The organism is Prochlorococcus marinus XMU1419 (assembly GCF_017695955.1).
Taxonomy (GTDB): Bacteria; Cyanobacteriota; Cyanobacteriia; order PCC-6307; family Cyanobiaceae; genus Prochlorococcus_A; species Prochlorococcus_A marinus_AD.
The window spans coordinates 573818-620742 of sequence record NZ_JAAORO010000001.1; the positions used below are offsets into that span (position 1 = coordinate 573818).

General features: G+C 30.3%; 54 protein-coding genes and 1 tRNA gene. 34 read left to right on the plus strand and 21 right to left on the minus strand.

Annotation, left to right across the window (positions count from 1 at the left end):
• Nucleotides 1-81: 81 nt before the first annotated feature.
• The 6 genes from HA151_RS03215 to acs all read left to right on the plus strand — a co-directional run bounded on the left by HA151_RS03215 (nucleotide 82) and on the right by acs (nucleotide 6620).
• Nucleotides 82-810 carry a 2-phosphosulfolactate phosphatase family protein gene (locus tag HA151_RS03215; protein WP_209106139.1) on the plus strand — a complete coding sequence of 243 codons (729 nt, stop codon included), beginning with the start codon at nucleotides 82-84 and terminating at the stop codon, nucleotides 808-810.
• A gap of 30 nt (nucleotides 811-840) precedes the next feature.
• Nucleotides 841-1668 (plus strand): carbon-nitrogen hydrolase family protein, encoded by an 828-nt coding sequence (locus tag HA151_RS03220; RefSeq protein WP_209106060.1) that lies wholly within the window; start codon nucleotides 841-843, stop codon nucleotides 1666-1668.
• A complete protein-coding gene (locus HA151_RS03225; RefSeq protein WP_209106061.1) occupies nucleotides 1668-2753 on the plus strand; it encodes an N-acetylmuramoyl-L-alanine amidase in 1086 nt (361 codons plus the stop codon). The genes HA151_RS03220 and HA151_RS03225 overlap by 1 nt, the downstream gene beginning before the upstream one ends.
• The gene (murI, locus tag HA151_RS03230) at nucleotides 2750-3544 is read left to right on the plus strand and encodes a glutamate racemase (protein WP_209106062.1); all 795 of its coding nucleotides are present in this window, start codon (nucleotides 2750-2752) and stop codon (nucleotides 3542-3544) included. The genes HA151_RS03225 and murI overlap by 4 nt, the downstream gene beginning before the upstream one ends.
• Nucleotides 3545-3571: 27 nt before the next feature.
• On the plus strand, nucleotides 3572-4543 hold the full coding sequence (gene sds / locus HA151_RS03235; RefSeq protein ID WP_209106063.1) for a solanesyl diphosphate synthase: 972 nt from the start codon (nucleotides 3572-3574) through the stop codon (nucleotides 4541-4543).
• Between the two features lie 94 nt (nucleotides 4544-4637).
• The gene (gene acs, locus HA151_RS03240; protein ID WP_209106064.1) at nucleotides 4638-6620 is read left to right on the plus strand and encodes an acetate--CoA ligase; all 1983 of its coding nucleotides are present in this window, start codon (nucleotides 4638-4640) and stop codon (nucleotides 6618-6620) included.
• Here acs and HA151_RS03245 read toward each other — a convergent pair.
• A complete protein-coding gene (locus tag HA151_RS03245; protein WP_209106065.1) occupies nucleotides 6617-7339 on the minus strand; it encodes a DUF1350 family protein in 723 nt (240 codons plus the stop codon). The genes acs and HA151_RS03245 overlap by 4 nt on opposite strands.
• Nucleotides 7340-7467: 128 nt before the next feature.
• Here HA151_RS03245 and HA151_RS03250 point away from each other — a divergent pair, with 128 nt between their 5' ends.
• Complete coding sequence (locus HA151_RS03250) at nucleotides 7468-8247, plus strand: 3'-5' exonuclease (protein ID WP_209106066.1); 780 nt, start codon at nucleotides 7468-7470, stop codon at nucleotides 8245-8247.
• 30 nt (nucleotides 8248-8277) lie between these two features.
• Here the strand turns inward: HA151_RS03250 and HA151_RS03255 are convergent, their stop codons facing one another.
• A complete protein-coding gene (locus HA151_RS03255) occupies nucleotides 8278-8700 on the minus strand; it encodes a hypothetical protein (RefSeq protein ID WP_209106067.1) in 423 nt (140 codons plus the stop codon).
• Nucleotides 8701-8798: 98 nt separating this feature from the next.
• On the opposite strand from HA151_RS03255, the gene hisS reads away from it, so the two are divergent.
• The 4 genes from hisS (at nucleotide 8799) to HA151_RS03275 (ending at nucleotide 11043) form a co-directional block, all read left to right on the plus strand.
• Nucleotides 8799-10079, plus strand: a complete 1281-nt coding sequence (gene hisS, locus HA151_RS03260; RefSeq protein WP_209106068.1) for a histidine--tRNA ligase — start codon at nucleotides 8799-8801, stop codon at nucleotides 10077-10079.
• 89 nt (nucleotides 10080-10168) lie between these two features.
• On the plus strand, nucleotides 10169-10369 hold the full coding sequence (locus tag HA151_RS03265; RefSeq protein ID WP_245151557.1) for a glycoprotein: 201 nt from the start codon (nucleotides 10169-10171) through the stop codon (nucleotides 10367-10369).
• 2 nt (nucleotides 10370-10371) lie between these two features.
• The gene (locus HA151_RS03270) at nucleotides 10372-10671 is read left to right on the plus strand and encodes a TIGR02450 family Trp-rich protein (RefSeq protein WP_209106070.1); all 300 of its coding nucleotides are present in this window, start codon (nucleotides 10372-10374) and stop codon (nucleotides 10669-10671) included.
• A 138-nt stretch (nucleotides 10672-10809) separates the two neighbouring features.
• Entirely contained in the window at nucleotides 10810-11043 is a 234-nt protein-coding gene (locus HA151_RS03275) for a hypothetical protein (RefSeq protein WP_209106071.1), read from the plus strand.
• 44 nt (nucleotides 11044-11087) lie between these two features.
• On the opposite strand, the gene HA151_RS03280 is transcribed toward HA151_RS03275, so the two are convergent.
• Nucleotides 11088-11264 (minus strand): hypothetical protein, encoded by a 177-nt coding sequence (locus HA151_RS03280; protein WP_187151182.1) that lies wholly within the window; start codon nucleotides 11262-11264, stop codon nucleotides 11088-11090.
• Between the two features lie 328 nt (nucleotides 11265-11592).
• Between HA151_RS03280 and HA151_RS03285 the strand changes: the two genes are divergently transcribed.
• From HA151_RS03285 to HA151_RS03295, 3 genes are all read left to right on the plus strand, one after another.
• Nucleotides 11593-12651: a chlorophyll a/b binding light-harvesting protein gene (locus HA151_RS03285; RefSeq protein ID WP_025924339.1), complete on the plus strand. Its 1059-nt coding sequence runs from the start codon at nucleotides 11593-11595 to the stop codon at nucleotides 12649-12651.
• Between the two features lie 89 nt (nucleotides 12652-12740).
• A complete protein-coding gene (locus HA151_RS03290; protein WP_209106072.1) occupies nucleotides 12741-14126 on the plus strand; it encodes a sodium:solute symporter in 1386 nt (461 codons plus the stop codon).
• 36 nt (nucleotides 14127-14162) lie between these two features.
• Entirely contained in the window at nucleotides 14163-14420 is a 258-nt protein-coding gene (locus tag HA151_RS03295; RefSeq protein ID WP_209106073.1) for a hypothetical protein, read from the plus strand.
• Here HA151_RS03295 and HA151_RS03300 read toward each other — a convergent pair.
• Nucleotides 14417-15076: a glutathione S-transferase gene (locus HA151_RS03300; RefSeq protein ID WP_209106074.1), complete on the minus strand. Its 660-nt coding sequence runs from the start codon at nucleotides 15074-15076 to the stop codon at nucleotides 14417-14419. The two genes, HA151_RS03295 and HA151_RS03300, sit on opposite strands and share 4 nt — an antisense overlap.
• Nucleotides 15077-15150: 74 nt before the next feature.
• Between HA151_RS03300 and HA151_RS03305 the strand changes: the two genes are divergently transcribed.
• Nucleotides 15151-15693, plus strand: coding sequence for a GIY-YIG nuclease family protein (locus HA151_RS03305; RefSeq protein ID WP_209106075.1), 543 nt, complete (start codon nucleotides 15151-15153; stop codon nucleotides 15691-15693).
• On the opposite strand, the gene HA151_RS03310 is transcribed toward HA151_RS03305, so the two are convergent.
• Nucleotides 15690-16397, minus strand: a complete 708-nt coding sequence (locus HA151_RS03310) for an SDR family NAD(P)-dependent oxidoreductase (protein ID WP_209106076.1) — start codon at nucleotides 16395-16397, stop codon at nucleotides 15690-15692. The two genes, HA151_RS03305 and HA151_RS03310, sit on opposite strands and share 4 nt — an antisense overlap.
• A 6-nt stretch (nucleotides 16398-16403) precedes the next feature.
• On the minus strand, nucleotides 16404-17687 hold the full coding sequence (gene crtL, locus HA151_RS03315; protein WP_209106077.1) for a lycopene beta cyclase: 1284 nt from the start codon (nucleotides 17685-17687) through the stop codon (nucleotides 16404-16406).
• A gap of 224 nt (nucleotides 17688-17911) precedes the next feature.
• Here crtL and HA151_RS03320 point away from each other — a divergent pair, with 224 nt between their 5' ends.
• A complete protein-coding gene (locus HA151_RS03320) occupies nucleotides 17912-18913 on the plus strand; it encodes an SDR family NAD(P)-dependent oxidoreductase (protein WP_209106078.1) in 1002 nt (333 codons plus the stop codon).
• Here the strand turns inward: HA151_RS03320 and HA151_RS03325 are convergent.
• Nucleotides 18887-19915 (minus strand): mechanosensitive ion channel family protein, encoded by a 1029-nt coding sequence (locus tag HA151_RS03325; protein ID WP_209106079.1) that lies wholly within the window; start codon nucleotides 19913-19915, stop codon nucleotides 18887-18889. The two genes, HA151_RS03320 and HA151_RS03325, sit on opposite strands and share 27 nt — an antisense overlap.
• A 76-nt stretch (nucleotides 19916-19991) precedes the next feature.
• The gene (locus tag HA151_RS03330; protein WP_209106080.1) at nucleotides 19992-20558 is read right to left on the minus strand and encodes a hydrolase; all 567 of its coding nucleotides are present in this window, start codon (nucleotides 20556-20558) and stop codon (nucleotides 19992-19994) included.
• A gap of 120 nt (nucleotides 20559-20678) precedes the next feature.
• On the opposite strand from HA151_RS03330, the gene HA151_RS03335 reads away from it, so the two are divergent.
• A complete protein-coding gene (locus HA151_RS03335; RefSeq protein WP_209106081.1) occupies nucleotides 20679-21131 on the plus strand; it encodes a Fur family transcriptional regulator in 453 nt (150 codons plus the stop codon).
• A gap of 6 nt (nucleotides 21132-21137) precedes the next feature.
• Here HA151_RS03335 and arsS read toward each other — a convergent pair whose 3' ends face one another.
• Nucleotides 21138-22070, minus strand: coding sequence for an arsenosugar biosynthesis radical SAM (seleno)protein ArsS (gene arsS / locus HA151_RS03340; protein ID WP_209106082.1), 933 nt, complete (start codon nucleotides 22068-22070; stop codon nucleotides 21138-21140).
• 32 nt (nucleotides 22071-22102) lie between these two features.
• Nucleotides 22103-23329 (minus strand): glucosylglycerol 3-phosphatase, encoded by a 1227-nt coding sequence (gene stpA / locus HA151_RS03345; protein WP_209106083.1) that lies wholly within the window; start codon nucleotides 23327-23329, stop codon nucleotides 22103-22105.
• 164 nt (nucleotides 23330-23493) lie between these two features.
• Here stpA and HA151_RS03350 point away from each other — a divergent pair, with 164 nt between their 5' ends.
• The 4 genes from HA151_RS03350 to HA151_RS03365 all read left to right on the plus strand — a co-directional run bounded on the left by HA151_RS03350 (nucleotide 23494) and on the right by HA151_RS03365 (nucleotide 28058).
• Nucleotides 23494-25002 carry a hypothetical protein gene (locus HA151_RS03350; protein ID WP_209106084.1) on the plus strand — a complete coding sequence of 503 codons (1509 nt, stop codon included), beginning with the start codon at nucleotides 23494-23496 and terminating at the stop codon, nucleotides 25000-25002.
• Nucleotides 25003-25094: 92 nt separating this feature from the next.
• Nucleotides 25095-25754 (plus strand): hypothetical protein, encoded by a 660-nt coding sequence (locus HA151_RS03355; RefSeq protein ID WP_209106085.1) that lies wholly within the window; start codon nucleotides 25095-25097, stop codon nucleotides 25752-25754.
• 71 nt (nucleotides 25755-25825) lie between these two features.
• Nucleotides 25826-27154 carry an O-acetylhomoserine aminocarboxypropyltransferase/cysteine synthase family protein gene (locus tag HA151_RS03360; protein ID WP_209106086.1) on the plus strand — a complete coding sequence of 443 codons (1329 nt, stop codon included), beginning with the start codon at nucleotides 25826-25828 and terminating at the stop codon, nucleotides 27152-27154.
• 13 nt (nucleotides 27155-27167) lie between these two features.
• Nucleotides 27168-28058, plus strand: coding sequence for a homoserine O-succinyltransferase (locus HA151_RS03365; RefSeq protein ID WP_209106087.1), 891 nt, complete (start codon nucleotides 27168-27170; stop codon nucleotides 28056-28058).
• Between the two features lie 4 nt (nucleotides 28059-28062).
• Here HA151_RS03365 and HA151_RS03370 read toward each other — a convergent pair whose 3' ends face one another.
• Nucleotides 28063-29628 (minus strand): SulP family inorganic anion transporter, encoded by a 1566-nt coding sequence (locus HA151_RS03370; protein ID WP_209106088.1) that lies wholly within the window; start codon nucleotides 29626-29628, stop codon nucleotides 28063-28065.
• A 30-nt stretch (nucleotides 29629-29658) separates the two neighbouring features.
• On the minus strand, nucleotides 29659-30936 hold the full coding sequence (locus HA151_RS03375) for an FAD-binding protein (RefSeq protein WP_209106089.1): 1278 nt from the start codon (nucleotides 30934-30936) through the stop codon (nucleotides 29659-29661).
• Between the two features lie 47 nt (nucleotides 30937-30983).
• Here HA151_RS03375 and HA151_RS03380 point away from each other — a divergent pair, with 47 nt between their 5' ends.
• Together HA151_RS03380 and HA151_RS03385 are read left to right on the plus strand one after the other, a co-directional pair.
• Nucleotides 30984-32108: a sirohydrochlorin chelatase gene (locus HA151_RS03380; RefSeq protein ID WP_373922065.1), complete on the plus strand. Its 1125-nt coding sequence runs from the start codon at nucleotides 30984-30986 to the stop codon at nucleotides 32106-32108.
• 382 nt (nucleotides 32109-32490) lie between these two features.
• On the plus strand, nucleotides 32491-32748 hold the full coding sequence (locus HA151_RS03385; RefSeq protein WP_209106090.1) for a DUF2811 domain-containing protein: 258 nt from the start codon (nucleotides 32491-32493) through the stop codon (nucleotides 32746-32748).
• Here the strand turns inward: HA151_RS03385 and HA151_RS03390 are convergent.
• Nucleotides 32735-34375 (minus strand): GMC oxidoreductase, encoded by a 1641-nt coding sequence (locus HA151_RS03390; protein WP_209106091.1) that lies wholly within the window; start codon nucleotides 34373-34375, stop codon nucleotides 32735-32737. The genes HA151_RS03385 and HA151_RS03390 overlap by 14 nt on opposite strands.
• Nucleotides 34376-34482: 107 nt before the next feature.
• On the opposite strand from HA151_RS03390, the gene HA151_RS03395 reads away from it, so the two are divergent.
• Nucleotides 34483-34956 carry a pentapeptide repeat-containing protein gene (locus HA151_RS03395; RefSeq protein ID WP_209106092.1) on the plus strand — a complete coding sequence of 158 codons (474 nt, stop codon included), beginning with the start codon at nucleotides 34483-34485 and terminating at the stop codon, nucleotides 34954-34956.
• Between the two features lie 2 nt (nucleotides 34957-34958).
• Here the strand turns inward: HA151_RS03395 and HA151_RS03400 are convergent, their stop codons facing one another.
• From HA151_RS03400 to gloA, 3 genes are all read right to left on the minus strand, one after another.
• A complete protein-coding gene (locus HA151_RS03400) occupies nucleotides 34959-35351 on the minus strand; it encodes an LEM domain-containing protein (protein ID WP_209106093.1) in 393 nt (130 codons plus the stop codon).
• A 2-nt stretch (nucleotides 35352-35353) separates the two neighbouring features.
• Complete coding sequence (locus tag HA151_RS03405; RefSeq protein WP_209106094.1) at nucleotides 35354-35851, minus strand: VHS domain-containing protein; 498 nt, start codon at nucleotides 35849-35851, stop codon at nucleotides 35354-35356.
• A 270-nt stretch (nucleotides 35852-36121) separates the two neighbouring features.
• Complete coding sequence (gloA, locus tag HA151_RS03410; RefSeq protein ID WP_011818156.1) at nucleotides 36122-36511, minus strand: lactoylglutathione lyase; 390 nt, start codon at nucleotides 36509-36511, stop codon at nucleotides 36122-36124.
• A 133-nt stretch (nucleotides 36512-36644) separates the two neighbouring features.
• Here gloA and HA151_RS03415 point away from each other — a divergent pair, with 133 nt between their 5' ends.
• The gene (locus HA151_RS03415; RefSeq protein ID WP_209106095.1) at nucleotides 36645-37079 is read left to right on the plus strand and encodes a Tic20 family protein; all 435 of its coding nucleotides are present in this window, start codon (nucleotides 36645-36647) and stop codon (nucleotides 37077-37079) included.
• Nucleotides 37080-37106: 27 nt separating this feature from the next.
• Here HA151_RS03415 and HA151_RS03420 read toward each other — a convergent pair whose 3' ends face one another.
• The 5 genes from HA151_RS03420 to HA151_RS03440 all read right to left on the minus strand — a co-directional run bounded on the left by HA151_RS03420 (nucleotide 37107) and on the right by HA151_RS03440 (nucleotide 39511).
• Nucleotides 37107-37436, minus strand: coding sequence for a hypothetical protein (locus tag HA151_RS03420; RefSeq protein WP_209106096.1), 330 nt, complete (start codon nucleotides 37434-37436; stop codon nucleotides 37107-37109).
• A 7-nt stretch (nucleotides 37437-37443) separates the two neighbouring features.
• Nucleotides 37444-38028, minus strand: coding sequence for a hypothetical protein (locus HA151_RS03425; RefSeq protein WP_209106097.1), 585 nt, complete (start codon nucleotides 38026-38028; stop codon nucleotides 37444-37446).
• Between the two features lie 55 nt (nucleotides 38029-38083).
• Nucleotides 38084-38284 (minus strand): hypothetical protein, encoded by a 201-nt coding sequence (locus tag HA151_RS03430; RefSeq protein WP_209106098.1) that lies wholly within the window; start codon nucleotides 38282-38284, stop codon nucleotides 38084-38086.
• An 85-nt stretch (nucleotides 38285-38369) separates the two neighbouring features.
• A tRNA-Ser gene (locus HA151_RS03435) sits at nucleotides 38370-38456 on the minus strand.
• A gap of 251 nt (nucleotides 38457-38707) precedes the next feature.
• Nucleotides 38708-39511 (minus strand): hypothetical protein, encoded by an 804-nt coding sequence (locus HA151_RS03440; protein ID WP_209106099.1) that lies wholly within the window; start codon nucleotides 39509-39511, stop codon nucleotides 38708-38710.
• Nucleotides 39512-40107: 596 nt separating this feature from the next.
• On the opposite strand from HA151_RS03440, the gene HA151_RS03445 reads away from it, so the two are divergent.
• The 9 genes from HA151_RS03445 to pilM all read left to right on the plus strand — a co-directional run.
• Entirely contained in the window at nucleotides 40108-40377 is a 270-nt protein-coding gene (locus HA151_RS03445) for a hypothetical protein (RefSeq protein WP_209106100.1), read from the plus strand.
• Between the two features lie 214 nt (nucleotides 40378-40591).
• Nucleotides 40592-40972 carry a hypothetical protein gene (locus HA151_RS03450; protein WP_209106101.1) on the plus strand — a complete coding sequence of 127 codons (381 nt, stop codon included), beginning with the start codon at nucleotides 40592-40594 and terminating at the stop codon, nucleotides 40970-40972.
• A 9-nt stretch (nucleotides 40973-40981) separates the two neighbouring features.
• On the plus strand, nucleotides 40982-42844 hold the full coding sequence (locus HA151_RS03455) for a type II secretion system protein GspD (RefSeq protein WP_209106102.1): 1863 nt from the start codon (nucleotides 40982-40984) through the stop codon (nucleotides 42842-42844).
• Between the two features lie 14 nt (nucleotides 42845-42858).
• Nucleotides 42859-43548 (plus strand): PilN domain-containing protein, encoded by a 690-nt coding sequence (locus HA151_RS03460; RefSeq protein ID WP_209106103.1) that lies wholly within the window; start codon nucleotides 42859-42861, stop codon nucleotides 43546-43548.
• Nucleotides 43545-44216, plus strand: coding sequence for a hypothetical protein (locus HA151_RS03465; protein WP_209106104.1), 672 nt, complete (start codon nucleotides 43545-43547; stop codon nucleotides 44214-44216). The genes HA151_RS03460 and HA151_RS03465 overlap by 4 nt, the downstream gene beginning before the upstream one ends.
• A 3-nt stretch (nucleotides 44217-44219) precedes the next feature.
• Nucleotides 44220-44726 (plus strand): hypothetical protein, encoded by a 507-nt coding sequence (locus HA151_RS03470; protein WP_209106105.1) that lies wholly within the window; start codon nucleotides 44220-44222, stop codon nucleotides 44724-44726.
• Nucleotides 44727-44945 carry a hypothetical protein gene (locus tag HA151_RS03475; RefSeq protein WP_209106106.1) on the plus strand — a complete coding sequence of 73 codons (219 nt, stop codon included), beginning with the start codon at nucleotides 44727-44729 and terminating at the stop codon, nucleotides 44943-44945.
• Nucleotides 44946-44947: 2 nt separating this feature from the next.
• Nucleotides 44948-45481 carry a hypothetical protein gene (locus HA151_RS03480; RefSeq protein WP_209106107.1) on the plus strand — a complete coding sequence of 178 codons (534 nt, stop codon included), beginning with the start codon at nucleotides 44948-44950 and terminating at the stop codon, nucleotides 45479-45481.
• On the plus strand, nucleotides 45478-46925 hold a 1448-nt coding region (gene pilM, locus HA151_RS03485; protein WP_209106108.1), incomplete at its 3' end, for a pilus assembly protein PilM. The genes HA151_RS03480 and pilM, both read left to right, overlap by 4 nt.

The window sequence follows — 46925 nt, forward strand, 5'->3', positions numbered from 1 at the left end:
ATCAATAAGTTTGTTTTTAAAAAAAAATTATTCAAAGTAAGTAACTGTTTCTTATAATAATTTTAGAAAGGAGATTTGATCATTAATCTTACTTATTATCACGTTGCAAATGACGTTCCAGAAATAAGTCCTGATGTAGCTGTGGTTATTGATGTTCTAAGAGCCACGACTACAATTTCTTGGGCTCTAAAAAATGGAGCTGACTCAATACAAGTTTTTGCAGATTTAGACTTGTTGAAAGAAACAGCAATTAAATGGCAAGCTGATCAAAGATTAATGCTTGGAGAGAGAGGAGGGAAGAAGATTGAGGGATTTGATTTAGGAAATTCTCCTTTATCAGTCACAAAAAAAGTTGTTAATGGTAAAAGACTATTTATGAGCACTACAAATGGGACTAAATCATTGCAAAAAGTTCGAAATGCAAGTCATCTATTTGCAATGGGACTACCAAATAGGAAAGCAGTTGCTGAAAAAATTATTTCATTAAAATGTGATAATGTTTTAATCCTTGGGAGTGGTTGGGAAGGCTCATATTCACTTGAGGATTCTTTAGCTGCTGGTGCTTTGGCCTCATACATGCAAGAGAACAGTAATTTTGAAGTTAATATTCTCAATGACGAATTGCAGGCTGCTTTGGCACTCTGGGATTTTTGGAAAAATGATATTTTGAAATGTTTAAAAACAGCAACCCATGGCAAAAGATTGACAAGTCTTGGAGATTATGAGGATGATTTTAAATGTTGTTCTGAACTTGATTGCTTAGATATTGTTCCTGCTCAAGTTGAAAGAGGTATCATTCGTGCCTCATGATTTACGAATTGGTTCACTAGGAGTAAAGTCTTGACTGATTTTTTGGTAGCTGCATTGCAAATAACGAGTACTTCAAATGTTGAAGCAAATTTTGTTGAGGCAGAAGAACAGATTGAACTTGCGGCTAGAAGAGGTGCTGAGTTAATTGGATTGCCTGAGAATTTTGCTTTTTTAGGAGAAGATGACGAGAAACTTGAATTAGCTTCTGAATTGTCAACCAAGTGTACAAATTTCCTAAAGACTATGGCTCAACGATATCAAGTATTTCTTCTGGGCGGAGGATATCCTGTTCCTGCCGGTGATGATAGTCATATTTTAAATAGGTCAGCACTATTCGCTAAAGATGGACAGGTTTTAGCAAAATATGACAAAATTCACTTGTTTGATGTTGATCTGCCAGATGGAAATTTATATAAAGAATCATCTACTATTTTATCTGGAGAGGAATACCCACCAGTTGTTGATATTCCAGGTTTATGCAAAGTAGGATTGTCCATCTGTTATGATGTTAGATTTCCTGAGCTTTACAGATATCTGTCGTCCAATGGTGCAGAATTAATTATGATACCAGCGGCTTTTACCGCATTTACTGGTAAAGATCATTGGCAAATCCTATTACAAGCAAGAGCTATTGAAAATACAGCATATGTAGTTGCTCCAGCTCAAACTGGGATTCATTATGGGAGAAGGCAAAGTCATGGCCATGCAATGGTGATTGACCCATGGGGTACTGTTTTGTCTGATGCCGGGAAAACTCAGGGTGCCGCAATAGCACCTGCTGACAAAGAAAGAGTAAAGAAAATTAGGGAGCAAATGCCAAGCCTTAAGCACAGAAAAGGACAACTGTTTTCAAACTAATGTTAAAGTTTTTAAATATTAAACTTTTTCATTATTTAACTGTTTTTTTATTTTTAAATTCTGCAATTCTCCCTGTAAAATCTTCAAGTTCTTTGGCGGCATGGGCGTTAAAAACAAATGGGGTTTTAACACTAAGAACTAAATCAAATACAAATTTAAAAGCATACTATCAAAAGGCTAACAAAATATATGGTGATAGATTTTGGGTGGATTTTCCTGGAGAATTAAAAACTCCGAGATCAATAAAAGGTAATGGCCCAATAAAAGAAATTAGATTAGGTAAACCAAAAAAGGGTAAAACAAGACTAGTAATTGAATTTGAGGAAGAAACTAAATTAAATCCTTTGAATTGGCGAATGGTTGGCATAGACCAGAATATCTGGAAAATAAAACTCTTCTCACCAAGAAATTCATTTAAGAAGATCGGTGAAGGTGCAGTTGAAAAGATAAAGAGGCGTTCTACAGCAGATAGAAATAAAAGTTATAAGAACACCAGGGTTTATGAATACTCGGAATTGCCAAACGTAAAACAAAACAAATTTTATGTTGTTATTGATCCAGGGCATGGGGGAACTGATCCTGGTGCAATAGGTATTGGTGGGATAAGAGAGACAGATGTTGTTCTAGAGGTCTCCAAAATTGTTGAAAAGTTGCTTTATAAGAAAGGTGTGAAAGTAAGCTTAACTAGAAGAAATGAAGTCGATTTGGATTTACCTCCAAGAGTTTCCTTCGCTAACAATACTAATGCGGATATCTTCGTAAGTATTCATGCAAATGCCTCAAGAGGGAAAAGAAGAGATATTAATGGGTTAGAAACCTTTTATTTTAGGGGGTGGAGAGGTCGATTACTCGCAAAAAAAATTCAAAAACAAATCCTTAGAGTTTCTCCTGGTAGTCCTGATCGAGGAGTTAAACAAGGTAGATTTTACGTGATTAAAAATACTAGTATGCCAGCAGTTCTTGTAGAAATTGGATTTTTAACTGGAAGATTAGATTCAAGAAGATTAGAAAAAAATGCGCATCGTAAAAGAATAGCTTATGCAATTGCAAAAGGTATACTTGAATATCTTTCTCAAGTAGGGTGAAACTTAAAGTAGGTATATTTGATAGTGGTATCGGAGGTTTTACAATCCTAAATTCTTTGCTGAAAACTCGTAAAGATGTTGAAGTTTTTTATTTGGCTGATACAAAAAGAATCCCTTTTGGGAATAAAAATTTTGAAGAGATAAGATATATTGCAAAAGAAATTTGCTCCTTTTTTAAAGAAAAGAATTTGGATGCACTTTTAATAGCTTGTAATACTACAAATGCATGTGCACTTGATATCTTAGAAAATAATTTAAAGATTCCTTGTTTCGACCTTATAAACTCAGTTTCAGAAATAGTTAACAAACAGGTAATTGGTGTTTTGGCAACTCAAACTACAGTGAGATCATCATATTACAAAAACGCTATAAGTTCTAAAAAAGAAAATTTAAAAATATTTCAACAAGAATGTCCAGAATTTGTACCAGAGATTGAAAAAGAAAAGTTAAATTTAAAAAATTTAAATTATCTTTCTGATCTCTATTTAAGACCACTATTAAGTAAAAATATTGAAGAATTAATACTTGGATGTAGTCATTATCCTTTAATTTATGATTTTTTAAGAAAAAAAATAGACTCAAATATAAAAATTATTGATCCATCAAAAGCCTTAACAAAAAAATTTAATGAATCTTTTGCACCCCCAAAAACTTATTGCTGTGAAAGTATTTTTTACGATAATGTAAGATTCTTTGTTACGGCAGAAAAAGAAGAATTTTCCAAAAAAGTAAAAATTTGGCTTGAAATTAATAAAGAAATTAGGTTAGTTAACCTCCGAAGCAATGTTTGATTCTTTAATATATAAAAGAGGTCAATCATGAACACAGTTACAAAACTACTACAACCAGTTGAAAATGATCTTGATGATCTTATTCTTGAACTGAAAAATTTAATAGGAGCTGGTCATCCAATTCTTCAAGCCGCAGCTGAACATCTTTTTAGTGCTGGAGGTAAAAGACTTAGGCCAGGAATTGTTTTACTAATTTCAAAAGGAATTTCATCTGAATTCAGTCTGACCTGTAAACATAAAAGACTTGCTGAAATCACCGAAATGATTCATACAGCGTCATTAGTTCACGATGATGTTGTTGACGAGGCTTCCACTAGAAGGGGAGTTGACACTGTTCATAGCAGATTTAATACTAGGGTTGCTGTACTGGCAGGTGATTTTTTATTCGCTCAAGCCAGTTGGCATTTGGCCAATCTTGATAATGTGGACGTAGTTAAATTACTAAGTAGAGTAATAATGGATTTAGCAGAGGGTGAAATTAAACAAAATTTAAATAGATTTGATTCGGCTCAATCTTTTTCCAAATACATTAATAAAAGTTATTGTAAAACAGCATCATTAATCGCTAATAGTTGTAAAGCTGCTGGGGTTCTGAGTGGTCTTAACGATGAAAAATTAACATCTTTGTATGATTTTGGTAAAAATATTGGTTTGGCTTTTCAAGTTGTAGATGACATTCTGGATTTTACTGGAAATGATAAACAATTAGGAAAACCTGCAGTCAGCGATCTTGCAAGTGGTTATCTTACTGCACCAGTTTTATATGCCTTAGAAGAAAATAAGAAATTGTCTGTTCTTATTAATAGAGAACTTGCTGAAAAAGATGATTTAGATGATGCCCTAAGTATCATTATGAATTCTAAAGCTATCGAAAGTTCCAGAAAACTAGCTGAGGACTTTGCAATGCTTTCTAAGGAAGCCCTTGTTTGGCTTCCTGATTCAGAATATAAAAGGGCTTTAATGGCTCTTCCAGAATTTGTTCTAAGCCGTATTTATTAGATCTATCAAAAATATATTTTTGAGCTAAATTAATATTAAAATTTTTTAAAACTATAAATTTTTCGACTAAATTTAATAAACATAGATTTATTTAATGTCCTTAGATAAAAAAAATTCAATCAATAACATACTTGAAGAAAAGAGAATCTTCCCACCATCAAAAAAATTTGCAGAAAACTCAAATATTAGTTCTCAAGAAGAATTACTAAGCTTAAAAAAACAAGCATCAGATAATCCTATTCAATTTTGGGAATCTTTTGCAAAATCTGAATTAAATTGGTTTGAGCCATTTCAAACTGTATTAGATAGCAATAATGCACCTTTTTTTAAATGGTTTAAAGAAGGAAAACTCAATATTACATATAACTGCTTAGATAGACATATAAAGAGAGGGTTTGGAGGAAAGACAGCACTTATATGGGAAGGTGAACCCGGAGACAGCAAAAAATATACTTATGAAGAACTTCTAAAAGAGGTATGTAAAGCAGCCAATGCATTAAAAGCAATTGGAGTAAAAAAAGGAGATTTGGTTTGTATTTATATGCCGATGATTCCTGAAGCGATGTTTGCGATGTTAGCTTGTGCAAGAATTGGCGCTCCTCATTCAGTTGTCTTCGGAGGATTTTCAGCAGAAGCTTTAAAAGATAGATTAATTGATGGAAATGCCAGATTTGTTATTACTGCGGATGGCGGGTTTAGAAAAGATAAGGTAGTTGAACTTAAGCAAGCAGTTGATGCGGCAATTGAAAGTGGGGCAGATAAAGTTGTTGAAAAAGTAGTAGTTGTTAAACGAACAAAAAAAAATATTTCGATGGTTGATGATAGAGATTTATGGTGGCACGAGTTATTAAAAGATCAAAAAGATCATTGTAAACCAGAAATAATGAATAGCGAAGATAGACTTTTTATACTTTATACTTCAGGCTCAACTGGAAAGCCCAAGGGTGTTGTTCACACCACAGGTGGCTATAATCTTTGGTCCCATTTAACATTCAAATGGATTTTTGATTTAAAAGATGATGACATTTACTGGTGTACTGCTGATGTTGGTTGGATTACAGGCCATAGTTACATAGTTTATGGGCCCTTATCTAATGGTGCTACAACCTTAATGTTTGAGGGAGTGCCAAGACCCTCAAATTTGGGAGCTTTTTGGGAAATTGTTCAAAAATATAAGGTTTCTATTTTTTATACTGCGCCAACTGCAATAAGAGCATTTATGAAGTCTGGTCGTGAAATACCTGATAAATATAATCTGGAGAGTTTAAGACTTTTGGGCACAGTTGGAGAACCAATTAACCCTGAAGCGTGGATTTGGTACAAAGATGTTATTGGTAAAAATAAATGCCCTATTGTTGATACTTGGTGGCAAACTGAGACTGGTGGAGTGATGATAAGTCCCTTGCCTGGAGTTGTCGCTACAAAGCCAGGTTCAGCTACTTACCCGTTACCAGGAATTGAAGTTGAAGTCGTTGACAAGAATGGAGAAAAGGTAAAGGAAAATGAGGGTGGTTATTTAATTATTAAGAAGCCTTGGCCAGGAATGATGAGAACAATTCATGGTAACTCAGAGAGATATTTAGAGAGTTATTGGGAATATATTTCTTTTAAAGGAGAAAAGAATGTATACTTCGCTGGAGATGGTGCTCGGATCGATGAAGATGGATATATATGGATTATGGGAAGAGTTGATGATGTTATTAGTGTTTCAGGTCATAGGTTAGGAACAATGGAAATTGAATCTGCTTTGGTCAGCCATAAATCAGTTGCAGAAGCTGCTGTTGTAGGAAGAAGAGATGATCTAAAAGGTGAAGTTATAGTTGCTTTTGTATCTTTAGAGAAAGAAGTTAACACTTCTTCAGAATTAGTAGATGACTTAAAGAAACATGTTGTAAATGAAATTGGAATTATTGCGAAGCCTGAAAAAATTATAATTTCTGACTCGCTTCCCAAAACGCGTAGTGGAAAAATTATGAGGAGGATCTTGAGATCTTTGGCTTCCGGAGAAAAAATTAGTGGAGATATAAGTACTCTCGAAGATAGTTCTGTTTTGGAAAAGTTGAAAGAAATATCTTAATCAGATTCATCAATTAAACTGGAAATTTTTTTTATAGTCTTTCTTTTAAAATCATCATCAGCCCAGTCCCCCAATAAATTTTCTCTAAATCCTGCACTAGCAATTGTTGTGTGTGTTCCTTTTAATATTATCCCCTTAGAATTGTCTTCTTTTCGTACTTTAAGGATGGATAGTAATTTATCTGTTTGATCTAATTCGTCTGTGTTGAATTTTATTAGGAAATTATTTTTTTGATTATAAGTTTTTTCAATTATTCGCAAAGTCCTTTCAGGACTTGGACTGAATTCACTATTAAATTCTAATTTTTGTGAAATCTGTTTTAATAATGGAATTGATTTATTGGCACTGAAATTATTGAAACTGATTGATATGAATTTTTCGCAATTTCTTCCACCATCTGGAGAGATCAAATGAAGTTTACAGCCAAGGCTATGCCCAATTCTTATTGAAGGAATTGAGGCTCCTATTCTTTTAGCTAATGATAATCGGCAATTCTTAAAATCTTTCCATGCTCTAATAGCAAGCTGTTGGTGATCAAATTGTGGAGTGTACTTAAATGCATGTACGGCATAATTTTTATTTATTAAGCTTTCTATGAATCTTCTATAGGTTATATCTGGTTTAGAGGCCAGATAACTTCCACCAATGAATTCCACAATTTTCTTTGGATTTGAAGGCCAAAAACAGTAATTTTGAAATTGATATTTTGCAAAAGTCATTTTTATAAATTTATTTTTATGTCTAAGTAGATTTCAAAAATTATTCTTTTGATCAAATTTTAATTTATATTAATTTAAAAGATATTTTTATTAAATGCGTCAAGATAAATAAAAGTGTTTTCAGAGAATTGGAACTATTTAACAAAAAAGAATTAAATCAATTGGATTTCCTTAAAGATCAGATTAATAGTGAACCTTCCAAAAAAAGTGTAATTAATCAAAGTGAAAAAATTGAAAAAATTTTAATTCTTGATACTGAAACAACAGGTTTAGATGAAAATAAAAATGAAGTGGTAGAGATAGGTGCTATTTTGTTTGATGTAACGCATAAATGTGTCCTTTCACAGGTCTCATTTTTATTCCCAGTTAATAGTAATGAAGCAGAACATGTAAATGGTATTTCTTCAGAAGTAACTAATATCTCTCAACCATGGAGAGATGGATTGAATTTCTTTTTAAAACTTGTAGATTATTCGGATTTCATTGTTGCTCATAATGTAGAGTTTGATAAAAAATGGTTTGGGAAAGGAAGATTACCAAAGATTAATAAAAGATGGATATGCAGTTTAGAGGATATTAATTGGTCTTTTCAAAAATCACTAAAAATAAGACCTTCGGTAACTGATTTAGCCCTTTCTTTTTCAATACCAGTTTGGAATTTACATAGAGCTTTATCTGACTGTTTTTATATATCTGAGGTCTTCAAAAAATGTGAGAACTTAGAGGGACTTTTACTTAAAGCCACTGAACCGAGGTTTTTATACAAGGCTTTGGTTAGTTATGAAGATAGGTCTTTAGCTAAAAATGCTGGTTTCAGATGGAATAGTCCTGTGCAAGGAGCTTGGTCAAGAAAATTAACTAATGATGAGGCAAAAAATCTTGATTTTAGAGTAGAGATTTTAAATTAATATTTAATAAATTTTTGACTAAGAAAATATTTAGTGCATCTTGCAGGGCATCCATTTATTACCCATTTTATGTGCCCCAATACATCCGTATTTTGAGGCAGCTTTTTCAGCCTCTTTTTTAGTGTTGAAGAGATCTGACATCATATTTTCCTTGTTTGAATTTGAAATTTGTTTGGAATGATTATGATTATTGTTATGAGAATTAGGTGAATACTCCCATATCCCCATAGTAGTAACACCGGCAGAGATAATTCCCATCCCTACTACTGATAAATTAACTATTCCCATTGCTACAGCACCAAAAGAAAATACACCCATTGGGACTACCCCAATACTTATTACTCCCATTGGTACTATTCCTATTGAAACTATACCAAGAGGTGCTATTCCAAAAGCAATTTTTTTTGGTTTTGTACCGCAATGCTGATTCTCTTTACTTTTTTTATTTCCCAATAGTTTTTCTAAATGTTAAATTTAAATTGTCTCACAGAATAAACAATTAAAGATTAATTTCTAGATCAATTAAAAACTTTGAATTATTTTTTAGAACTTTGAATAACTTAAAAAATCTAAGAGGAACAGTAGACTTATTTCCTGATCAATTAATAAAGTGGCAAAATGTTGAGAAAATTGTATTGGAACAGCTTTCGAGAGCATCCATCAAAGAAATAAGAACACCAATATTGGAAATGACCGAATTATTTATAAGAGGAATTGGTGAAGGCACAGATGTTGTCAGCAAGGAAATGTATACATTTCTTGATAGGGGGGAGAGATCATGCACTCTCAGGCCTGAAGGAACAGCCTCAGTCGCACGTGCCTTAATACAAAATGGAATATCGTCTAGTACTCTTCAAAAACTTTGGTACATGGGTCCTATGTTTCGATACGAAAGACCTCAAGCAGGCAGGCAAAGACAGTTTCATCAATTAGGCGTTGAGTTTATAGGGCATGATTCAGTTAGAAGTGATGTTGAAATTATTGCTTTAGCTTGGGATGTCTTAGGTAAATTAGGAATAAAAGAACTTAATCTTGAAATAAATACGTTAGGTGATACTAATGACAGATCAAATTTTCAAAAATCCTTTTTAAAGTGGCTAGAAATAAATAAAGATTCTCTAGATTTAGATTCTCAGAATAGGATTACTAAAAACCCTTTGAGGATTTTGGACTCAAAGAATTTACAAACAAAAAAAGCTCTTGAAAATGCACCAAGATTATTTGATTTTTTGTCTAAAAAAAGTCATAACAGATATTCAGACTTAAAAAAACAATTAGAGGATTTAAAAATACCTTACGTGGAAAATTTTAATTTAGTAAGAGGTTTAGATTATTACACCCATACAGCCTTTGAAATTACTAGTGGTGCTTTAGGCTCCCAGGCTACAGTTTGCGGGGGAGGAAGATACGATGATTTAATAAAACAAATGGGAGGGCCAAATACCCCGGCAATTGGATTTGCTATTGGTTTAGAAAGATTAATCTTACTTGCGGGAAAAGAGCTTGAAGTTCCAAGAAATACTGACATTTATATTATTAATCAAGGCTTAATTGCTGAATCATTAGCCATGGATCTATCTAGAAAATTAAGAAATTATGATTTGATAGTTGAGCTGGATTTAAGTGGAGCCTCATTTTCTAAACAATTTAAAAAGGCAAATAAATTAAAATCTAAAAGTATTATTGTAATTGGTGATGATGAGGCAGCTAAAAGAGAATTTTTAATAAGACTCTTTGATCGATCAGTTAATGGTAATAAAGAAGAGGTTATATCTTTTGAGAATGATATTAAATTAGAAAAGTGGATTAATAATAACTTGCTTGAAAAGTGATGCTCTTGCTGTTAATTATAATTTTTATTTTTATTATTATTTTTTTTAATTTAAGAAAATTTTTTAAATTAAATAGAAAACAAAAAGTTTTGAAGGCTAAAAAATTAACAACTTTTAATAAGAAGAATCTTAACAATTGGATGAATTTAACAAAAAAAGAGCGATATAACTTATCAAAACAAGATTCTTTTAACTATATGGATAGAAGAAAACTTTTATTAGATGAAATTAGAAAAGAGTATAAAAAAATATCTAGAGAAAATCTGGAGAAAAACATAAAGAAAAAATAATTATGGAAAATTTCTGGACTTCTAATAAAAACATTAATGGATTGAGTCATTTTGTTTTAATAAATGAGACTAAAGAAAAAGGAAATATTAATTTTTTAATGGTTTCTGTACTTGATTCTGAAATAAATTTAAAAATTACTTACGAAGAATTAGTAAATAGTGGAAATTGGCACAAGGGTTGGATCAATCTTCCAAAGCATCAATCGATTACGGAGGAATATGTTATTTATAAATCCAGCAATAAGCTTGGAGAGATAAAAGAGATATTCGTTAATGAAGATTCTGCATTTAATATTTCTTAATTGCAAAAATATGTTTTAATTCAATTTTCTTTATAAATACTAGATTTTTTCTTACTTAATAATTATTTAAAAATTTTACCCCTTCCATAAAAATAAAATTAACGTTATCAAGGATTAATAATATTTGCTTGTAATTCAATGTTAGGAGATATCTGGATTTCATCTGAGTTGACCGCAGAAAAATTAGGAATAACTGAAATTAAGCTTTCATTTTTACGTGAAAATGGGATACTTAAGCCAGGAATTCATTGGAAAAGCTCACCGCTCGGTCAGAAAAAACCTTGGAATCCCAAAGCACTCTTTAATATAGAGAGATGTAGAAATATTGTTAATAAATTTTATTTTGAAGAGAACTACGATTTAGCAGCCTAAAGTAATATATTTTTTTGATTGATTTGGAAAAATAAATAAGATTCCTATTCGATTAGATTCTCATCCTCACACTCAATCAGAGTGTTTTGCAAAGTTGGATATAAGTTAATCATATTTATATATTGTTTCGATTTTCTGTATGATTTTGCAGCCTTTTTGTAATGAACTTCAGATTTCATTTCTAGTGAAAATTTTCTAGAAGATTCTTGAGAAGTGGTCATAATATTAGATGTCTTATCCCATATTTAATAATTGATTGAGAATGAAGCAATAAATTGAATGGTTTTCTGAAACAAAACATCGTTTAATGTCAGCAAAAAGAAATTTAATAAATATAAATTAAACTTAAAACTCTTTTAATTTGATATGTAATCTATTCTCTAGCAATAACTTTACTGTCGGAATCTAACTTATTTTATATGTAATCTTTTTGGAAAATTAATTAATTTTTTTTTCTTAGGATTACTAATTTTTACAATTTTGTTGTGAATTCAACTGTTTGATGAAATTTAAAGTATTCTCAAAACGTTTAAGCTAATCATTTCCTAAATGCAAACCTACGGTAATCCAGATACCACTTACGGGTGGTGGGCTGGAAATTCAGGTGTAGCTAATCGCTCAGGAAAATTTATCGCTGCTCATGTAGCTCATGCAGGATTAATTGTTTTCTGGGCTGGTGCTTTCACCCTTTTTGAACTTTCACGATTTGATCCTAGTGTCCCTATGGGTCATCAACCTTTAATTGTTCTTCCACACTTAGCAACTCTAGGGATAGGGTTTGACGCTAATGGCGTTGCGATGGGAGATACTAAACCTGTACTTGCAATAGCAATCGTACACTTAGTTTCTTCTATGGTTTTAGCTGCTGGTGGACTTTTACACTCTTTACTTCTTCCAGGAAATTTAGAAGATTCAGATATTGCTAGAGCAAGAAAATTCAATATTGAATGGGATAATCCTGACAAATTGACATTTATTCTTGGACATCATCTCCTCTTCTTAGGATTTGCAGTTATTGCTTTCGTTGAATGGGCCAGAGTCCATGGGATTTATGATCCAGCTATTGGTGCTGTAAGACAAGTTGAATACGAATTAAACTTAGCAAAAATTTGGAATCATCAAACAGACTTTTTGACTATCGATAGTCTGGAAGAGGTTATGGGTGGTCATGCGTTCTTAGCTTTCGTCGAGATTACAGGTGGTGCATGGCATATTGCTACTAAGCAGGTAGGAGAATTTACTAAATTCAAAGGGAAAGGTCTCCTTTCAGCCGAAGCTGTTCTATCTTGGTCATTAGCAGGTATAGGCTGGATGGCTATTATTGCAGCTTTCTGGAGTGCAGCAAATACAACTGTTTATCCTGTTGAATATTTTGGTGAACCACTAGAGTTGAAGTTTAGTATTTCTCCATATTGGATTGATACTGTTGATCTTCCTGATGGTGAGTTTACATCAAGGGCATGGTTAGCAAATGTTCATTACTACTTTGGTTTCTTCTTTATTCAAGGTCACCTTTGGCATGCTCTAAGAGCATTAGGCTTTGATTTCAAGAGAGTTACTAATGCTATTAGTAACATTGATAGTGCTACAATTACTTTAAAAGATTAAATTCTTAAGTTAATCATTTAAATTAAAGGCCCTCTAAAGGGCCTTTTTTATTTGAAAAATTTTGTTAATTAATCTAAATTTAGGAGAATATGTTTTTGAAATCATTGAATATTTTTTATCCACCGAATAAAGATATTTTTTCAAATTCTCTATTAATAAGTTTTTTGGGATTATTAATTATATTTTTTTTATTGATTTTTGGGAGGAAATTTAAACTAGCTGTTCAACTCGAGAGATTTGGATTACCGATAGCAGTTATATCTGGAATTATAGGTATATCTATCGGTCCATTTGGAGTAATACATTTTTTATCAAAAGAAACGATCGATGTTTGGAGTAATTTTCCCACTCCTCTTTTATCGTTAGTCTTCGCAACTTTAATGATGGGAAGACCTATACCAAATATAAATGGTTTAGTTAAACCAATTTTTAATCAATTTCTGCTTGCTCTTTCCCTGGGTTTCGGACAATTTTTCGTTGGCGGTCTAATTGTTAAATATTTTTTGCCTCCATCTATGGATGCAAATCCTTTAATGGGATGTTTAATAGAGGTAGGTTTTGAGGGTGGTCACGGAGCTGCATCAATAATCGGTGAAAGTTTTAATAAACTCGGTTTCCAAAATGGTTTAGATCTTGGTTTAGCTATGGCAACAATGGGTCTTTTATCATCTTCAATATTGGGCAGCATATTTATTTTTCTTGGGAGAACTTTTGGGCTATCAGATAATGAGGAAATCCTTGAAGAAAAAGAAAATCTAAAGGGAAAAAAGATAGAAATTCTTGCGGATTTGCGAATTTTTATAATAAATCTTGGATTCTCTGGCTTGGCAATTTCTTTTGGTGTTTTACTACTTAAATATTTAAGGTATATTTCAAGTTCTTTTGGTGATTTTTCGAAGGAAATTATTTTTTCACTTCCAGTATTCCCTTTTATCCTTATAGGTTCGCTCCTTATTAGATATATTTTAGAGAAAACCAAAAATACAGAATTTATTTCAAATATTCTGCAAAGGGAGATTGGTATTTTATCCACAGACTTATTGATTTTTACAGCTATGGCGAGTTTAGATATTGCAGTTGTTTTTGATAATTGGGTACTTATTTTAGTGTTTACTATTTTTGGTTTATTTTGGAATTTAATCTGCATTGCTTATTTCGCATACTTTATTTTTGATGATTATTGGTTTGAAAAAAGTTTAATAGAGTTTGGTAATTCTACTGGTGTAGTAGCTTCTGGGTTGCTTCTTTTAAGGCTTGCGGATCCTAAAAATATTTCTAAGACCTTACCTATTTTTACTTCAAAACAGCTATTCGCTCAGTTAATTCTTTCTGGGGGATTATTCACAGTTCTTGCACCATTAATGATTTCTAAAATTGGGTTGGACTATTGGACTGAAATTTGTGCTCTAATTACGTTCGCAATTCTCTTTATTGCATTGATTTTTAATAAAGTAGAGATGAAAAATTTTCAATAATAACCCTAGAATACTTTTAGGTTTAACTTTATTTAAATGTCATTTTCTAACTACGATATTCCACCTCAAGAAAATAAAGAGAAGTGGTTTAGGAGTCATTTACTCGGCAGAGAAATTGAACTTGGTGAATTGTATAGCCTTGGATCAAATGATTTAGATTTGCTTATGGCGGAGACTGCAGAAATAAGGAGCGATCTTGATTTTAAGGAAAAAAATATAGGTAAATTTAGGACTGCAGGATATTTTTTGGAGTTAGCAAGAATAATTGAGAAAAGGAAGTTGTTGGAAAGTTAATTAGAGGGAAAATAATTTTTCCCAGAATTTGATGCCCATAATTCATATTTATACATTAGAGGTTTAAATTTTATATTATTTTCAAAGGAATCTAACCAGTTTTTTATAGAGTGTTTTAAATAATTTGTTCTTTTTTGACTTTCACAAGCAATTTTAAATTGTCTTACAAAAGGCCAAATAGACCAATCAGCGATTGTAGGGTTATCTCCAAAAAAGTATTTGTTTTCTGCAAGAAGTTCGTTCCATCTATTAATAAAAATAATAGCCTTCCTGAAATGAAATTCTTCATTACTATCCTTATATCTTGCGGCATATTTGAATCGATCTAAATGATATTTGAATTCGTTATCGTTTTCATTAATTATTTCAAAAATATCTTCCTTCTTATCATCAGGTAAATACCTTAATTTAAGGTTTTGCTTACTTGACTCTGAGAGTGCCCATAGGATGATTTCGAGACTTTCTTCAATAACCTCATTATTTTTTTTTATGAGTATTGGAACTGTTTTTGTCTTTGATTTATTTAAAAAATCTAGAGGTTTATTTTTTAAATCAATTTCTCTTATTTCTACTTTTAATTCACAAATCAATAGGGCCCATCTAACACGAATTGCGTATGGACATCTTCGAAATGAATATAAAATATCGGTTGTCATTTTGTAAAAACTATTAATTATCTTGATTCTTTTAGTATTATTTAATTAAGTATAGTATTAATTTTACAACGCAAATGTCGGGATATGTTTACCTCATTAGAGTAGGAGACCTTTATAGAATTGGGAAAACTGAGGATCTTGAAAAGAAAATTAAGAAATTAAAACCAGACGAATTATTAACATCAATTATGACAAAGGAGCCAGAAACTCTTGAAGCAAGGTTACTAAGAAAATATAAATCTCAAAGAATTCCTGAAACTGGTTACTTAAAGCTTTCTAAAAGACAAATTAGAGAATGCAAAAAGCAATTTGAATTAAAGGGAAGTTTGCCTCACACTTTAGATGCTGAAGTTTCCATAACTTTATTTGCATCTTTTTTATTGTTTTCATTAAGTTCCTTTATTTTTAATTTTTTAAATTTTGGATTTGTAAAATCTATATCTTATTCTTTCGGAATGGCATCTCTACCAATGGTTATATTATTTATTACAGGTAGTTTTGGCGGATATTTTTCTGAAGATTTAGCTCTCTTTTCATTGTTAACTAATCGAATAAAAGGTTTATTTATTGCAATTGCAATGCTTTCAATGGCTTACTTGATTTTCAATTTAGGTTAAATTTCATAATTACAATTTAAGGCAATTTCAAATGGAACTGATTGGGTAGGTAACTTCAGAATAGTTGAGCATATTTCAGCAATATCTTCAGGTTGTGTCATCCTTGATTTGTCTAAGGAAGAGATATTTTGGGCCATTTTTGTATTAACCCAGCTTGGGCAAATTGCTGAAACCCTTATATTTTTATCCCAACCTTTATTTTTCATCGTTTGGCATAATCCCATCAAAGCAAACTTTGAAGAAGAATAAGCGGCTAAATCTCCTTTAGATCTTTTCCCACTCATTGAAACTAAAACAATAATTCTTCCTCTGCCTGAGGTACATAAATGATCCCAAGAAAGTCTACACAAATTCCAAATTGCCAAAAAGTTGATATTTAATGTATTTAAAATATCTTCTTCATCACCGTCCTTATATAAGAAAGGAACTTTTGATAATACTCCAGAACAATTTATTACTGAATCAAATCCTCCAAATTCATCTAAAGTATTCTTTATCCAATTTTCGGCTGTAATTTTTTTTAATGCATCATAGTGGTTGATTATAATTTTCCCTTCTGGCCATTTATTTGGATCAATAGCGCTTCCTTTTAATGATTCTATATCTCTTATGCCAACACTAATTCTATTGCCTTCTTTTAATTCTTTGTGTGCAATATTTAGTCCAATACCTCTACTTGCTCCACTTATTAGTATGGTTCTCATTTTAAACTACATGTTTGGAAATATTATCCTAAGTAACATTTTAAATTCTCTACCATGCATAATCATAAGACCTCTCTTTACACTCCATGGAGCCTTTATAAACATTACGCACATCGCATATACAATCTCTTTTAAGGAAAGAGTATCAGTTAGAAAACCATACCATTGATTTTTAGGTAGTTGGAAAAAACTTCCAAAAAATTCTCTCAATAGTTGCTCATCAAATCTCATGAGTTTTTCTAATCCAAATTGATAAAGTGACTTCTTTCTAATTAATTCTTTTGACCATAAAGTTTCCCAACCTTTTCTAGCAATATGATATGTACTTAGATTTTTGTTTTTAATTGCTTCTGAGACTGCCTTAGCGACAAGTGGAGCTCTTCTCAAAACATTACCAATTAAATATCCAGATGCAGGATGTACCATTGAAGCAGCACCACCATATCCAAGTATTTGTTGTTTGAAATCTGGGATTGGCATATTCATAGGGAGAAATAAGCCAAGCTCTTCATGTTGCATGCTTGTGATTGATATATTTCGATAAGAAAGCCTCTTCTCTAGTCTCTCTTTTAAATTTTCCATTGTTAGAGGATTTACTAAACCAAGAGATGTCTCTTCAAGAAAATATTTCCCATCCCCCATATCCATGGCATAAAGAAAAGTGGGCGGTTCTTTTTTTTGCTCATCGTTAAGATGGTCATTTCTATAGTCCATTAATACAAACTGCCCTTTCTTAAGTGGAGGTTTACTAAAATTACCCACTATCCCATAACAAGTTTGGACTGCTAAGGGACCACACGATTTTAATTTAAGAAAAACAGGATCATATCCTGTTGCATCTACTACTAATCTTGCAGAGTAAATTTTTCCATCTTTTGTAGTTACAGTACTTTTGTTTTTTTCAAAATGTATTTTGTTCGCATAGCCTTGATGCCACTTAATAAGAGACTTATTGCATTCATTAAACCAATAATTATGGAGTTTCTTTTTATCAAATAGTCCATAATCTAGTGAATGTTCCGTGGCTTTATTCTCGTCGTCCTGTTCTTCTAAAGCACCATGCCCAAAAAAACTTACAGTATTCTTCCATCTATATTCAAGTAAATCCTGAAGCCCTAGTTGATCAACTTCTTCCCCCCAAATTCCATATGTGTTTGGCCAGGGTTCATCTGGTCCATTTGGAGAAAGCACTTCAACATTTAGTTTTTCTTTCCCTAAAGCTGAGGCTATTGCCATACCTGCAGGCCCTGCGCCCAGAACAAGAACATCTGGTATTTTTTCTTTTAACATTAAATAAAAATCTTATGATTAAAGAAATTTATGGAACAAATTATTACTTCTGAAGTTAAGATTATATATTTCATCCAATACTTGTAATGAGAGTAGATTTATAATAATCAAATTACTCAATTACTAGTGACTAAGTTTTCAGTGTTTTAACAATAATTTATAAGATTACAAAATAAAAAATACTTAAAAATTTTTTTATTATAAAAAGATAGATAGTAAATTAAATGATTCAAAATAAAAATACTTTAATTACTGGAGGTAATTCAGGCATAGGGCTTTTTGCCTGCATTAATTTACTAAAGACGAAAAATAATTTATACGTTGTAATCAAATCTGAATTAAGAAAAAATGAATTTCTCAAAACAATTGAGAAATATTTTGATAAAAATTACCTAAGTAAATATTTAAATATTATTGAAAATTGTGATCTTTCAAATCTAGAGAATATTAAAAAAATTAAGGATTACTTTATTAGCAAAAAGATTTTCTTAGATGTTGTTGTTTTAAATGCAGGACTGCAATATACGGGTTCTTTTTACCCTAAAGTATCAAAACAAGGGGTAGAGCTAACTTTTGCAGTTAATCATCTTGCACATTTTTACTTAGTGAATACCTTAAAAGATTTAGTTAGAGATAAAGAAGAATCTAGAATCATTATTACATCATCAGATGTACATGATCCCAATAGCTCAGGTGGAAATATAGGAAAGAGAGCAGGGCTTAATAATTTAGTTGATTTTAGAAAAAAAGTAACTGGTCAATTTTTAAATTTTAATGCTGATGAATCTTATAAAAATAGTAAGTTATGTAATATATTGTTTGCTAAAGAACTTGCAAAAAAATTAAAATTATCATCTAGTAAAATTTCTGTAATTACTTGGGCTCCGGGTCTCGTAATACCAAATGATGATTCAGGTTTTTTTAGATATAGTAAACGATTTAATTTCTTTGGATATTTGATTTTTTCTAAAGTTGCAAAAAATATTTTAGGAATTTCTGAAAGTATAGAAAACGCTGGTAAGATACTTTCTGAAATTGTTTTTGATTCAGATTTTAATAATATTGGTTTTGTTTATTTAAGTAATAAAGTTATATCTTTCAAAAAACATAAATTAGTTGAAAGTAAGGTTAGTGATGAGGCAAATAATTCTGAGTTGGCTTCAAAACTGTGGATTTTAAGTGAAGATATTTGCAGATCATTAGGATTTGTTACTTTCAATATTTAAGGTTTGTGTTGGGAAGGCAAACTCTATATTGTTAGTTGCGAATGCCTCAATTATTTTTAGATTTATAGATTGTTGAGCTTCCATTGCAGCAAGATAATTATTTGTTGGGATGTAGTAGACAAGTTCGAAATTAAGACTGAAGTCGCCAAAATCTGTGAAATGACATCTATCAAAAGATGCATTACTTGTCTCTTCAACTATTTTTTCAATTATTATTGGAATTAATTTCATAAGTTTTGGAGAGGTTTCATAAACAACTCCTAATTTATGCACTAACCTCCTTTTCTCCATTTGTGCGTAATTTGAAATTATTCCATTTGTTAGTGCACTGTTGCTCATTATTATTACTTCTCCATTAATACTCCTTATCCTTGAGGATCTTACTCCCACCCTTTCAACCATTCCAATCACTCCATCTGATTTTATAAACTCACCTTTTTGAAAAGGTTTATCTAGCAAAATTGTTATGTATTCAAAAAACTCCTGAACTGGTTCTTTCAATGCTAAACCCGCTCCAATACCACCTGCGCTTAGTAAAGCCCAAATAGCAGTCATTTGAACGCCTACATTCTGTAAGAAAAATATTGAACCAATCGACCAAGTTAATGCTTTTATTAAAGGAGTAAGTGAAGACATCATGGAACTGATTGATAAATCATTAATTTTTGATGTCGATTCTATTAAAGATCTTATTAAAACCTTGTTGAGAGCTTTTATGATGATTATCAATATAAATAATTTAAGAATATTCAATATGACAGAAATAAAAGTTAATTCATCCCCAAAAAAAAAGTCAATTGAAAAATAAAATGAGAGTAAGAAGCCTATAGGTTTTATGATTCCAGATATCACTTCAAAAACGAAATCATCTATATTTGTTTTTGTCCTTTTGGAAATCTTTTTAAAAAATATTTTTGAAAATTTAGAAATTATTATTGACAATAAAACTCCAATAAAAAAAATAGATATTGCCAGAAGGAAGTTTTCAGTAACTAATTTCATATTCAAATAAAACAAAAAAATTTATCTCTAATAAATTTTAAATTATCTCTAAACAACAAACCAGTCTTAATTTTGTTTAACTCATTATTATATTTCTAACTTCTTTAAATTCTTTTCTATCAGCAGTTTTGCATAATTCAAAAATTATTGATTCAGTAGTTGTTATTACTGCCCCCATCTGAATCATTCTCTGTAATGCTATTTCATGATCCACCTTATTTCTACTACTCATAGCGTCTGATATGAGAATAACTTCAAATCCTTTTTTTAAAAAATCTATGACAGTTTGTTGAATACAAATATGCGTTTCGATACCACAAACTATTAAATTTGTAATTTTCTTATTTTTAAGTTCTTTTAAAAATTCTTGTATGTTAGCTAAGCTAAATTCCATCTTTTCAATTTTTATAAATCTTTCTTTGGGCAATAATTCAGAGATCGTTGTACCCAATTTGAGGGGATTTTGTTCAGATACAAATATGTTTTCATCTAAAATTTGGTAGGCATTTATTAGCTTGTTGATGTTTTTGATTATTGAATCCTTATTAAAAATTGGCCTTATAATTTTTTCTTGAACATCAATGATTAGTAAAGCATTTACTTTCTGTGAAAAATTCTCAGAATATTTTTCATGATCCTTCATCTTTTCAATTTAAAGATATATTCAAGATAATATTTTAGAGAACTTTAGTAAACATTTTAAATCAAAAAGTTGTTATGCTCTCATCTAGAGTTATTATTGAGAATAGCAATAGGTTGATTGTTGTCATTTTCCTCTCAATACAATGTCATGACATCTCCTTTAGGAGATGGTTTACATAAAGATGGGAGGAGGTTAACTCCTCAAAGACTTAAGGTTCTTAATTTATTTGAAAATATTGGTTCTGGGAAGCATCTTAGTGCTGAAGAGGTTCATGAGGAGTTAGTTAAATCAAGTTCCAAGGTTTCACTTGCAACTATTTATAGAACCTTAAGACTTTTAGTTCAAATGGGTTTGCTTCATGAATTAGAACTTAGTGAGGGGGGACATAGATATGAATTGCTTAGTAATGAAACTCCAGATCATCATCATTTGATTTGTATTAGGTGTGGAAGAACAGAAGAATTCGAAAATGATGAAGTTTTAGAAGCGGGCAAAGTTGCAGCAAAAGTTAATGGTTTCAAACTAATTGAATCCTCGTTAAATGTAAGAGCGATTTGTCCTAATTGTATTTAGGAGGTTTTAACTTAAAGTTCCTCCGCAACTTGATCCTGCACCTGCAGTGCAAGCAAAACAATGTTCTTTTACAGCTACCCCGTAGTCAAAAGTAAATGATTCATCCAATAGATCAAAAAGTGTCTTTGGACCTTTATTATCTCGGAAATTTATCTGTTGGTTAAAGTCACAATCATAAATTTCTCCTAGCCAATTTACGCTAATTGTCTTTTTACACATAAGATTTGCTAAATTTTTTTCATTAAAATTTTCTTTTAGTAATTTGTAATAAGTATTTAGTTTCCCTTCTCTTTTAAGAGATTCTTCATATCTATTTATTGGCATATTAGTTATTGTGTATAAATTATTAAAAACGATATTGTATTTTTCGAATAGTATTTTTTTATAGTCCTTCTCCAATATTTCCTGAGAAGGAGGAAGCATTGGACTTACAGGATTGTAAACAAGGTTTAATTTTAATCCATTTTCTTTCTTTCCATAGCCTAAATCATTAAGAATTTTTATGGCATTAATACTTTTTTCAAAAACCCCAAAACCCCTTTGAAACTCAACATTATTTTTTTCATAACACGGCAGCGAAGCAGTAACTATCACTTTATTCTTTGCAAGAAATTGAGGAAGATCTTCATAACCTTTTTCAAAGAAAATTGTCAAATTACACCTGTCAATAATATCAACTTGTTTTGTGCTCAAACTAGTTATTAGGTTTTTAAACTCTGGGTGAAGTTCTGGCGCGCCACCTGTAATATCTAAAGTCTTGATTTTGTATTTTTCAATTATTTTTGGAATAAGAGATATAATTTTATTTGACATCTTTTCAGTTCTTAGAGGACTTGAATTGACATGACAATGCTTACAAGCCTGATTGCATTTATAACCTATATTAATTTGCAATGTTTCTATAGGTTCTTTATATATTGAGGGAAATTTTTCTTTCATAAATATATTATTTATAAATTTTTATTCGAAAATCAAAAAGTTAACTGTTTTTTAAATTTTGATCTCTTACTAGCAAGTTCAATAAACCAACTAATATATTCTTTGGGACCATTTTTAAAAACTATGTCAAACTTTAATTTGTCATACAAATCACTGATACCTATTAAACCAGTTTTTTTTGTAGAAGGCCTTTCAACTTCACCAGAACTACTATCTACAAAAATTATTTTATTATTAATCCCAAATTCATTACCTAATATTTGTATAAATTCTAGAAAAGACCTATCACTGCCTCCTCTTAAATAATTTTTTTCGCTATTATTTTTTTTTGAGGTTACTGTGTCACCAACTCCTACAATCAAAGGCATATCTTCTTTTTGAATAGTTCTTTTGCATAAATCAATTTTTTCCTTAATAGAATTTGGAGAATTTCTAAAATTAAAATTATTTCCAAAAGGAGCTTTGCCGGTTTTATCCGCAATAAATTTATTTAAAAGAAATAAAACTCCAGAATCTTTAACTGCTCCCTTAATAAGTAATTGTATATCTGTTGATCCAATATCATTTTTAGAAGAAAGTTTAATTGTTTCTCTACCATTTTTATTGCCTAAATTTGGTGAAATATGAAGGAAGAATGAGTTTTTGAGGCCTTCGGATTCAGCTTTTAAGATGATTTCATTCATCATTTTTTCAAAACTAATTTGAATAAGCTTTCTTTTGTCAGAATCTTTGTGAACTAAATCAAATAGACTATTAAAATTTATCGTTGGCGAGAAGCGTGTTTCGCATATTGATTTTACTGCGTGAAAATTGATATCTTCTTGGCTAAGTTCAGGAAAAATATTCTTAACTATTAAATTAAATTTTGGTCTTATTAAACTAGGTACTTTTGATAAAAAATTTAGTTCTTTTTCTGATACTCCTTCAAAACTTATTTCACCATTATTTTCTTGATACTCTACTCCACATGCAGCTAAACCTCTTAAATATAACTCTTTTTTTTTAGGCTCAGTAGTGCTCCCTACACTCCTTTCTATTATTCTGTTAACTCCTCTTGGACCTTCATGTTCCCCGCAAGTTAATACAAAGAATTCCTCAGCAAATTCTTTTACCGCATAAATATATTTTGATTCTAACTCTCTAGTCATTGGATCTTTAACTAGAGGAATACAAACTCCGTCAATGTCTTGAATAAATAAGATATTTTCAGAAGAAATTAATTGTTTTTGTACCTTTAAATTGCTTGCCATGTATTTCATATTTATAATTATTACTTTTTTTTATTAAACTTCTTTTTTAGGAAATTATAAATTAAAAAATTCAATATTTACAATAAATAATTTGCTATGGTCAAAAATTGCTTTAATGTAGAAAAATGTTGTTAAGGGTAAGAAATTAAAAAAATTATCGAGAATTTCCAAAAATGAAGAATAATTTCATAGAAAACATAAATGATGAAAAATATTTTTATTCATTGATTGAAAATATAGAGAACAGCAAAGTTGGATTCTACAGTGTTGGTTTATATCCTGCATCATTAGCATACAACTGCGCTATGCATGGAAAATCAAATAATATTCTCTTAGCTCCTAGGGAGGATAGAGATTTGTTAGGTGCCTTCTCAAATGATGTTCTTTCTGATATGGATAATGAGATTATTGAAAAGATTAAGAGAATGGGATGTTATTCTTCAGAGGGGAAAAGAAAGCCTTTTGATCTAAAAGATCTTCTTTTGGAATGTGAAATAGTTATTCTTGCTTCAAACAGTAATCACATAAAAGATGATGTTAAACATGCTTTAGAACTCAGAAAAACTTTAAAAAGAGAAAATGTGGTTCTTGGCTGCCTGGTCGGTTCTTTTTGTGTTGACAATAAAAGTAAAAACCCTTTCATTCTTTGTAATAAATATCCAAATTTAGCTTTTTTTACAGGATTTCATCGTCACGGAGCTTTACGAAATCCTAATGATAGTTTTACTGCAAATTTCTGCCATCCTGATGCCCTAACTGCTTTAATAGGAGCTCGCATTTTGAATCAATTATCCCCGAAAATTCAAGTTTCTCCTGGTGTTCATAATATTGAATGTCAATATATAAAATCAATAAAAAATATTTCATCCATATTTGCAGGTTTTGTAAATAACTTTCATTCCGATAAACCAGGGATGCTACCTAGTATTAATACAATTTTGTTAACTCAATGTTTAGATCAGGCTGCATCAGTATCATTACAAGTTAGAAAAGAAAATAAATTAGAAAATAAACATCTTTCATTAAAAGAACTTGGTTATGGTGAAGAAATAATTAGTGCAAAGGAAATAATTAATGATAAATTTTGTGAAAAAGGAGATTATACTTTTTCTCAATTAAATGCTGTTAAGGCTGATGTCTTAGGGAGTATGACTCTACCAACTGAAGGAAAACCAACACGGAATTTTCAAGCAGGACAAGTTTTATCAGATATGCTTTTGCAACTGAATAGATGTCCAAAAGATGTCTCAGAATTTGTAAATTGGTGTAATAAATACTCTCTTAGTCAAGGAGGTTTAGAAGGTTTAAAATCTTTAAAATTTTGGCCAGACATTTATAAAGAATTCAAAATCAAAAATAATAATTGTTCAATGATTAATCTTATTTATTTATGCTTTAACGCTAATTCAGAAGAAAAAAAAGAAATTTATAATGTTTTAATTAGTTCAGAAGAGATCACTAATTTTTGCCAAGAATCTGTAAAATCTGAATTATCTTTAGAACTAAATGAAAAATTAAAAGGAGATTATCTTTTCAATAATATTGAAAACCTTCACAAGAAATTGTTTATTAACAAAGAGGAAAATGGTATTAAAAAAAATAAATATAACAATCCAATTTCTAAAAATTATCCAAGTTATATTAATGTAATGAATATTATCAATAATTATTTTAATAATTGATTATTTATTTAATTTACTAAAAAGCTAAGTTCTTAATTTATTTACTAATCTTGATTGCGGGGTTAGAATTATTATGGTACTAAAAGAATTTTTTGAAAAAAGAATTATCACATCGTTCACATGAACTGAAATCTCTTGGATGGAATCAAGAAGATTTAAGAAGATACGAAGATTTATGGGACTATAGCCAAAGATGGGGATTAATAAATTTAGAAAGAGAAGACAGACAGTTTTTAAAGAAGGCAGAAAAATTACTCCCAAAAATCCAAAATAAAAAGATATCAGTTAAAAAAACTATTGAAGAAAAATCATATTATTTATGGTTAAATCTTTACCTTGATGAAATTAATATTTTTAGTAATTCCAATGTCCCAAAAAATAAACATGGTGTTTGGAAACTCTTAATTGAAGAGGAAATAAAACTTCTTAGGGAGTTACAACCAGTTATGGGTCTTCCAGATACTTTAAAAGCCAAAAAACTATTTAAAAATAGAAAGGAGCTCATAAATAAAGCTTTTAGTGAATTTGAAGCTAAAAATAACGATAAGGGTTTCAATTTTGATGATGTTCTAAACAACTCTGAAAAAAATGTTGGTAAGAATTGGAAATCAATTACTGAAAAAGATCCTGAATCTAATAAAACTTTTCCAATAATAGATTCTGTAAATATTGAGAAACTCAGATCTGCGATAAAAGAGGATTTGAGTTTATATATGAAGGATAATTACCCTTCATTAAAAAAGGATTTATAAATATTTATCTTTTTTTTGTTTTTTTTTGAGACATTTTTAAGTTAAATAGATAATAGGATTATTTAAAAATTTTGAGCAACCAAAAGTTTGAGACTCTTCAGTTACATGCAGGCCAAGTGCCTGATCCAACTACAAATTCTAGAGCAGTGCCAATTTATCAAACTAGTTCCTATGTCTTTGATAATGCCGAGCATGGAGCGAATCTTTTTGGATTAAAAGAATTTGGAAATATTTACACTCGACTTATGAACCCCACCACAGATGTCTTCGAAAAAAGAATGGCAGCTTTGGAGGGAGGTATGGCTGCACTTGCAACATCCTCAGGTCAAGCTGCTCAATTCTTGGCAATCGTGAACTGCATGACAGCGGGGGATAATTTTGTCTCTACTTCTTTTCTATATGGTGGGACCTACAATCAATTTAAAGTACAATTTCCAAGATTAGGAATTGAAGTTAAATTTGCTGATGGCGATAGTGTCGATAGTTTTAGAAATAAAATTGATGATAAAACCAAAGCAATATATGTCGAATCAATGGGAAATCCTCGATTTAATATCCCAGATTTTGAGGGACTCTCTGCTTTGGCGAAAGAAAATGGAATTCCTTTAATAGTCGATAATACCCTTGGTGCGGGTGGCGCTTTAATAAGACCAATTGATTTTGGGGCCGATGTTGTTGTAGAAAGTGCAACAAAATGGATTGGTGGACATGGAACAAGTATCGGAGGGGTTATTGTTGATGCCGGAACCTTTGATTGGGGAAATGGTAAATTCCCACTAATGAGTGAGCCAAGCGCTGCTTATCATGGGCTCGTTCATTGGGATGCTTTTGGTTTCGGTAGCGATATCTGCAAATCTTTGGGAGTACCTGATAATAGAAATATAGCTTTTGCGTTAAGAGCAAGACTTGAATGCCTGAGAGACTGGGGATCAGCTCAAAGTCCTTTTAATTCCTTCTTATTATTGCAGGGTTTGGAAACTCTAAGTTTGAGAATAGAAAGACAAACTTCTAATGCTCTTGAATTGGCAAAATGGTTGGATTCTAATTCTAATGTAAGTAGCGTTAATTACCCTGGTCTAGAATCTGATCCATATTACTCAAGTGCCAAAAAATATACTACTGGAAGGGGAATGGGTTGTATGCTTATGTTCTCTCTTAATGGGGGTTATGAAAATGCAGTAAAATTTATTGATTCCTTAAAATTAGCGAGCCACCTTGCTAACGTGGGTGATTCAAAAACATTAGTAATTCATCCTGCTTCAACAACTCATCAGCAATTATCAGAAGAAGAACAATTATCTGCAGGTGTTACTCCCACAATGGTAAGAGTTTCTGTAGGAATTGAGCATATTGATGATATAAAAGCAGATTTCCAACAAGCACTTTCACAAATCACATAGGAAAGGAGATTTATTGGCTTTAATAATTCCTAGTAACTATCACAAGATTAGTGATGTCGAGAAAAATCATATATCTTGGATTGAACCAGAGTTGGCAAAAAGACAGGATATTCGTCCTCTAAGGATTGGTATTTTGAATATCATGCCTCTTGGCAAGCAGTATGAATTTAACTTATTACATCCACTAGGTTTATCTCCTCTTCAAATAGAGCCAGTTTGGATAAAGCTTAAAACTCACTCTTATAAAACATGGGATCTTAATCATCTAAATAATCTATACATAACATGGGAAGAAGCAAATAATCCTGAACCTTTAGATGGAATCATTATTACTGGAGCACCTATTGAGCACTTAGCCTTTGAGGATGTTAAGTATTGGGATGAATTTGTGAAAATTGTAAATGAAGCTAAAACTTCTTGTGCGAGTACTCTTGGATTATGTTGGGCTGGCTTTGCGCTGGCTTATTTGGCAGGGGTCGATAAGAAAGTTTTTGATAGGAAATTATTTGGGGTATTCCCTTTAAAAAGTCTTGTTCCGGGCCATCCTTTGATGGGTACACAAGATGATGAATTTATTTGTCCTCAAAGTAGATTTGCGGGATTACCAGATTTGGAGATGGAGAAAGCCCAAAAAGAAGGGAAATTGAATTTGCTGGCTTATGGAGAAAACGTCGGATACACAATATTTGAATCTAATGATCAAAAACAACTTATGCATTTAGGACACCCTGAATATACGGTGCATAGAATTATTAGTGAAATTGAAAGAGACAAAGAAAAGGGAGATGTCCCTCCTCCTGAAAATTTTGATCTAAATAGTTCAAAAACTTCTTGGAGATCTCATAGGAATTTACTTTTTCAGCAATGGCTTTGGTTTTGTTATCAACAAGTTAGTCTTAATTAATATTTTAATGAGAGCTCTCAATACCACCTAGTCTTTCAAATAAGTTAAGACTTTCTTTATTTAATCCTACAATTTCAACTTTAGAACCACCATTCTGGAATTTTCTAATAATTTGCTCAAGAGCTACAACACCACTTTGATCCCAAATATGAGCTAAAGACATATCAATGATAATATTTTCTGGATGTTCATGAATATCAAATCCTTGTAAAAAATAAATTTTACTTACAAAAAATAATTGTCCTTTTACTTTGTAGGTAATCAAATTATTATCTTTCGCCCTTGAGACAACTATAACTTTAGCGACTTTTCTGCTGAAAAGAATTGCAGCTAATGCAACTCCTGCAATAACTCCAAGTGCAAGATTATGAGGTTTTGTGAGCATTGTAACTGCAAAAGTCATAAGCATTACTGCAGTATCGCTTTTAGGTATCTTTCTAATATTTTTTAATCCATTTATATCCGCTGTACTTATAGCGATCGTTATCATGATTGCTATTAAAGCAGCCATGGGTATTGCTCCAATCCAAGACTTCAAAAGGATGATCATAATTAGTAGAGATATACCTGAGGAGAGGGTTGATAATCTTGTTTTCCCACCATTTTCAGTATTCATAACAGATTGCCCAACTAAGGCACATCCTGCCATTCCACCAAATAAGGATGCCACAATATTTGCAATTCCCTGTCCTCTTGCTTCTTTATTTTTATTAGAACTTGTATCAGTTACATCGTCTAAAATGTCTTGAGTTAAAAAGGTTTCCATTAAACCCACGAGAGATATTGCAAGTGCGGTTGGTAAAATTACCCCTAATGTTTCAAGACTAAAAGGGACTTTCCCATTTTCTATTGATCCAAAAGGAAGAGAAAGACTTGGTAATCCATCAGGTAATTTACCCAAATCGCTAACTGTAGGGACATCAAGGTTAAAGAATATGCTTATAAGAGTAATAACCACTATTGCGATAAGTTGAGATGGGACTACTTTTGTGATTTTTGGAAGCCCATAGATAATTATTAATCCTAGGATTACAAGAATCCAAACTACTGGAATCTGAGAGTTAACTGGATATTGACTTATAGTTTGTTCAACCAACCCTTTTGAATCTTTGATACCTATTCCTAACTGCGGTAGTTGTGCTTGAAATATCAGAAGTGCCAGTGCATTTACAAATCCACTTAATACTCCTGTTGGCACGAATCGCATTTGGTAGGCAAGTCTTAAATATCCCCAAAGAATTTGAAATATTCCAGTTAATATTCCAGCTGCAATAAGATATGGTACTCCCAATCCAGGAGCTTGTGATTCTCCATAAGCAACAAGTCCAGTCATTAAAAGAGCTGTTGAACCTGTGGCTGAAGTGATCATGCCCCTTCTCCCTCCAACAATCGCAATTGTTATTGATAAGCAAAATGCACCAAAAAGGCCAACTTTAGGATCTACACCAGCTATACCTGAAAAAGCAATTGCTTCTGGGATCATTGCGAAAGCAACAACTAAGCCAGAGAGAATATTTGACTTTGGATCATCTAACCAATTTTTAGATAAATATCTTGGGAAATTTGACATTTTAAGTTTCTTTATAATTAAGAAGTTACCTCATAAAGGAGGCAAAATTCCCTGTGGGTCAAAAATATTCTTTAAAGTTTTTAATTCATTCATTCTATTTCCAAAGGCTAATGTAATTTCTTCCTCATGAGAATCCAAATGATTATGCAATTGTGCTAAGTGAATATTTGGATAAAACCTTTTTAGCTTGCTCCAAGATTTATAAATCCATTCCAAAGCGATTTCTTTTTCTTGAAGATCATTTTTTTTCCATGATGCATATATCCATGGTTTCCAAGTACTTTTTCTATGAACAAAAAAGCTTGAGCCATGATTTAACTTTTTAGTTTTGCAACCTAATTGTTGAGAAGCGATATAACAGGAATTATTAGGTTTATTTCCCATTATTTCATCCAAACATTTTATGAAAATTGGGATATCATTTTTTAAATCTTCTCCAAGAAGACTAATTACCTCAGAATGGTTATTTACATTCAGCTCATATAAATTCAATTCCTTTGGGAAGAAATTTATTTTGTTAAAGTTTTCATAAAGTCTTTTTTCTAGAGTAGGAAATTTGTCTAGAAGTATTAAGTGTTCTTCTGTTCTTTTATCCTCTAAATTATTTTTGAGTTCAGCAAAAATATATATGTAAATTTTTTGTGCATAAATCCATTGAAGACTAATATTTTCTGGAAATTCCTCTGATAGTTTTATTATTTCTGATAGTTCATTTAGATTTATAAATCCCTCAATAACTTTAATTGGATTAGATTGAAAAGTATTAAGTTCTATTTCTGTAATAATTGAGAAGAAGGGTGCTGCTCCTTTAATTGCTTCCCAAATTAATTGTTCTTCTCGATTTATTTGATTTTTTTTTAAAGAGATAAATGTGCCATTACCCAAGAAACCTTTTATTGATTCAATATTATCAATGGCTAATCCGTAGGTTCTACTGAGTGGGCTTACTCCACCAGTAAGTATATAGCCTGCTCCAGGAAGTTTAGAAAGTCCGATTGGAAAACTTCGATTATGTTTTTGTAAATGATTTATTAGATCCCCCATTATTACTCCCCCTCCAATTGTTACTAAATTGGTTTTTCTATCTAGGTGAATTTTGCTGTGATTTTTTCTTAAATCAAGAGTTGTAAAACCATTTTTTGCACAGCTAGAGGTTGTACCTCCACTACATACGCAAAGATGTTCGAATTTTTCCCTAGAATAGTTATCCTCATTAAATAAGGAATCATCCACGTCATAAATTAATTTCTTTAATTTTGCATCTTTTGAGTTAATATTAGGAACCTCAAGCAAGTTATTATTTTTCACTACATGATATTGTTCTTTACTATTATGGTATAAATAATAATTTGAATTTGGATAATTTAGATTCGAAGTTAAATAATCAAGTCGCGATACTTATCTGTGGGCACGGGAGTCGAAATAAACTAGCCATTACTGAATTTCAAGAATTAACCAAGTTCATCCAAAAAAGATATCCAAACTTTTTAGTTGAATATGGTTTCTTGGAATTTGCTAAACCTTCACTTGTTGATGCTCTAGACAAGTTAAAAGATCTTTCTATAAAAAAAGTAATTGCAATACCTGCAATGCTTTTTGCTGCTGGCCATGTAAAAAATGATATACCTAGCCTGCTTATGAATTATTCAAGTAAAACGGGAATTGAAATAATTTATGGAAGAGAATTAGGTATTAATAATTTAATGATTAGTGCAGCTTGTGAAAGAGTAAAAGATGTATTTAAACAAAATAATACTCTCAAACCTGAAGAATCATTATTAGTTGTTGTGGGTAGAGGCTCTTCTGACCCAGATGCAAATTCCAATGTTTCAAAAATTACGAGAATGATCGTAGAGGGTATTGGTTTAGGGTGGGGGGAAACAGTTTTTTCTGGAGTAACCTTCCCTCTCGTTGAACCTGGCTTAAAGAATGTCGTGAGACTTGGTTATAAAAATATAATTATTTTCCCTTATTTCCTTTTCTCAGGTGTCCTTGTCACAAGAATAAAAAGGCAAAGTGATTTAGTTGCGATTAATAATCCAAATATTTCATTTATACATGCAAAATATCTTTCGTCTCAATCTTATGTGGTTGACACTTTTGTAGAAAGGATTGAAGAGATTCTTAATAACGAAGGTAGTAATTTTATGAATTGCTCAACTTGTAAATACAGATCAAATTTATTTGGCTTTGAAAAAGAAGTTGGAATGGTACAAGAAAGTCATCATGACCATGTAGAGGGCTTGGGTATTAGCTGTGATTTATGTGATCCTGAATGTAATGGTGCTTGTGAAATACAAAATCAAATCCCAACTCATAACCATGAAAAATCATACTCAGGTGAAGGTGATTATTTAGAACATGAACATGTAGAGGCTCATCAACATGAACATAATCACCATCATCATCACCATAGTATTTATCCAAATTCAAAACATCCTTTAGGACCTGTCACGCTTCGCTTGCCTAATAAAGACTAAATCTTAAGAAAATCCGTTGAAAACCAATGAATCACCTGTCTCTTTCTCGACTTAGTCTTAATAGACTCAGCATATATAAGTATTCTTAATATAAAATCTTGAAATTATTTTGAGCTAGATTTTCCACAATTTACGGGTTGTTTTCCACGTCCAAATCCACATTGGACTAGAAATGGCAGTATTTTTCAAAAAAAACAGGACTTCAACATTATTGTTGACTTTTTATTAAGATCTATTCAATTTCCTTATTCGAAAAAGAAGTTTTTTAAAAACCCACTCATAACATGAGTCTCATTTGATAATTTGAAAAGTTTTCTAACAGATATTTTTTGATTTTTTTAGAAAAAAATATCATTATGGATAAGCAGAAAATATAAAATTTATGGATCAAATCAGCCAACCAAACTTAACTGATAAGAAACTTGTCGAGTATTCTTCAAATAAAGTCTCATTAGAAACAGAGCTTTCAGAAGCTCTTTATAACACTATGAAAGATTTCGTATTAAGTAATCCAACTTGGGATCAATATAAACTTATAAATTCAGCATTAGCTACTTTTCTCTTTCAAAACGGATGTACAGATAATTCTGTCTCAGAAATTTATTTAAATCAATTATTTACACCTTCTAAGTCTTTTTAATATTTAAACAGGCTCTTCTACTTAAGGCCATCATTGTAAGTGTGGGGCTTTGCCAAGATGATGTGGGCCAGCATGCTCCATCAAGGACAAGCACATTCTTGCATCTCCATAATCTATTAAATTTATCAACTACGCTATCTTCTTCATTCATCCCCATTGGTGCTCCCCCTACTTCATGGATGTAATATCCAGGAGGAGGAGGACTATCTGAAAATGCTATTAAATTTTTTGTAAATAAACTACCTAATGGGATATTGATTAGTTCATTAATATTTTTTATTTCTCCATTTGCAGCAGTGATTGATTTTCGGATTGTGTTTTCCATGTGTTTAGCCATGTTTAACTCATTTTCGCTCCATTCGAAATCAATGTAGGGAATTGGGATACCCCATTCATCTGTTTTCCTTGAGAGAGAAACTGCGTTTTTCTCTCTAGGAAGGACTTCGCCGTGGGCGATAAGAAAGCCAATGGATGTGTTTGCGTCTTTTTGCAAAAATTTAGGTATTCCTAATCGATCAATTGCCCCCCATATTCCATACCCTCTATGAAAATTCATGTCGTCAATTTTTGGTAAATTTGTACCGAATGGAATAAAGAAGCTTCCTGCTCCAGAAAGATCGGGAGGGTTATCTAATGGTTTTCCAGAGTTTTTTGTTTTTGGGACTGAAAAAAATTTACAGATAGATATATGGTCCATAAGGTATTTCCCTAATTTCCCAGAATTATCTTTAAAACCTGAGGAACTTGATTTATATTCTGAGTTCAGTAGTATTCTGAGTGTTGAAATTGTAGATGCGCAAAGAAGGATTAAATCACAATTTAATTCTTTTTTGCATCCATTTTCTAAGTTTACGATCGTAAGTTTTGATGCAAGCTCTGTTATCTTGTTAATCTCAAAAGATTCCACTAGGTGATTTGAAATTATTTGAACATTCCCAGTATTTAAAGCTTTTTTCAAAGTGCTACCTATACTAGAAGATCTTGGCCACTTTCTATCTTTTACTGATGCATTACAGTCAAATCCTCTTGATTGTATAAATGGATAGTTTAATTTTGATTTAACTTTGCTGCCAAAAATATTTTCGTTTTCTGTTAGAGGTATTTCTCCAATATATTTACCGTTTGGGACTTCTTTAATGTCATCTTTTCGTCCATAGATGCCACAGAAATTTTCAATGAAATCATAGTGAGAGGATAGTTCATCGTATGAAATAGGCCAGTTTGGTCCGAATCCGTCTTTTTTAGCCGGATGAAAATCTTCTGAGGAAAGTCTTAATGTTATACCTCCCCACGTTAATGATCTCCCCCCATATTGTTTACCTTGGGTCCAAAAAAAGGGCTTTTGGGGGGGGGATTCATAAGGATGCATCAATTCATTCGAATATAAGTCAGGATTATTTTTCCAATAACCAGGATGTTGGCATTGATTGGCATGTTTTTTTGTTAAAACTCCTGATAATCTTTTTAATGTACTTTTAGGCTCATGATTACTAGCTTCATGCCTTTTAAATTGAGGACCTGCTTCAATAACTAAAACTTTTACCCCCTGTTCTGCCAATGTAAGTGCGGCTATTCCTCCTGTAGCTCCAGAACCGACAACAATTGCATCATAAGGACTTATATCCAAAACCTATTTCGTGATTTGCTATTTCAATAAATATAGCATTCAGTAAATAATTAATTTTTAGATTTCAGCTTAAGAAGTTAGAATTCATTGAAATACTACTTAAACAAATGAGATTTATAATTTTAACTTTTTTAATAATTTTTTTAACCTTTCCTTCTAGAAGCTTTGCTGCGTTGGATTATGGTAAACAATCTTTGGTAGGAGCTGATTTTTCTGGATCTGATTTAAAAGGAGCAACTTTCTATTTGACTGATTTACAAGACGCAAATATGTCAGGTTGTGAGCTCCAAAATGCGACTCTTTATGGAGCAAAATTGAAAGATACAAATTTAAGTAACTCCAACTTAAGAGAAGTAACTTTAGACTCAGCTGTTCTAGATGGAACAGATTTATCAAATACTAATCTGGAGGATTCTTTTGCTTATAGTACCCAGTTTGAAAATGTAAAAATACAAGGTGCAGACTTCACAAATGTTTTTTTGCCAAAAGATATTATTAGGAAATTTTGTGAAAGTGCCTCTGGAACTAATCCATTCACAAATAGAGATACCAGAGAAACTTTAGAGTGCGATTACATTTAAATTTATGCACATAAAAGTTCTTTTTTAATCTTTCTTTGTTTATAAAGTGATCTTCCAACAGGCCAACCTAAAGTAGATAAATGTCTCATTAAAGAGCTTGAGTATTTGAAATTAAAATTATCTGAGCATTTGATACCGAGTTCTTTAAGAGTGGTTATTAATAAAAATAGATCTTTCTTGTTGCCTTTTTTCATCTCCAATAATATCAATGGTTCACTTGATAATTTTTTTTCTAGAACCTTATCATTTTCAGCAAAACCAACTTTAAGTGAATCAAATTTATCAGAATAAAGAGTATAAATTATTCCATCTTTGAATTTACCTATAGAAGTATCTACATTTGACCTTGATGATATTAATGTTTTGTATCCTTTTATGATTTTTCTTTTATGCATAATTATTTGATTTCATTCTGAGCTATTTCGTATTTCTCTAATAGATTGTTTACTTCTGCTAGTGCAATCCTCTTTTGACAGGCTGAGTCATATCTATTTACTGCTACCGAAGGTATTGAACCTTTGCTTTTCATTTCCCTTATACCAGTTTCTAAACATTGAAAAGCAACACTTGATAGATCTCTTCCTTCTGCTGCTGCCCAAACTTTCAAAAGATAAGTAAGATTTGATGGCACTGAGATTTGTACTTTGTTTGAATTTGAAGTGTTTAATGCAATATCATCAAGACTAATTTCTTTAGAGGAAATAGTTTCTTTAACCTTTTTCTTCAAAAATTTTACTTGGCTTATAGCGTCTTCTTTATTCTTTATTTTTTGTTCTATTTCAAATATATCTTCTTCAGAATTAATTAAAGCTTCTAATGCCCATTTAGCATCATTTTTGGCAACGGCGGTTCTATCAAGCCATTCATCCCTTATTTTTGACCAATTACTAGGCATAAGCTTTATGCGATAATTTTATAATATATAAATCTAAATAGATTGTCTACATATTCTGTATAGATTTAATATAGATTTAATATAGATTATATAAATTTATTTTATTTTAAGAATTCCTCGTCTTGGAAATAATCTTTTATACACATTGAAACTGCAGAATGTATCAAATATAGTTTTATTGGTATTTTTTTAGTTAATTGAAAACCATATATTTGATGCAATTTTTTTAAAAATTATTTATTAGTTTATTTAATAAAAACTCCCGAACTTTTAATCTCTTTCAATAAGTTCAATTTTATATCCATCTGGATCCTCAACAAAGGCTAAGACTGTAGTACTATTTTTCATTGTTTTAGGTTTGGTTGTTATTTTGCAACCATTATTTTCTAATCCTTGGCAAATAAGATGAATATCTTTTACTCCAATAGCTATATGACCATATTTATCCCCAAGCTCATAGTCTTCAGACTTTTTATCCCAGTTATAAGTTAATTCAATTACTGAGTTTTCTTTTTCTGAGCCATAACCAACAAATGCCAAAGTGAACTTTCCATGAGGGTAATCCTTTTTTCTTAATAAATTCATACCTAATCTATTGACATAGAAATCAATGGATTTATCTAGATCTCCAACTCTCAACATTGTGTGTAGGATACGCATTTTGAATTATGAACCTTAGTCAATTATCTAATATTTAATAACCATCTGCAAAAGTTGAGATTTTAGAGGCAAGGTCTTTAATTAAGTTAAGAAAAATTAGGTTAAAATATTCGTACTTAATTTAAATAACATATTGAATCAGATATTACAGAGACTCTCATCAGTATTTTTGTATACTTTACCTTTAAAGGCATCAATACCTTTTGGATATTATTTGTTTTATAAATATTCTTTTTTGAAAATACTGTTATTTCTGACTTTTCCAATAGCAATAATTGAAAAATCTTTGCCTTTTGGCAGTTTTTTATTATTTATAATTTTGTTTGCTGGATTAGCAAGAAATCCAAAAGTCCCCTATTTTGTTAGATATAATGCATGCCAAGCATTACTTATTGATATTGCTTTGATAATAATTTCATATCTCTTAAGAATATTTCCCATAGTTGAATTAGGCTCAATTATTTTTGTATTTACACTATGTATTTTTATCTATTCGATTTCTCAATGTATATATGGAGTTGAACCCGAAATACCCTTAATTAGTAAATCTGTAAGAATGCAAATTTAAAAAGATTTATAGATTTACTGACTTTCTTTAACACTCATTCAGAATAGATTCCCATCTTTGTTGACTTGCCTTTATTGCTTGCATTGGTGGATTAGCTCCCTCAATTTCAAAAGCTTTAATTAATGATTTATTAGCTAATAGGCCTAATCTTGCAGCCTCTCTTTGCCTAGAGCATACTTTTTTTCTTGACCCTTCTTTTAGACTATTTTCGATTTCTTTGAGAATCTGGCTAGCTTCATTCGATTTAGAATAAAAATCATTCATGTAAACATCAAGTGCTGTATCAGCAATGATTTCAACTGGATAAATTATTGTGACTAAGCACACAATAAAACTTGCAAATACTAATTTTTTCATAAGAAACTTAAGTAAATTTTTTTTTCGATCTCTTTAAAACTAAATAAAACGTAAGAACGCTAATTGTTCCGGATGGGCCTATTAAAACATGCCAAAATTGATCTCCACTAATTGAGAGCCTTGTTCCAAAGAAAGTCGTAAAAAAAATACCAAATATTGGGTAAAGGATAAAAAGCCAATCTTTAAAAACTCTTTGCCAATTAATAATTAGAAGGATACTTATAATTACTTGAAAAAAAAGAGCAATAGTTTTACCAAATAAAAAATATGAGATTATTGAACATAAAGAAATGCATAAATTAGTTTTTTGAATAAATTTATTTTTTATAACTGATATTGATAAACATGTTAGACCTAAAGATAGGAAAGAATAAAAAAACCAATTAAATAAAGAGGAATGATCAACATAAATCCAAGATGTTTGTGTATGATCGATCATTTCAGAAATCGATGCCAATCCTAAAAAAATAAAACCGAAAGGTATCAATTCGCTTTTCTGAATGTGTTTGAATTTTTTGATTGATCTAATTCCTAATAATATTGGGATGATTGCCGCCTGAAAATGGGCTAATAATAAAATTGAAAAGAACAAAATAAATTCTCAAACTCAATTAATCTGAAATTTATAAACAAAAATCATTTTCAGTTTATCTTAGTAGAGATAGATACCATTGCCCAATTACTATGATTAATAATGTAAGAACAAAAGGGAAAGCAGGATATCTTGTCTGAAAATTAGCTGGTGGCCAAGGAGACCAAGGTATTAATCTTCCTTGAGGTTCATTTGAAATAACTTTTTTTTTTAATTTTTTGGATGCTAAATTATCTGTGGCAAATCCTTTGCTCATTGTTCAAATAAAAATTATCTTAACAAAAACGTATCAAAAGGGCGTTTATATTATTCAGTTAAATTTCCCATGCTTTTTATTAGAACGGAGGGGGTGGGATTCGAACCCACGGTACCCTTGCAGATACGCTAGTTTTCAAGACTAGAGCCTTAAACCACTCGACCACCCCTCCAGGCAAAAATTATTAAATTTTTAGCTTTTTAATTATAACAAAAGGTGGTTGATTTTTTCGGAAACAGTTCGGAAACGCATGTCAAGTTAGATATAAAAGCTATTGCTATAACTACAAGTAAGCTAGCTTTCAAGACTAGAGCTTTAAATCACTCTACCATCCCTTCCGAAGGGATATGCACTTTGTTGAACTAAGAAAAAAGTTGTAGTCCAGAAATTATTGTAATTTGTATTACGGTATTGAACTTAAATCTAAAAAGTAGGCCCTGCTTCAAAGTTACTGTACATATAAAAAGCAGAGGCAATATCCTTTATTAGATCATTTATCTCTTTATTATCTGTGAGACCTAACTTTATTGCTTTCTGAGCTAGAACTTTTACTTTATCTATATCCGAGTATTTTGTCTTCAAATTAATAGCTAAAGCCATTTGCTCTTTAAAACCAAATTCCCCATTAGTAACCAATTCTTCATACTTACTAAATGCATATTTTAAAAAATTCTTAATTTCAATACGCAATTTTTCAAGGGCTATAATTTTATCATTGCTTTCAATTAACTGGTCTGACCATGCTTGGAAGTTAGCACTAGAATCAATATTAGACGCTTTATTTCGTTCTTTTTTAATTTCTTCATTAATTCTATTATCTACAAACTGTATAGCAGCTTCTTTTCCAGTTAATTGTTTTGCATTTTCTTTTTCGAAACGTTTATTTTTTTTATCGCAATATTCAAATACTTCTTTATATTTATTTATTTTATTTTTATATTCTTCTTTCTTCAATTTAAATTGTTCATTTGACTGCCCCTCAGGTTTTAACTCAGATAATTTTCTCTCAAAAAATTGAATAGCTCTTTTAGAAGTAGCCTTACAATCACTTTCTATCTCATCAAATGTCCTAATCCCGCCACCACCACCACCTTCAGCGATAGGAATTTCATGCGCTTCAAAAGAATTATTTTCGTTCTCTAATGAATCATTAATTGTCGCACTTTCAATAGAGGGAATAAATATAGTGCTAACAGCTAAAGAAAAAATTAAATTTCTTTTTTTCATAAAATTTTATCTATATGTAAGTATTATTGCTAAGCATAGATTTTTAGCAATTATTTGTATCCTTATGCAAATAGTGAATTTAGAAAAGAAAATCGTCCCATAAATAAATTCACTTTTTAGAAGAAAAATAGAAATTTAAGATTTATGAAAAGATTTTACTTTTCTAAAAAACTAGGTTTTTAAAAATCTTTAAATTAATAAATAGTTGAAAAACGATTTGTGGTATGAAAGAAAATAATATTGAGTTAATAAGAAAAAAGTTTCTATTTTTTAATTGTTTTCTTTTATCAATTAAATTAAAAATAAGTATTAACAAACTAAGATTTAAAATAATATTGAAAATTGACCCTGATAACATTTGATCGTAAGTGTTACCAAAGTAGGGTCTCAATAGAAATCCTGAAAATAAAAGTAAATATGCTGAAATAGTGGAATGCAAAGATGATAAGATCTTAAATCCTAATATGCTTTTTTGAGGAAGCCTAACAAAATAATTTATTCTCATCTTTTAATTTAAACATATTTTTTTTGGTTTAATTATTATTAATCATAATAAATTTAATGTTTTTTATTGAATTTGATTTAATTTTAATATTATGCGAAAAAAATCACTGAAATCAAAAACTTTTGAGTATTTAATAGTTATTTTTTTTGGATTTTTTCTGGGGATTTTTATTGTTTGGCCTGGTCTAATCTCAGTAAAAGGCAGAAAATGCTTTACAAAAATCATTAAAGATGGTGGTGATGGAAGTATTAAATTAACTACAGTTTTATCTATTGACCCTAAATACCTTCTAAAAATTAAGAATGCCAAAAATAATTATTACAAAGTTCTATATATAGGAGATTACTGTTTTAGAAAATAATCATTAATTAAAGATAATTTTATAAAAAATAGATTTTGATTTTTACAAATTTATCTTTTTATAATTAATTTTTAGAGAAAATTAAAAAATTATCAATTTAGTGTAAAGTTAATATGCCGACAAAATTTGTTATTTATAAGTGTTTAGTATTAAAATAGTATTAATTGGTTGTAATTTTTTTGAATACTTCTTTAGATAAATTACTAAAAAGATTATGAAACAAAAAAAATATTTAAGATTTAAAAGGCAAATTTATAAAATCATTACATGTTACTTTTTAATCAATAGTTCCTTTTTAATTTCTTTAGTATTTGCGGAAGATTACAAATTTCAAATTAGATCTGAAAACTTTAAAGAAGTTTTCTTTAAAGGTGATACAAATTATCAAGATTATGATTCATACAATAATCAATTAGAACTATTCTTTGGTGCGGATAAATATAATTCCTTAGATTCTTTAGAGAAAAAAAAATTTCTAGATTTAGCACTACCTTTCTCTTCAAGAGATATTAGAAAACTATACGATGATAAGTTGAAACAAATGTCTGCAAAAGAAAATTATCATTTAGATGTTTTTTTTAATGATAAATTATAAAAAGATTTTATGAATAATCAAAAAAGTAAAAATAAACTGAATTTCCTTTTAGTTCCTTTTTTAATTCTTTATCCTTTGTTTTTAAATTCTTATTCTTCTGAAAATGAGGGAGGAAATATTGTAGATGAGGCTGAAGAAATTATTCCTTTGATAGATGAAGTTATTCATAAGAAAAATAAAAAACAAAAATCAATTCAAAAAGATAAATTCGATATGGATGATAAAAAAACTTACCTAAAAGACTCAGTTGAAAATAAACAAAGTGAAGAGGATAATCTTAAAGATTCTATTAAAAATAAAAAAGCTAAAGATATTATTTCAAATCAAGAAGTACTTTTTAATGAGAAAAAAAAGGATAAATCTATAAATAAATTTTCACCTGTTCCTAGAGGAGGTGATATATATACTGGTCAATTTGAGATCCCCTTAAGAGGTTATATAAAGCTTAAAGATCAAAAAATATCAGTTAATTTGAAAGATTCAGATCCAATTGCGGCACTCAAATTGATCGGAAAATTGGGGAATTATGGAATAGTTATTGTAGAAAATGATAAAAAAGAACAGGACTCTACAGAAAGTAATAAAAAATTAATAACAGTAAGTTTTGATGAAATAGATATTTCTGATGTTTTCAATAGCATACTGATGTCGTCCAACCTTCAGGCAAAATTAGAAAAAAATATTATTTTTATTGGAGAAGATATTTTAAACAAAAGTCTAAATCCTAGCATCTCAAAGACTTATAGAATTAATCAAGCAAATGCAGCATCTGTCGCTGATTATCTGAAAACATTGGGAGCAAGAATATCCAAGGTTCTTGTAAAAGGTTCAAGTAACGACGGAGCAGAAATTTCAGATAGATTTCAACAAGCAAATCTAGAAGATAGTCTTATAGATCCATATGGTAATGAAGGTGGTCCACTCAATGGATTGATAGGGACGGTAGACCTTAGATTGCAGACAATTACTTTAATAGGCTCACAAGAATTAATAAATACATCAGAAAAATACATAAAAGCTATGGATCGAAGACATAAGCAAGTAGCTCTAAATGTGAAAATTATCGATGTTGCTTTAAGTAAGCAGGATACTAAGAGAAATATGTTGGAATTTAGAACAGGAGAGACGCGTGTAATCAGTAATGCAGGGTTATCAGTAAGGACTGGGAATGAAACTCCTGGAATTCCAGATGAAAATTCCCTTGTACAAACCCCTTTTGGAGGTGGAGGTCTGGCCGAAGGAGTATTTGCTAATTGGTTAATGGCAAAGATTACAAATAATGACGCAAAAATAATGGCATCCCCTACTCTAATTTTAGGAGAAAATAATGATCCAAATTTATCTGGTGCAGCACAAGTTGATGATGCATTAGGTAAGGCAACCATTGGAAGACCTTTTTCTAACGAGGGCTTCATAAAAGTAGGTGAGACAGTCATAACAAAATTTGAAAGAACTGTTGATGAAGGAGGTGCCGCTACTTGTATTGCTACTGAGGGAACTGCTGGTATTACTTTTGGCGCAAAAGTTGATAAAATTGATGATAATGGTTACGTTACTTTTTCTTTAAGTCCAGCAATTTCATCAGTAACTGGCACAGTGGAAATAATCGGTTGTGGGATACAAAGCACACTTAGCGTGAGAAAACTTGATACTGGAGCAATAAGAGTAAAAAATAAAGATACACTTGTTTTAACAGGTGTAATTAAAGATGAGGACAGTACATCAACTTCTAAAGTCCCCATATTGGGAGATTTACCTCTTTTAGGATCATTGTTTAGGGATAGTAGAGATATTAAAAAGAAAAGTGAATTAATAATTTTAGTCACTCCTAAAATACTAAATGATGATTTGTCAGTGAATTATGAACTTTAAATGTTTAGCCTCATATGAATAATAAAAGTTTTAAGCAGATTGATATATTAAGAAAAAGAAGAGAAGAAACTCTTTTATTAGATCCTTATTTCATAGATAATAAAAAGTTTATAAAAAAAGGGATTTTTTTTGGTACTTCTTTGATACTTACTACATTATTTATAGGTATAGTTTTTATTATTAGAACAAATATCCTTGAACAAAGAAAATCCAATATAAGAGAATATGTAGACCAATATGACTCTTTAGTTATTAATTTAGATAATGAATCTATTGAGTTAAAGAAGATAGCTGAATTCAATAAAAATCTTAAACAGTCAATATCAAATATAAATTCAAGTTCTGCTTTTTTTAAGGAAATTTCACGCTTAGTTCCAAAAGGAATGCAACTAACTGAAATTAATATAAATGGTGAAAAATTAACTTTAAAAAGCAGGATAAATCATAAAAAACCATTAGAACTGCTTAATGCATTCTTAATTCTTCTAGATGATTCTGAATTCCTAAATTTTGATGCTATTGATCTTAATAAGATTAATACTTTTGAAAATGACTCAGAAGATCAATTATATGAGTTTAATATTCAATCAAAGATTTCTAATAAATTCGCTGATATTAATCAAAAATATCTAGATGAACTTGGCTCTTTGGGATTGTCAAATAGAATTAAAAATCTAGATAAAATTTTTGAGAATAAAATATGACCAGTTCTAATCTTAATCAAAATAGAGTTATTACTCCTGAAAGAGCGTCAGTAATTCTTCCAACAATAATCTCATCATTATTTGCATTAATAATAATTTTTGTTTTTGTTATACCTAAGTATGTAAAGTCAAATAAAGTAAATAGTGAACTAAAAGAATTTTTACGTAAAAAAGAAGAATTGCCTAAATTAAAATTGCAATACAAAATTATTAGTGAAAAACTTAAAAAGTTAAATGACAGGAAAGAAAAAATAATATATCTTGTTACAGGGAAAACTAATCTAGAAACTTTGCTTGAAAGAATTGAATATATAGGTAACAAAAATAATATAGAAATTCTGTCACTTTCTCCAAAAAGCATAACTAGCTATGTACCTTTAAAAAAAGATGCTGAAGAAACAAGCCCCCTAATTATTGATCCACTTTTGGCTGAAGGCGTAAAAAAATATACTTTTAAATTGGATTTTGAATCAAACTTTAATGACACATTATCTTTTTTGAGAGAATTGGAATTTCAAGAAAGTGTAATTTTATTTAGAGATTTAAAATTGAAATTAAAGGATAATGAAGAGAATATTAGTTCAGAATATTCGAGAAAATATCTTCTCGAAGTATCTATGGAGATAATTGTTTATGGAAAGAATATAAATAATAAAAAACAAATTTAAATTATGGTTTTTTTATATGCTGCTTTAGGTGTTCTCATGATTTCAGGAATTGCTGCGATGATGGAAGTGGCAAGTAATGTTTCAAAATTTACAATAATTAGTGCCGTTAAATCTGATAAATATATATCTGCAAACTTATCCAAATATGATAGAAGATTTTTAAAAATAATTAATGATCCTTCAGCCCCTGAATCAAATATTTGTAATTATATCGTTGATCAGACTAACGCTGAAAGATCATCACTTTTAAACGCAGGGTTAAGCCAAGAAGAAATAAATAGGATTGCTCCTATCTATTTTACTAGTATAAAAATAGACAATCAAGATATACCTTATAAAACAAATTCAAAGGATAAAAGGATTTTAGGAAGCTGTATCTTAACTAACAATGACTTGCAACACAGGGTTCTTATAAATAAAAATTCTTCTTTAAATAAAATTTACGAGTATTCATTATTTTCTTGTTACTTTGATGAAAAAACATATTGTGATTTTGAGGAGAATGAATAAATGATTTCTGCTGCACTTGGGATGGTAATAATGTCAGCAGCAACTGTAGCAATGCTTGTAGCGTTAGAAATTACGACAAATGAATTGAAAAAAGCTGGTAAATACTACCCCACCGTAGATGAAAGAGTGATTTTAGAAAATGCAGGTTTTACTAATCAAGAAATTAGGGATATTGAGGCTGAAATAGACCAAATTGATTTTGGAAATATACAAAACTAAAAATGTTAAATAAGAAAAATATTAAAAATAGAATAAAAAATAGAGGCATGACAAGTCCTGAATTAATTCTAGCAATCATGATGCTTTCTACTTTTACAGCCGTTTTTGTATTAGTCACAGAATTCATATCTGGTTTTTTTCAACCTTTAAATGATGAAGCTAGAGAAGAATTTATAAAAGCTGAAAAAGATTTAACAGATGTCTTACAAGATCATATTACTATTAATGAAACAATAGATAAAGTCATAGATTTGTTTTCTCAGCCTGGTATTGATAGAAGTTATTTTGTTAATTTATCTTGTACTTCCCTTCCTAAAGAAGAATGGGATATTCCAAGTCTAGAAAGTAATTTTCCTAAGAATTATCAGTTATGTATTAAACCTGCTTTTCCTGAAAATTCTTATCAAAGTTTACAAAAAATGGAGTCAAGGCCAGGAATATATATACTTTATGCAAAACCAATAAACGGTATAACATTCAATTCATTGCCTTTAAGAAGAATTTTTTGTAGACCTAAACCTTTCTGCTCATTATGACAAATACACCCATTAAAAAGAAAAAAATAAGTGAATATAATATGGATGACTTAAAAGAATTCTTTTATAATCTTTCACGGAAAATTAGTAGCAAAATAATTCTTTTAGAAATAGGAAATGACTTTTTCAATATTGCTGTAGCCAAGTTAGTAAAAAATCAGTTGCAAATAAATAATGTTTTTAGGCAAGTCTTACCAAAAGAGGCTATTGAGAAATCAATACCAGCTGATCCGGATGCGTTCTCTGCAGTTCTTGTAGATGTTATTAAGGATTTGAAATTAGGAGGCCAAAGAATTGCATTGGTTTTGTCTTCGGATGCTTGTTATACAAGACTTATAGATATTCCTGGAACAATTACGAATGATAAAGCTAAGTCGTTTTTAGAGGATCCTGACTCAGGAATTCAAATACCTATATCTCTAAATAATTCTGATTTTGATATCCACTTAACTGATCTACCTGAAAAGAAGAAAGGGGATGAATTTTATAAGAGATATTTTCTTACATCCTTACCTAAAAAAAGCGTAAATACTATTTTAGAAACAATTAATAAAGCAAATTTAGAGCTTTGTTCAATCCAAATGAGTCATATGTGTATAGGAAATTTATTAAGCTCAGAAATTAATAAATTAGATTCTAATAATCTAATTATTTCTGTTGACTTGTTAGATGAATTTACGCAACTAATTATTTTTGATAATTCTGGTCCATTATTTATAAAAAGACTTGCTTCTATAAGAAATTATCCAACTATTGATGAGATGAAAGAAATGCAGAATAGGGGGAAGGATGAAAAGATTAAATCAAGTAAGAAACTTTCATCTGATTATCATCCTTTATCAAAGCTTGATTTAAAGATTTTAATTAGAGAAATTAATAATACATTTAAGAATTTTATTCAAGAAAATGACTTAATCAAAATAGGAAAGATATTTCTAACAGGAAGAAATAGTCAACATGAGAATTTAGTGGAGATTCTTGGCAATAATTTATCTATGGATGTTTTTTTAATCTCGCCAATAGGTATATCTGATTTAAAAGAATTTAATTATGACCCTGATAAGTTAAATCAATTTTCTATGTCTCGTATTATTGGACTTGGGTTGAGTTTGATAAGAGAGAAATACGAAAATAATGAAAATCTTTTAAGTTCGAATAGTTTCATTATCAAAAAATATATTCATAGTGAATTCCAAAGTTCTCAAAATGAACTAGAAAATTCAAATAAATCTTCAGAACTATTATTAGAAAAAGATAATAAGAAAAAAGAGGAAGTTAAAAAAACAGTAATTAAGAAAGAAGAAGATAAGAAAAAAGAGGAAGTTAAAAAAACAGTAATTAAGAAAGAAGAAGATAAGAAAAAAGAGGAAGTTAAAAAAACAGTAATTAAGAAAGAAGAAGATAAGAAAAAAGAGGAAGTTAAAAAAACAGTAATTAAGAAAGA

What these genes read in the sequence shown, in the direction of transcription:
- HA151_RS03225 (WP_209106061.1), top strand. Translation starts at nt 1,668, where the DNA reads ATGTTAAAGTTTTTAAATATTAAACTTTTTCATTATTTAACTGTTTTT.
- sds (WP_209106063.1), top strand. Translation starts at nt 3,572, where the DNA reads ATGAACACAGTTACAAAACTACTACAACCAGTTGAAAATGATCTTGAT.
- acs (WP_209106064.1), top strand. Translation starts at nt 4,638, where the DNA reads ATGTCCTTAGATAAAAAAAATTCAATCAATAACATACTTGAAGAAAAG.
- HA151_RS03245 (WP_209106065.1), bottom strand. Translation starts at nt 7,339, where the DNA reads ATGACTTTTGCAAAATATCAATTTCAAAATTACTGTTTTTGGCCTTCA.
- HA151_RS03270 (WP_209106070.1), top strand. Translation starts at nt 10,372, where the DNA reads ATGGAAAATTTCTGGACTTCTAATAAAAACATTAATGGATTGAGTCAT.
- HA151_RS03275 (WP_209106071.1), top strand. Translation starts at nt 10,810, where the DNA reads ATGTTAGGAGATATCTGGATTTCATCTGAGTTGACCGCAGAAAAATTA.
- HA151_RS03280 (WP_187151182.1), bottom strand. Translation starts at nt 11,264, where the DNA reads ATGACCACTTCTCAAGAATCTTCTAGAAAATTTTCACTAGAAATGAAA.
- HA151_RS03285 (WP_025924339.1), top strand. Translation starts at nt 11,593, where the DNA reads ATGCAAACCTACGGTAATCCAGATACCACTTACGGGTGGTGGGCTGGA.
- HA151_RS03290 (WP_209106072.1), top strand. Translation starts at nt 12,741, where the DNA reads ATGTTTTTGAAATCATTGAATATTTTTTATCCACCGAATAAAGATATT.
- HA151_RS03295 (WP_209106073.1), top strand. Translation starts at nt 14,163, where the DNA reads ATGTCATTTTCTAACTACGATATTCCACCTCAAGAAAATAAAGAGAAG.
- HA151_RS03300 (WP_209106074.1), bottom strand. Translation starts at nt 15,076, where the DNA reads ATGACAACCGATATTTTATATTCATTTCGAAGATGTCCATACGCAATT.
- HA151_RS03305 (WP_209106075.1), top strand. Translation starts at nt 15,151, where the DNA reads ATGTCGGGATATGTTTACCTCATTAGAGTAGGAGACCTTTATAGAATT.
- HA151_RS03310 (WP_209106076.1), bottom strand. Translation starts at nt 16,397, where the DNA reads ATGAGAACCATACTAATAAGTGGAGCAAGTAGAGGTATTGGACTAAAT.
- crtL (WP_209106077.1), bottom strand. Translation starts at nt 17,687, where the DNA reads ATGTTAAAAGAAAAAATACCAGATGTTCTTGTTCTGGGCGCAGGGCCT.
- HA151_RS03320 (WP_209106078.1), top strand. Translation starts at nt 17,912, where the DNA reads ATGATTCAAAATAAAAATACTTTAATTACTGGAGGTAATTCAGGCATA.
- HA151_RS03325 (WP_209106079.1), bottom strand. Translation starts at nt 19,915, where the DNA reads ATGAAATTAGTTACTGAAAACTTCCTTCTGGCAATATCTATTTTTTTT.
- HA151_RS03330 (WP_209106080.1), bottom strand. Translation starts at nt 20,558, where the DNA reads ATGAAGGATCATGAAAAATATTCTGAGAATTTTTCACAGAAAGTAAAT.
- arsS (WP_209106082.1), bottom strand. Translation starts at nt 22,070, where the DNA reads ATGAAAGAAAAATTTCCCTCAATATATAAAGAACCTATAGAAACATTG.
- stpA (WP_209106083.1), bottom strand. Translation starts at nt 23,329, where the DNA reads ATGAAATACATGGCAAGCAATTTAAAGGTACAAAAACAATTAATTTCT.
- HA151_RS03350 (WP_209106084.1), top strand. Translation starts at nt 23,494, where the DNA reads ATGAAGAATAATTTCATAGAAAACATAAATGATGAAAAATATTTTTAT.
- HA151_RS03370 (WP_209106088.1), bottom strand. Translation starts at nt 29,628, where the DNA reads ATGTCAAATTTCCCAAGATATTTATCTAAAAATTGGTTAGATGATCCA.
- HA151_RS03385 (WP_209106090.1), top strand. Translation starts at nt 32,491, where the DNA reads ATGGATCAAATCAGCCAACCAAACTTAACTGATAAGAAACTTGTCGAG.
- HA151_RS03395 (WP_209106092.1), top strand. Translation starts at nt 34,483, where the DNA reads ATGAGATTTATAATTTTAACTTTTTTAATAATTTTTTTAACCTTTCCT.
- HA151_RS03400 (WP_209106093.1), bottom strand. Translation starts at nt 35,351, where the DNA reads ATGCATAAAAGAAAAATCATAAAAGGATACAAAACATTAATATCATCA.
- HA151_RS03405 (WP_209106094.1), bottom strand. Translation starts at nt 35,851, where the DNA reads ATGCCTAGTAATTGGTCAAAAATAAGGGATGAATGGCTTGATAGAACC.
- gloA (WP_011818156.1), bottom strand. Translation starts at nt 36,511, where the DNA reads ATGCGTATCCTACACACAATGTTGAGAGTTGGAGATCTAGATAAATCC.
- HA151_RS03420 (WP_209106096.1), bottom strand. Translation starts at nt 37,436, where the DNA reads ATGAAAAAATTAGTATTTGCAAGTTTTATTGTGTGCTTAGTCACAATA.
- HA151_RS03430 (WP_209106098.1), bottom strand. Translation starts at nt 38,284, where the DNA reads ATGAGCAAAGGATTTGCCACAGATAATTTAGCATCCAAAAAATTAAAA.
- HA151_RS03440 (WP_209106099.1), bottom strand. Translation starts at nt 39,511, where the DNA reads ATGAAAAAAAGAAATTTAATTTTTTCTTTAGCTGTTAGCACTATATTT.
- HA151_RS03445 (WP_209106100.1), top strand. Translation starts at nt 40,108, where the DNA reads ATGCGAAAAAAATCACTGAAATCAAAAACTTTTGAGTATTTAATAGTT.
- HA151_RS03450 (WP_209106101.1), top strand. Translation starts at nt 40,592, where the DNA reads ATGAAACAAAAAAAATATTTAAGATTTAAAAGGCAAATTTATAAAATC.
- HA151_RS03455 (WP_209106102.1), top strand. Translation starts at nt 40,982, where the DNA reads ATGAATAATCAAAAAAGTAAAAATAAACTGAATTTCCTTTTAGTTCCT.
- HA151_RS03460 (WP_209106103.1), top strand. Translation starts at nt 42,859, where the DNA reads ATGAATAATAAAAGTTTTAAGCAGATTGATATATTAAGAAAAAGAAGA.
- HA151_RS03465 (WP_209106104.1), top strand. Translation starts at nt 43,545, where the DNA reads ATGACCAGTTCTAATCTTAATCAAAATAGAGTTATTACTCCTGAAAGA.
- HA151_RS03470 (WP_209106105.1), top strand. Translation starts at nt 44,220, where the DNA reads ATGGTTTTTTTATATGCTGCTTTAGGTGTTCTCATGATTTCAGGAATT.
- HA151_RS03475 (WP_209106106.1), top strand. Translation starts at nt 44,727, where the DNA reads ATGATTTCTGCTGCACTTGGGATGGTAATAATGTCAGCAGCAACTGTA.
- HA151_RS03480 (WP_209106107.1), top strand. Translation starts at nt 44,948, where the DNA reads ATGTTAAATAAGAAAAATATTAAAAATAGAATAAAAAATAGAGGCATG.